This window comes from Ancylobacter sp. 3268 (assembly GCF_031456575.1).
GTDB lineage: Bacteria > Pseudomonadota > Alphaproteobacteria > Rhizobiales > Xanthobacteraceae > Ancylobacter.
Window position 1 is genome coordinate 285,931 of record NZ_JAVDUX010000002.1, and the last position, 55,528, is coordinate 341,458.

Sequence of the window (55,528 nt, forward strand, 5' to 3'; positions counted from 1 at the left end):
CGCCGCGCGGCAAGGGCGGCGGGCCCCTTCAATGTTCGATGGAATCGATCAGCGGAAAATCCGCGCCGGCGGAAAGCCCGGCATGTCGAGAGCCGGCACGAGCCCTTCATAGAGCTCGGCATAGCGCTCCACCATCTGCTCGACGCCGAACATCGCGCTGCGCGTGCGGTTGCGCGCGCCGAGCGCGGCCCGACGCTCGGTGTCGTCAAGCAACGCCACGGCCTTCGCCACCGTGTCGGCCGGATCGCGCCCGAGCGTCTCGGTGCCGTCGAGTATTTCCGACAGCGCGCCGATATCGTTACCGCACACGGCGAGCCCCATATTCATCGCGAAGGGCACGACCTGGCCGAAGCTCTCGCGCACGACCGGGGCGATGAAGGTGCCGGCGCGGCCGTAAAGCTCCGGCAGGGCCGCGAACGGCACGCTGCCGGTGAACTCGAAATTCGCCCGCACCCCGGTCTCGACGGTGCGCTGGACGAAAAGATCGAGCAGGGGCCCGTCGCCGACGACGAGAAAACGCGTCGCCGGCCGCTGCCGGGCGATCTCGATCAGCACCTCGATGGAAGCGTCATCCAGCTTGTCGCGTTCGAGGCGGTACACCATGATCACGGTATCGGCGACATCCGCATCCGGGGCACGGGGGAGCGCGCCGGACTGGAACACCGTCCGGTCGATGCCGGGATGGATCACATGCGCGAGCGCCGGGTCAAGATCGGCGGCGAAATGCGTGCGCACATAGTCCGACACGAAGACATAGGCGTTCACCGCCGGATCCCGCAGCGGCGGAACCGGGGTGTTGACGTTCTCCACCGTCGGCAGGCCCCGCCCGCTCAAGGCCGAGAATGCCTCCGCGTACCACGGCTCGTCGGACCCGCCCCAATAATGCACATGGACCAGCTCGGGCGCGAAGGCATCCAGCACATGGGCGAAGGCCGGCGCCCGGCTGCCGAGCGGCACCAGATGGGTGATCGCCCCGACCGGCGCCCCGCCGGCGGGGAGTTTCGCCGTCAGGATCTGCATCTCGTTTTCGAGGCCGAGATACTCGATCAGGTCGATCACCAGCTGGGTCGAACCGCCAATATTGAGGTTCGGAATGACGTGCAGCACCTTGCGGCGACGGCCGGCCAGCCGCCGCGAGCCGCGGTGGACGATGCGGTAATGCGGCGCCGCCTTGCCGAACAAAAGCTCCCGCAGGACGCCGGTTAGCTTGCGCAGATAGGTCGGGTAGGAGAATTCCAGCTGCCAGGGCGCCGCCGCTCCCGAGCGGTGCGTCCGCCGGCTGAGTTCGCGCGCATGCCGCTCGAGCTCGGAAAGGAAAGCCAGTGCCTCGCCCGGCGAGCGCACCAGCTCGAAGAACCGGTAGAGCAGCAGGCCCGGCCCGGAGGTCGGCGGCCGGGACCAGCCGATCAGGCGCTTGTCGCGCACCTGCTCCAGCACGCCGCCAATCACCAGCAGCTGCTCGCGAACCACCTTGATGTCTTCGAGAAGTTCGGCCTGCCGGGCTTCGAGCCGGTCGAGGCGATCATGAATATCTTCCCAGCGGCCGGAGACTTCCTTCTCTCCAGGAGGCTCGGCGCGGATCATTCGCAATTCCATACTCGGTCGCCATCAGGATATATGTGCAAGATTGCACATGGATTCCCTAAGAGGAAGTCCGGCAGTGGATGCATGGACATCGGCTGGGACCGCCCCGGTGGATGGCGGGCGGGTCGGCGGCGGAGAGCGTAGGCATGGTTGGATGGGGTTATCAGCGACCGCGGATGATCGAGCGCCGCGGCGCCGACTTCTTCGAGCCGGCCCATCCCGAGCCCCGCACCCGGCGCGCAAGCCTCGTCGACACCATCCTCGGCGCGCGCCACAGCCTGATCTCCAACTGGATGGAGAAGTCCTACGCCAGCGGCTGCGACAGCTTCCGCATCATGCGCCGGCAGATCGTGCTCGCCAATCGCCCCGACGCCATCCGCCAGGTGCTGGTGACCGACAATGCGATCTTCGAGCGCAAGGGCCCGCCGGTGCGGCGGGCGCTGGAAGGCGTCATCGGCAAGGGCCTGTTCATCAGCGACGGCCCGCTCTGGGCAGAGCGGCGGCCGCTGGTCGCCGACGCCGTCCACAAGAACCGCCTTGCCGCCTTCGCCGCCCCGATGGAAAGCGTGACCGCCGAATTCGCCGAGCGCTGGGCCGCCCTGCCCGCCGGCACCACGCGCGACGCGCAGGCCGACATGGCGGCACTCACCGCCGAGATCATCACCCGCGCCGTGTTCGGCGCCCAGCTGCGCGCAGGGGCCGCCCGGGCGGTGATCGAGGGCTTCACCCAGTTCCAGGACCGGGTCGATTCGTTCAACATCGGCTACTTCCTCGGCCTCGACGAGGGGTTGCGCGTGCGGCACGGCTGGCGCGTGCGCCGGGCGATCGCCGGCCTGCACCGGACCATCGAACAGGTGGTCGCCGATCATCTCGCCTCGGATTCCGGCGAGGATTCGCTGCTGTCCCGCCTCGTCAGCCACCGCGACGACGAACACCACCGCAAGCTCGGCGTGCAGGCGCTGCACGACGAGGCGGCGACGCTGTTCCTCGCCGGGCACGAGACCACCGCCACCACCCTCACCTGGGCGTGGTACCTGCTGGCCAATGCCCCCTGGGCGGAAGCGCGGCTGCATGAGGAGATCGATCGCGTCGCCGGCGATCGCCCGGTCGGCTTCGCCGACGTGCCGAAGCTCAGCTGGTGCCGGGCGGTGATCGACGAGACGATGCGGCTCTATCCGCCGATCCCGATCTATTCGCGCCAGGCGAGCCGGGCGGCGAAGATCGGCGACATCGAGGTCGAACCGCAGGCCATGGTGCTGGTGATCCCCTGGCTGCTGCATCGCGCCCGCGATCTTTGGGAGGAGCCGAACCTGTTCCGGCCCGAGCGCTTCCTGGCCAACCGCCCCGCGCCGTTCAGCTACATCCCGTTCTCGGTCGGGCCGCGCGTCTGCGCCGGGGCGAGCTTCGGCATGACCGAGGCCGTGCTGTGCCTCGCCATGCTGGCCCAGCGCTTCGTCGTCCGTCCCACCGGCGCGCCGGTGGTGCCGGTCTGCCGGCTGACGCTGCGCCCGGAGGGCGGGCTGCCGGTCACCCTGGAAAGGCGGCACTGACATGTCCGCGAACGACGTCATCCGCGAGGGCTTTCGCGAACGCCTGGAAGACTACTGGCATCTCGGCCTGCACCAGGTGCTGCGCCGCGCGCCGATCGACGCGGCGTCCGACCTCGGCAGCCTGCTGGTGCGGCGCAATGTCCGGCGCAACCTGCCGCACATCATCACCGGCGCCCGGCACAATCTGCGCCGGCTGAAGCCGGACTGGTCGGAGGACGAGGTGGAAGCCGGCGTCCACCGCTTCCTCGACAATGTCGGGCGGGTCTATGCCGAGTTCTCGCTGCTGCACCGCCTCATCGCCGAAGGCCGCGTCAGCTTCGATGCCGACAAGTTCCGCACCGGCTGGTCGCCGCCCCGCCCGATGGTGATGGTCATGCTGCACACCGGCAATTGGGAGGTGTTCCCGGCGGCGCTGTCGCATCTCGGCCTGCCGATCAACAGCTTCTACCTGCCGCCGGAACCGGCGGTGCACAACGCGATCGTGCAGAAGGTGCGCGCCGAACTCGGCGTCACCCTGCTGCATCCCGGGCCGCGCGGCGTGCGCGAGGCGCTGCGGCTGCTGCGAGGCGCCCGGCCGTTCGCGATCTTCGGCGACGATGCCCGCGGCGGCGAGACCATGGCCCCGCTGTTCGGCCGGCCGCCGCATGAGGGCGGCAATCTGGGGCTGGTGTCCCGCTTCGCCCGCAGTTGCGACGCCGAGCTGGTGGTCTGCCACTGCGTCCGCCGCCACAAGAGCCGCTTCGAGCTGCATGCCGGCGACATCTTCCGGCTGTCGGACACGGTGGGGGCCAACGCCACCGTCCTCGACGACATCGCCTATCTGAACACGCTGATCGAGCCGATCATCCGCGCACATGCCGACCAGTGGTATTTCCTCGACGACCGCTTCTGAGCGCTGTCGATGCTGCCGGGGCCTGCATGGACGGATTCGATCTTCTTGGATAGCTTGGGCCGCAGACCTTGCGCCATGTCCGTCGGCCTCGGTCGGTTCGAGAACGTAACGTTGTTGCTTTGAAGAGACCGATGTCGAAAACGATCACCGCCCAGTCCGCCAAGGATACCGCGTCCGAGGCGCTCTCCTATCCGCATTTCGACTTCGCCTTCGAACTCGACGAACGCCGCACCTATCAGGTGACGTCGCAACCGCTGCCCTATAGCTTCCTGTTTTCGCCGAAAGGCCGGGGACTGCCGCTGGTCGTCATCAGCCCGCACGGCGCCGATCGCGGCAAGGATGGCCAGCGCGGTTTCCTGCGCGCCGACTGGGCCGCGAAGCTGCCCTATAATGTGCTCATCTGGCAGGATCCTACCATGGCGCTCAGCGAGGCGGCGCAATCCGGGTTCGGGCTGGGCACGGCCGATCACTGGGTGCTGCCGCACATCGCGCTGGTGGTGAAGAAGCTGCGCGACCAGCTCGGCATCGCCAATGAGAACGTGGTGTTCGTCGGCTATGGCGGCGGCGGCTTCGCCTCGCTGGTGCTGGCCTCGTTCCTTCCCGGCGCGAGCTGCCTCGTCAACAATCCCAACACCAACCTGCCGAAAGAGCGGAGCAACGCCCTCGGCAAGCTTCTCGCGCCCGGCTATGCGGGCCTGTCGCAGGCCGAGGCCGCCCAGAAATTCCCCGAGCGCTTCATTGCCAGCGAAGCGCTGAAGAACATGACCGTCCCGCCGCGCATCTACTGTCTCCAGCATGCGCATCGCGACGTCCGCCACCTCAAGCATTTCCTGTCCTTCTGCCTGGGCCTCAAGGCACGCGGGGGCGAACCGGCGGGAAGGGACGAGGACGATCTGATCGTCGAATATTACGTCGATGGCCTGCCCGGCGAAAAACCGGCGAAGGTCGAAGTCTGGTCGCACCGCCTCGAATCGATGCTGCGCTGGTTCGCGACGCGCGGCATGGCCCGGCCGGCGGCCCAGATCGGTGCCCCGGCCACAGCTTCCACCGGCTCGCAGGCCGTCGCTCCGGGCGAGCGGATCGCCCCCCGCCAGGCGTGGAGCGATCTGCTCCCGACCGAAATCGCCTATTGGGACGCGGTGATCTCCGGCAAGCACCGCAAGCCGGAGACAGTGAAGGCGTTTCGCGAGCGGGCGGCGGGCAACTATCCCGTGCCCGGCCCGATCGTGAAGCTGCTGCAGCGGCTGGATATTCTGCGGGCGAAGATTCTCGATGTCGGCTCAGGCCCGCACACCACCATCGGGCCGGTGCTCTACGGCACCAAGCTCAACATCACCGCCGTCGATCCGCTGGCGGACGCCTATAACGGCCTGCTCGACCAATATGGCATCGAGCCGGCGATCCGCACCCTGGCGGGACAGGGCGAGCGGCTGGTCGAACAGTTCGGCACCGACCGCTTCGACATCGTCCACTCGCGCAATGCCCTCGACCATACCCGCGATCCCTGGATCGCCCTGCAACAGATGATCGACGTCTGCGTGCCGGGAGGCGTGGTCTATGTCGAAGGCTCGGTCAATGAGGGGCTGAAGCAGCGCTATGCCGGGCTGCACCAGTGGAACATCATGCCGGCCGATGGCGACCTGATCATCTGGAACGACGAGGGCTCCAATCTCGCTAGCCGGGTCCTCACCGGCATCGCGCAGATAAGGACGAGCGGCAAGGATTCGTGGTTCACCGCCACGCTGCTGAAGAACCTGTGAGGCACTACTCGCTGAGCTTGGTCCGGCAGACATACATCACGATGACGCCGATGGTGACGAAGCTCAGCATGAGGCCGGCGATATAGTAGCCATTATAGAAATCGCTGAGATAGTGACCGTAATAGGCGGTACGCGTCGCGTCGACGATCTGGGACATCGGCAGGAACCAGATCCAGTAGGCAATGCTTTCAGGCAGCATCGACGGAATGAAGATCGTGCCGCTGGTGACCCAGAACAGCGGCACCATCAGGCTGCCGATGATCAGAAAGATGAAGAACATGCGCGAGATGATGGCGAAGAAAATCCCCATGCAGACGCCCAGCAGATAGGCCTGGAACAACGCGTAGACGAATTTCGGGGAATCGAAGATGACGACGTCGAAGCCGATCAGCGCAAGCGCGGAGAGCGTGAAAATCGTCACGCCTGCCGAACTGAGCAGCTCGACGATCGACCGCGCGATCAGCACGTCGACCAGCGTCACGCCCGGAAAATCGGTGAGCCGCTTGTTGGTCTGCGGCGCCGTCTTGACCTGACGGAATCCATACAGCCACAGGACGAAGGGCAGCGCGCCGGTGGCGATGAACATCGTGGTGTCGGTGCCGATCGGCGCGGCACGGCCCAATATGTAGTAGATGGTCAGCAGCAGGGCGATATGGGCCAGCGGCTGGAACAGCGACAGCAGGAAGCCGAAGCGTGTTCCCGCGACGCGCGTCTGCACGTCGCGCAGATAGATCGCCCGCACCACGCGAAAATGCGCCTGCAGCCTCTGGCTGAAGCGCGGGCCGGTGGCGTCGAGTTCGGCAAGGGCGCGCCTTGTGTCGGCGGAAGCCAGCGCCGAACTGGAGGGCATCGGCAGGGATTCGCTTTTCATGACCCGGATCGCTCGCGCTTACTGCGCCGCGCGCAACGGCAGCAAACTCTGGAAATAGCCGCAGAGGAAATCGATGCCGGACCGCAGGTCCACTTCCGGCTTCCAGCCCAGCCCATCGGCGGCACGGCGGATGTCGAGCTGGGAGGCCGGCACGTCGAAGCGCCTCGCCTCGCGCATGATCACATTGGGCCGCACCCGCAAATGACGCTCCAGCTCGTCGATGATGCTGACGAGGGTGGAGCCGACCCCGGAGCCGACATTGATCGGCCCTGCCACATCCCGGCGCGCGCCGGCGGCGATGAGCGCACGAACGACGTCGTCGACCCAGACATAGTCACGCAGGATCGAGCCGTCGCCATAGATGGTGATCGGACGCCCCTCGATGGCGGCGTAGGTGAAGGCGGTCACCGCCCCCAGTCCCTTGGCGATGTTCTGGCCGGTGCCATAGGCATTGCTGATCCGGAGACTGACGCTGTTGACCTCATACTGGGCCGCGTAGAACGCCAGATAATTTTCCGCCGCCAGTTTCGACGCGCCATAGGCGCTCACCGGGCTGGTCGGGTGTTCCTCGTCGATGGGCAGATAGCGCGCCGGCCCGTAGACCGCGCCGCCGGACGAGGCGAAGACGAGGCGGATGTCCGGCCGCTTGCGCACCGCTTCCAGCAGCTTGACAAGCCCAACCACATTGTTGCGCAAATCAGAGAGGGGGTCGGCGGTGGCGGTTTGTGGTATCGACGACCAGGCAAGATGGTAAACGGTGTCGACATCCTCAAGAAGCCGGCAAAATACCTTATGGGACGTCTTGGCGAGATCGACACGATGAATCGGAAAGGGCCCGTCCGTCAGGTTGGAATGCCCACGGAAAACAGTACCCTTCAGCGGCACACCCTGCCGCACCAACTCGCGACAGAGCGCCGTCCCCAGAAATCCTCTCGCTCCGATGACCAAAGCCGTCATGTGCCGACTGAGCTTATGTTCAAGATCACAATGTGCCCCGCCCGCATTAAAATGACCTCATCGCCCATTCCGTTGCGGACCCTAAATTCGTACAGAAGAATGTGTGCAGCGCAAGATACATGCAATCCGCCGGCAAGGCGACCCGGGACTGCACAATGAAAATCGTCCTTTTCGTTCATTGCTACTTTCCGGACCATTTCTATGGTACCGAAAGCTATACAAGAGTGGTGGCCAGAAACCTCCGAGAACAGGGTCACACCGTAAAGATCGTTACCGCAACATTCGCGGGAGAAACTGCGCAAACTGCCTTCATTGAAGAATATGAGTGGGAAGGTATCGGGGTTCTCCGCTTCGACCGCAACCTCATTCCTAACCGTGTGGTTCGCGACACCTACTACATGCCGGAACTGCGCACCGTGCTGGAGCGCATCCTACGGCGTGAGAAGCCGGATGTCGTCCATATTTGTCACCTGATCAACCATACCACGGCCCTGCTCGAAGTCCTAGACAGCCTCTCGATACCGACCGTCGGCACCTTCACAGACTTCTATGGCATCTGTTTCAACAACAAGCTGCAGGCCCACGACGAATCCCTCTGCCTCGGCCCTGACAAGCACCGGACCAACTGCCTCAACTGTTTCCTCAAGGAGGTCGCCGGCCAGGCCGCTTCGGGCTTCACCAAATATGCCGGCCATCCGGCGCTGCGCCCGCTCTCCTCGCGTGTCGCGCGCTTTGCCACGCCCGCCCTCAAGGCCGCCTGGCGCGAGGACATCGAGGCGATCGTCGAGCGCCCCGGCGTGCTCGCCAATGCCTATGGCACGTTCGACGCCGCCGTCGCCCCGACCCAGTTCCTGCATGACGCCTATCGTCGCAACGGCTTTGAGGGGCGCCTCGACATCAGCCGCTTCGGCATCGACATCGACCGGGCGCCGAAGCCCGACCGGCAGGACGGCAAGCTGCATTTCGGTTTCATCGGCCAGCTGGCGCGGCACAAGGGCGTGCACCTGCTCGTCGATGCCCTCGGCGCCATCGCCCACGACAATGCCCGGCTGAGCATATGGGGCAACGAGCAGACCGACCCGGCCTATTCGCGGGAGCTGCGCCGCAGCGCCGCCTGGCTGCCGGTGCAGTTCCGCGGCACGTTCCCGGTCGAGGACATGGCCCGCCACCTCGCCGAGATCGACGTGCTGGTGATCCCCTCGCTCTGGTATGAGAACAGCCCGCTGATCCTGCTCCAGGCGCTGGCGACGCATACCCCCGTCATCATCGCCGACGTCGCCGGAATGACCGAATTCGTGCCGCCCTTCGAATTTGGCGTATATTTTGCCCGCGGAAGCGCGAAATCCCTTGCCGACGCAATGGAGCATTTTGCGAAGGACCCGGCCTTGGCACGTGTCATGAGCCAGCGGATCGGCTACGAGAGGACCACGCGTCACATGGTCGACGACCTGCTGCGCATCTATGAGGAAGTCGCATGAAGGGATTCAGCTTTCAGGGTTTGAAAGCTGCGGTTCGGGCTCAGACACTCGGCCCGCTGTCGCCAGCGGATGAGCCTCTGGCGCCGCTCGCACCCACGTCGGGGATCAACGGCGATCTGGAGCAGTGGCTGCAGACGAACCTGGCCGCCAAGACGGCGGCCAATCGCAGCCTGGTCGCGCCGTTTCCGCCCACCGAGCTGATGCACAATACCAGCGGCCTGAAGAGCAAGGACGACTTCGCCCGTCACGGCATCGACCTCATCCGGGCGCTGGCACGCGTCAGCCCGCGCCCGCCGGCCCAGTTCGGCGACGTGCTGGATTTCGGGGTCGGCGTCGGGCGTCTGGCCCGGCTGTTCCACGGCTACCGCCATCGCTATGTCGGGGTCGACATCGACGGCCGGCACATCAACTGGATCAAATCCAGTCTCGGCCATGTCGAGGCGCATCACACCCGGCCCGCCGAGCCGCTTCCGCTCGCCGATCAAAGCTTTGACACAGTCATCAGCATTTCTGTGTTCAGCCATCTCTGCGAGGCCGACCAGCTGCTCCACCTTGCCGACCTGTCGCGTCTGGTCCGGCCCGGTGGCTACCTGTTTCTGTCCGTGCATGGCCAGCGGGCGTTGTCACGGGCTTTGACGGAGGCGAAGATCGCGGAGATGCTCAGCATTCCGACGTGGGACATCGAACGTGCCCGGCGCGTGTTCGAGTTTGGCTCCGGCTACAGTTTCGTGGTTCAGGCGGGCCACTTGACGACCGACGAGCACCCGTATGGCATCACCTTCATCTCCGAGCGCTATGTCCGCAGCGTCTGGAGCCGTTGGTTCGAGGTCGTTAAAGTGGCATCGGGTGCCATTCACGATTTCCAGGACATTGTCGTGCTGAAGGCCGGCCATGACGCAAGCCGTTAAGCTGAAAAAGGGCCAGTTCGCGCCGGTTCCGGTCCCAAAGGGGCCGGATCCCGGCGCGGCGCGCGCCGCGAGCCTTCAGGCCCGATTTCTTGACTTCGTGCTGAAGAACCGGCTGCCGGCGGGGGCGATCGCCTCGGCCTTCATCGTGTCGATCTGCTACGCCATCTACATATTCGGCATCTCGTCCGACCTTTATTCCTCCGAGACGCGCTTCGCGATCCGGCAGGTGCAGAACAACATGTCGTCGGACCTGTTGACCGACGCCATCAGCAGCTCCCCCGAACGCGCCGAGATCAAGGCGACGCAGCAGGCCGCCGCCCTGGCGAAGGGCGGCGCCGGCGGCGATGCGGATTTCGAGCAGAACCCCTTCGTCATCGCCAATTTCCTGATGAGCCGCGCATTCGTTAAGGAACTCTGGCAGCAGGGCTGGCTACAGTCGCGCTTCGCGAGCCATTCCGTGGACTTCCTGTCCCGCCTGTCTCCGAACGCCACCCTGGAGGAAGCGTGGCGGTTCTGGATGCGTCACGTCATGGCGGCGGTCGACCGAAGCTCCAACACCATCGTCCTACAGGTCTGGGCGTTTACGCCCGAGGATGCCGAGGCCACGGTGGAGATGCTCACCAAGCGCGCCGAATCGATCATGAACGACATCGAGACGCGCGGGCGCCAGGACGCCCTCGACCGTGCCCGCCTCGAACTTCAGCGCGCGAGCGAGGAATACGACCGCAAGCTGAACCAGATCAGCGACATGCGCCAGCTGCTGGCCACCGTCGACCCCAAGCAGGCCGCCAAGACGGCGCAGAGCTCGTTTTTCCGCTTCGAAGCCCAGCGCATCCTGATGCAGCGTGAGCTTCAGGTGCTCCAGACCGCCGAGAACGCCAATTCGCCGTCTGCCAACACCCTGCGCCAGCGTGCGAAATCGATGATCGCCGAGGTGGACCAGCTGCATGGCCGCATCACCGGTTCCGAGGCGGATATGCGCGCCGCGGTGAACGCGCTCGCCTCCTATGAGGAGCTCGACATTAGTCGCCGCTTCGCCCTCATGCGGGTGCAGATCGCCTCGCTGGCGGTGGAAAATGCCGAGCTTCGGCTGCGTGAGCATTCCTATTTCATCTACACCTTCATCGCGCCGTCGCTGCCGACCCAGGCTCTACAGGCATGGCGGGTCCAGCAATGGCTGCTCGTCACTTTCATTGCTTTCGTCGCCGCGCTGGCGGTGATCACGTTCGGCACATTGAGCCGCGACAGTCGTTATTGAACATTTTTAAAGCTCTTACCGGGAGCGGACAGCATGCTGTTCAGCATCGATGAAGACACCGGCACACGGATCGTGGGCTGGATCATGCCGGACAACCCGTCGCATACGCCCTGCGTGTCGGTGTTCGAAGGCGGCGAGAAACTGGCCGAGGTCCAGGCGCGCATCGTCCGGCCGCTGCTGCGCGAGCAGGGGCTGCACGACACCGGCCTGTGCGGTTTCGTCGTCGACGAGGCGGCCGTCTCCGGGCTGGCGCGGCGCCACCAGCTCGACGTGTTCGACCTGCATACCCAGACGCTCGTCTATCGGCGGCGCTACGGCACGCCGACCATCCAGCGCAAGCTGTTCCGGCTGGAACCCCAGATCCTGCCGAATGTGCGGGTCAACCGCCTGTTCGATTCCCTGTTCCAGATGAGCTACCCGCGCATCGAATCCCTGCCGCCCGACACGACCCGAAGCATCATCGACATCAATTTCAGCAATTCCATCTATTTGTCCGGCCGGGTCTACCTCGCCGAATATGAAGTGTTCCTGCAAAAGAACGGCTTCGATTCCTGCACCTATGTCAGGGACCCGATGGAGGAACTGGCGGAGCAGTTGCTGACGCTGGAATGGATTTCCCGCAACAGCGACGACACGGTGAAGCAGCTCGGCAATATCGGCCTGATGAGCCTGGTGGATGCGGTGAAAGGCAAGGAGCTCAAGGACGCCGACGATTTCGGTGCCTGGCTGCTGCACCTGCCGGCGGAAGATCGCCAGCTGCTGTCCAATCCGCTGACGCGCCTGCTCACCTGCCGCAGCAACGATGAACCGCTTTCGGTCGTCGCCGTGCCGAGCGCGCTCGACGCGCTGTCCGGCATGAAGGTGGTGGAGCTCCGTTCGAACCTGGAGCATTTCCTGCAGTTGGTCGGCGCCCAGCTCGAGCACGACCTCGGCACGTGGGAAATCCCGGCGCCCTCGCCCGGCGTCACCAAGCTGGCCGATGGCCTGCGCGACAAGGAAATGGCGCGCGAACTGCTGACGGCCGACCTCGAACTGTTCCGCGAGGTCTCCATCGCCGTCGATCGCACCACCGAGGCGATGCGCGACCGCGATTCCCAGATCGAGCCCCCGCCAGCCCAGGCCGCCATCGCCCAGGGCTAGGGGCGCCGTCTAGCGGCGCCGGCTCAGCGCGGCTCCTTCGCCTCCGGGGCCGCCGCAAGGATCGATTCGCCGCCGAGCCGGCTGTCGCCGATCAGCCGGGCAATGGCGGTGATATCCTCCTGCCCGCCCAGCCGGTCGCGAGCCGCCGACCAGAAGGCGAGCAGCGCTTCAAGCGTCGGCGTCTGCGCCTCCGCGCGCCGGGCGAGATCGCCGGCGATGGAGATGTCCTTGCAGAACAGCTCCAGCGTCTGGCCGAAATCATAGGTGCCGGTCAGCACGTGGTTGGGCAGCTTCACCTCGGTGGCGTGGCTCTTGCCGGAGCCGGCGCTCCACACCTTCAGCATCACCTCCGGATCGAGGCCCAGCCGCTCGCCGACGATCAGCGCCTCGGTCGCGCTCCACAGCGTCGCCGCCGACAGATAATTGTTGAGCGCCTTGATCACATGGCCGGAGCCGACCGGCCCGACATGGATAACCTCACCGCACATCCGATCGAACAGCGGACGCACCCGGGCAAAGGCCTCGGGCGCGCCACCGACCATGGCGGTCAGCGTGCCGGCGCGGGCCCCCGCCATGCCCCCGCTCACCGGCGCATCGAGTACCATCGTCCCCCGCCCCTCGAGGTCGCTCGCCAAGGCGAGGGTGCTGGCCGGCGCCGCCGTCGACATGTCGACCACGACCTCCCGCGGCAGCCGCGTGCAGGCGCCGCCCTCGCCCAGCAGCGCGGCACGGACATGCCGATCGGTCGGCAGCATGGTGATGACGACCGCCCCCGGCAGCCCGGCCGCCTGGGCCGCGACCGGCAGGCCTCGCGCGCGGAAGGGCGCCAGAGCCTCCTCCGAGAGGTCGGCAACGGCGAGCGGCACGCCGCTATCGGCAAGGCGCGCCGCCATGAGGCCGCCCATCCGCCCGGCGCCGATGAAGAGCACACTGTCCATGGTCACGACGACCTCCCCGCTCCGGCCATGCCCGGAGCCCATTTTTGCCACCGGGCGGCACCGCCCGGCCCTTCGGAGAATTGGTGCGCCTCAATGGGCGCGCGCCGCCAGCGCGATCGCCATGGTGGCGACGGCGTTTCGCGCTTCGGTCTCATCCGAGAGGCCGGCGACGCGACGCGAGAAGCTGCGCAGCAGCGTCACCGATTCGGCATCCAGCGCCGCGATCATGCGGGCAAACTCGATGGCGCGCCGGAGCGCCGTGCCGCGCGGCACCACCTCGGTGACGATGCCGATCTCCTTCGCCTCGGCGGCGCCGAAGTGGCGGCTGGTCAGCGCCAGTTCGAACGCCTTCTTGAACGGGACGAACTTGGCGAAATAGGACAGCACGATCAGCGGCGGCAGCTTGTGCGACATTTCCGGCAGCGCGAACACGGCGTCCTCGGCGGCAATGGTGATGTCGCACTGGGTGGAGAACCCGCAGCCGAAGCCAAGCGCCTTGCCTTCCACCGCCGCCACGAACGGCACCGGCGAATGGCGCAGCCGGTCGTTCACCTCGAGGATCAGGCCGAGGTCGTCGCGCACGGCGGCGGCCGAGGTCAACCCCTTCGCCCCGACCCGGCCGGCACAGAAATGCTCGCCCTCGCCGGACAGCACCACGGCGCGAAGGCCGGGCATCGCCAGCACCTCGTCGAGCGTCGTCGCGAATTCGGCGATCTGGGCCGATGAGAGGTGGTTGCCGTCGGCGCTGCGGGTGAACGCCACCGCATAGATGCCGTCGCCATGGGTTTCGATCTTCATGTCACTCTCCTTGGAACCGCATGCCCGTCGCCCCCTTTGCCGCGCCGGGAGGAAGGGCATGTTTGACTTTTATTGTACGACAATAATACGTTATGACGCGAGGGACGCGATCGTGAGCGTGCCGGGCATGACGAAGAGGGTGCGCCATGGCGTTTATCGACCTGAACGGGGAACGTCTCGGCTATGACCGCGCGGGAACCGGCGAGAAGCTGCTGCTCATCCATAGCCTCGGCACCGCCGCCTGGCTGTGGCGCGCGCAGCTCCGCCGCTGGTCGGCGGATTTCGACGTGATCGCCGTCGATGCGCGCGGCCACGGGCGTTCCAGCCGTAACGGCGGCTTCACGGTGCGCAACGTCGCCGCGGATCTCGCCGCGCTGCTCGATGCCCTTGGCGGCGAGCCGGCCCGTGTGGTGGCGATCTCCATGGGCGGCCCGATTGCCGCACATCTGGTCGACATCGCTCCTCGGCTGGTGTCTCGCCTGGTGATAGCCGGCAGCTTCGCTACTCAGGGCGAAGCCGGCGCGACCCGCGCGGCGGCCATCGAGAAAACCATCCGCGAGGGATCGATGGAGGCCTATGCCCGCTTCTATGCCGGCGACACGCTGGTGGAGGATGGCGACCCCGCCCATGTCGACGAACTCGTCGACAGCATTGCCGGCATGTCCGCTGACGCCTATGTCGAGGCGGCGCGCTCGGTGTTCACCGCCGATGTGGTTGAGCTCTACAAGGCGGTGAAGGTGCCGACCCGCGTGGTGGTCGGCTCGCGGGACAACCGCACGCCGCCGAAGCTGTCGCAGGAAATTGCCGCGCTGGTCCCCGGCGCCGATTATGTGGAGATCGAGGGCGCCCGCCACCTCTCCAATCTCGACCGGCCGGACGGCTTTCATGCCGCCGTCGACCCGTTCCTGCTGGCCCGCTGACCAGGCCCGCCGCCAATGAGCCTCCTCCCGGCGGGCGCTGCGCTCGGCATCGGCCCGATCGGCCAGGAAAGTGCGCCGCTGCGCCGCAAGCTGGTGGCGATCCTGCGCCGGCTGATCGAGACCGGCCGGCTCCCCGCCGGCCAGCGGCTGATCGAGAAGGACCTCTGCTCCGAGCTTGCCGTCAGTCGCACCGTGCTGCGCGAGGCTCTGCGCGAACTCGAGGTCGACGGCCTGCTCGTCGCCGGCGCGCGTGGCCTGTCGGTCGCGGTGCTCGGCCGCGCCGAAGCGGAGAACATCTATGCCGTGCGCGCCGCCCTCGAAGCGCTGGTCGCCCGCCAGTTCTGCAGGCGCGCCGACAGCGCCGCCATAGCGGCTCTGGATGCGACACTCGGCGCGCTGCACCGCGCCTATGAGGCGGGCACGCTCGGCAGCATGCTGGACGCCAAGCTCGATTTCTACCGCACGCTCTGCGCCGGCGCCGGCAATCCGGTGGCGCGCGATCTCCTCGACCGGCTGAACGCCCGGATCAGCCTGCTGCGCGCCCGGTCGCTGGCCGATCCCGCCCGCAAGCACGCCTCGCTCGCCGAGATCGATGCCCTCATGGAGGCGCTGCGCCGACGTGACGAAGACCGTGCCGCCGTGCTGGCCGAACGCCATGTCGCCGAGGCGGCACGCACGGCGCTCGGCCCTCCGCCTTCCAACCCGCTCAACGATCCGGAGACCCATCAATGACCGACGACCTCTTCGAAAAGGGACTTGAGATCCGCCGCGCCGTGGTGGGCGCCGCCTATGTCGACAAGTCGCTCGCCGAGGCCGACGATTTCACCCGGCCGCTGCAAGAACTGGTGACGAAATATTGCTGGGGCGAGGTGTGGGGCCGCGAGGGTCTCGCCCGCCGGGACCGCTCGCTGCTCAATCTCGGCATGATCGCGGCGCTGAACCGTCCTCACGAACTCAAGCTCCATGTCCGCGGCGCCCTCAATAACGGGCTGACCCGCGACGAAATCCGGGAGGTGTTCCTCCAGGTGGGGATCTATTGCGGCGTGCCGGCTTCGCTCGACAGCTTCCGCGTCGCCCGCGAGGTATTCGCCGAGGAGGACGCCAAGGCAGCGGCCGCGAAGGGGTAACCGCATCGCGGCGTGGTCATGCCCCGGCCTGGCCCGGGCCTCAACGCCTTCCGCCCCGACCAGGACGCGGAGGGCCGCGACGAGCCCGGCCCCGACGCCCATCGAGCGGTCAGGCGGCCCCCTCCGCCGTTTCACGCCGCCCCCTCAGTTCTGGTCTTCCGGGATCACCTTGCCGTCGATGGTCATCGGCTCGCCGTCGAGCGACAGCGAATGACCGCGCAGCGGGATGTCCATGTGGCAGGGCGTGTCGCGGGTGCCGCCGGCCTCGGTGTTCGGGCCGCTCGACCACAGGAAGTTGCCGTAGAAGGAGCGCGCGTCCATGGAGAGCCCGGCCTCGCGGTCATAAAGGCCGAGCGTCGTCCAGTGCGCCTTCTTGTGCAGCCCCCAGCCGACATGCGCCATCGCATAGGCGTCGGGGTCGTCGAAGCTGTCCATGTAGCTGCGCAGATACTCCGCCTCGAAGCCGCCCTCGATCTTGCGGATCCAGCCGCCCTCGATGGAAATGTGGATCGGCTCGCGGGCATAGCGCTTGAACGGCAGCAGGATGTCGCCGGTGTCGATGACGATGACCCCCTCGCAGCTTCCCTCGTCCGGCCAGGTGGCGACGAAGCAGCTCGGCCAATGATCCCAGCCGCCCTTCCTGTCGACGAAGCCCTGCTGCTTCAGCACCGGATATTGCCCGATGGAGCAGCGGAAATCGGTGCCGGCCTTCGAGGTGACGGTGAGCGTCTTCGCCTTGGCCAGCCGGTTGGCGGCATTGGTCGCCCGGCGCGCATCGTCGAGCGTCGGCTTCATCCGCAGCATCACCTCCGGCGGCTCGCAGGCCAGCAGCATGCGGGCACCGGTCTTCAGGATCTCCTCCTGCTCGGGCGAGAACAGCAGCATCATGGTATCGATGACCAGGTCCGAATGCTTCATCGCCTCCAGCGCCGGGCGATTGCCCTTCAGTGCGGTGTGGCCGACATAGCCGGACTTGTCGCGCGACAGCGCCACATCGCCATTGAGCGGCGGCAGCGTGAGGATCGTCAGCACGCCGCCGAGCTGGCCGACCGCCGTACGGGCGGTGGAGACCAGCTGCGGATTGCTGTCGTCGCTGACGAGCAGCGACACCTGCTCGCCGGGCGTGAGCCTGGAAAGCGTCAGCACGTCCTTCCAGGCCTCGATAAGCGCCAGATCACTGATTGCCATGATTGCCTTCCCTTGTCGGGGATCCTGCGGAAATTCGATGTCGGTGCCGGCTCAGGCCAGCGAGCGATAGCCACGGTCGAAATGGATCAGCGGCGGCTGCGCCGGACCGAGCCGCACCGCCCGCACGGTTCCGAAGAAGACCGTGTGGGTGTAGGCATCGACGCTTTCGGCCAGCGTGCAGTCGATGCTGACCAGCGCGTCGCGCAGCGCCGGCGCCCCGGTCGACAGCGACAGCCATTCCACAGCGTCGAATTTGCCGGAACCGGCGTGGCCATGCCGGCCGGCGAAACGGTCGGCGATCGGCCGGTCGTGCTCGGCGAGAACGTTGACGCAGAAAGCGCCGGTCCGGGCGATGGCATGATGGGCCTCGCCATGACGATTGACGCAGACCAGCAGCGTCGGCGGCGCGATCGACACGCTGCATACCGCTGTCGCGGTCAATCCACGCATCTCCTCGCCGCGGCCGGCGGTGATGACCGACACCGCCCCGGCGAGACGGCCCATGGCGTGCTTGAAGGCGCCGGTCAGCTCCGCATCGGCAGGATGCGACAGGGCCGGCGCCATGGCACCCGGCCCATGGCCCTGCGCGGCATGGGCGGTCATGACCGCAGCGCCTTGAGTGCGTCCTCGATCGAGGCCGCGGCGGCGAGAGTGCGAGCGTCGTCGCCGATGCGGCCGACCACCTGCACGCCGACCGGCAGCCCGCCCGGCCCGGCACCTGCCGGTACCGACAGCGCCGGCACGTGCAGCAGCGTCCACACCTTGTTGAACACCGGGTCGCCGGTGGCCCCCAACCCGGCCGGCGCCTCGCCCGGCGCCGCCGGCGTGATCAGCACGTCGCAGCCGTCGAGCAGTTCCTCGACGATCGCATCCCGGTGCTTCAGCACGGCGAGCGCGGCGTCGTACTGGTCGCGCGTCGCCTTCGCCAGCGTCTCGAGGAAGCCGAGGGTGATCGGCGAAATGCGCGCGCCCAGCACCCGGCGCTCATAGGCGAGCGTATGCGGCGTCTCCCACCCCATCACCGCGTCGAACAGCGCATAGAGCTGTTCGAACATGTCGGGCACCGGCCGTTCGCGCACCGAGCCACCGGCCGCCTCGATCGCTGCGGCGCTGCGGTCGAGCGCGGCGCGGGTCGCCGGTTCGGCCGCGGCCCAGCGGGAGGTGCGGAACAGCCCGACCCGGAGCGGACCGTTCACCGTGCCTTCTGCCAGGGCCGGCCGCCCGGCGAGCGCGGCGGTGACGAAGGCGGCGTCGCGCACGTCGCGGGTGATGACGCCGAGATGGTCGAGGCTGTCGGAGAGCGCCTTGACGCCGGCACGGTTCAGCGTGCCGAAGCTCGGCTTGTAGCCGACGACGCCGCAATAGCTGGCCGGCCGCAGGATCGAGCCGGCGGTCTGGGTGCCGAAGGCGACCTGCACCATGCCGGCCGCCACCGCGGCGCAGGAGCCGCTGGAGGAGCCTCCCGGCGTATGGTCGGGATGGTGCGGGTTGCGGGTCTTGCCCGGGCTCGACATGGCGAACTCGGTCGAGACGGTCTTGCCGAGCACCACGCCGCCGAGCTGGCGGGTCAGCGCCACGATGGGCGCGTCCCAGGCCGGCCGGTACCCGTCATAGACCGCGGAGCCGTAGCCGGTGGGCATGTCGGCGGTATCGATCACGTCCTTGACGCCGAAGGTGACGCCGGCAAGCGGCCCCGCCGGGCTGGCGAGCGCCTCGGCCAGTGCGCGGTCGCGGTCGAAATAGGCGAAAGCCTGGACGGCCGGCTCGACGGCGGCGATGCGCTCGGCGAAGGCGGCGGCCACCGCTTCCGCCGCCAGCGCATTGCCGGTGACCCGTGCGGCCGTCTCGCGCGCCGACAATTCGGCCAGGGAAGAAGGCATCGTCTCGCTCATCATTGACCTCAGCGGCTGACCATGGACGGACGCCGGGCGAACCACGGCCGCGCCCGCTCCAGCTGACCGGCGAGCCGGAACAGCAACCCGTCCCTGCCGAACCCCGCGCCGAAATGCGCGCCGATCGGCAACCCGTCGGAGGACATGCCGAGCGGCACGCTCATGGCCGGACACCCCGAGGCGTTGAAGGCGCAGGTGAAGGGCGCATGCGTCCAGAAGGCGTCGTAGAAATCGTCGAGCCGCTTGCCGGCCCCGGCGAGCTTGCCGAGCGGGGGCGGCAACTCGGCCGCGGTCGGCGACAGCAGCACGTCGTAGTTCTGGAAGAAGCGTCCCAGCGAGCGGGCGGTCTGATGCAGCATGTTCACCGCGCTGAGATAGGCGGTTGCCGGCAGCGCCCGCGCCTCGCGCACCCATTCGGCATTGACCGGCTCGATATGGCCGAGCGGATCGGCGAGGCCGAGCGCCCGGCCGCGCATTTCCACCGCCGGCGTGATGTTGACGCCGACGATGATGCGCCAGGCAGCCTTGAGTGCATGGGCGTCGTAGCCGGCGTCGCAGATCTCGACGTGATGGCCAAGCTCCGCGCAGAGCCGCGCCGCCTCCTCGGCCACCCGCACGCATTCGGCGTCGACCGGGGTTCCGAGCGGCGAGACCGGGGTGAAGCCGATGCGCAGCGGCGGCGGATCGCGTTCGACCTGCGAGAGGTAGCTCTCGGCGCCGACCGGCGACAGATAGGGGTCGCCGATGTCCGGCCCGCCGCTGGCATCGAGCAGGGCGGCGTTGTCGCGCACCGACCAGCTCGCCGCATGCGGCGTCGACATGCCGGCGATCGCCTCCACCACCACCGGGCCGAGCGGATTGACCATCCGGCTCGGCTTGAAGCCGAACAGGCCGCAATGCGACGCCGGCAGGCGGGTGGAGCCGGCACCGTCCGAGGTGTTGGCCATCGGCACATAGCCGGCGGCGATGGCGGCGGTCGAGCCGCCCGAGGAGCCGCCGGGGCTCAGCTCAGGCTTCCACGGATTGCGCGTCGGGCCGAAGGCGTCCGGCTCGGTGGTAAAGCTGAGCGCGAATTCCGGGGTGTTGGTCTTGGCGATGATGACGAGGCCGGCCGCCTTGTAGCGCGCCACCAGCGTCGAATCGCGGCTCGACACCGCATCCCTGAACAGGTTCGAGCCGGTGGAGAGGAGAGTCCCCTCCATCTCGAAGCCGGTGTTCTTCAACAGGAACGGCACGCCGGTGAACGGCCCCTCCGGCAATCCTTCCGCGATCGCCTGCCGCCCGCGCTCCTCGAAGCGATGCACCAGCGCGTGCAGGCGCGGCTCGTGCATCGCGACGCGCGAGAGCGCGGCATTGAGCAGTTCGCCGGCCGTCACATCGCCGGTGCGCACCAGCGCCGCGAGACCGGTGGCGTCATACGCCTCATATTCGGCGAAGCCGGCATGGCGCGGCGCAGCGGGATCGGTCGTCATGCCGGCACCTTGTCGATCTGCCGCTGGAAGGCGGCCGGGTCCCAATAGTCGCGGGTGCCGAGGATCAGGCCGTCGGCGATCTCGAAGACATGAGCGCCCTTGAGCTCGATGGAAAGCCCGCGGGTCGGCCGGCCCTTGATGTCGATGCCCAGCCGGCCGGTCAGCGTGTAGAGGACGGCCGCATTCGAACCGGCGTCGATCCGTTCGCGCAACTGCCAATGCGCGTCGGTGATGAAGCCGAAGAAGCGGTCGAGTCCCTGCTTCAGCGCCTCGCGTCCCTCGCGGCGGGAGCGGTTATGCGCCTCCTCGTGCCAGCCATGCTCGGCATAGAGCGCCGCGGCGTCCGCGGCGTCATGGCGGTTATACGCGGCATAGAAGGCTTCGACCGGATCGGCCGGACGGTGAAGCGAAGGGTCGGCTGGGTGCTGGGCCATACCGGGCCTCCGGTCAATAATCACACGCGCGAGAAGATCCGGACCGCCGCCATGGGCGGTCCGGAACGCCGATCACCACGGCTCAGGGCATGCCGGCCAGCGTCTTCACCTGCTGGATGAAGGCGTCGCGCTTCACCTCGTTGTAGAGCCGCTCGCGCAGGCGCGGCGCCGGCGAGGCATTGACGTTCTCGAAAAGCGCCACCCTCCCCGCGAGGGACGACGACGTCATGTCCCAGATGAAGTTCATCAGCAGTTCCTTCACCTCGGCGCTGACGCCCTTGCCGGGCAGCAGATCGTGCAGGTGATGGCCGATCTCCGGGTTGTCGAAGGCCGCCTTGCCGAAGCGCATCACCAGCCCCTGCCCGCACAGCTCCTGCAGGATGTGGATGATGCGCGGATAATGCTCGATGGAATAGAGCCGGCCGGCGGTGAGCATGCCGACATCCGGGGCCATCACCTCGCCCTCGGTGGGCCTGGCCAGCGCCTCGGCGGCGGTGACGAAGGCGCGCAGCGTCTGGGCGTATTGGATGATCTCGCCCAGCATGCCCTGCACCGCCGGGATATGCGCGGTGCCGAGCACGTCCAGCACCAGCTGGCCGGCGCCGACGAACAGCTCCGCCTTCACGGTGAGGCGGGTCAGCACGTGCCAGTGCGCGAACACGCAGACCGGCCCGTAATAGGACATGGCGGTCGGGTCGCCGAGGTTGAAGATGCGCTCGGTTGGCACGAAGACGTTGTCGAAGATGATGAGCTGGTCGGCTTCCTCGCCGAGCCGGGCGACCGGATGGTCGAACGGGTCGGCGCCGGGATGCGAGACCATCTCGCGCGAGATCAGCTTGATGCCGTCGGCGTTGATCGGCACCGAGGCCCAGATGCAGGCTTCCGCCGGGGTCTCGCGGATACCGCCGAGATTGGTGAAGAAGATCTCGTTGGCCTGGGCCGAGATCGAGCCGACCGTCTTGGCGCCGGAGACGCGGATGCCGCCCTTTTCGACACTCTTCACCTTCAGCAGCGAGGCCTCCGCGCCCTTGGCGCTGGAGCGGTCGTTCTGCGGGCCGGTGAGGCTCTCGGAGGCGGTCAGGTTGTTGTCGCGGCCATAGGCGACATAGGCCTCGATATTCTCCGCGAAATCGGGCGAGCAGCCCTCGATCAGCGACTTCTTGGCCTTGAAGGTCGGCAGATAGGCGAGCAGCCCCACCGCGATGGCCGGGGCAAGGTCCGGCGGCCGTCCGAAGGTGCCGGCGGTCTTGAGCGAGGTGTACTCGATCATCTTGCGGCGATCGGCGAGGTCTTCCTTGGTGCGCGGCACCTGCCACGCCCGGCTCGCCACCGCGCCGGTCTCGTCGACATAGGTGGTGGCGTCGGCGAATTCCGGCTTGAACTGGTCGTCGAACATCGAGGCGATCAGGTCGACGCCGGCCGACAGCGCCGGATCGTCGAACACCCTGGCGATGCGCTTGCCGCCGACCCACAGCGCGCGGCCGTCGTCGAGCGAGGCCTTGAACTCCTCACCGGTCTTGAGCTTGTGGCCCGCCGGAAGCTCTCCCTGGAGTTCCCGCTTCGCCGTCTGCGCGTTCATCGTCCGCTCTCCTCTGAAGAACCCGCTTCCCGGACGCATGTTCGAGCATCCTGGCCGCGCCGATTGGCGAGGCGGCATGCCACGGACGGACCGCTTGCATGGCTTCACTGCCGGGCTCGGGCTGAGCCGATCCAACCATTGAATGCCGGAAATGGTCAAGCCCCTTCGACGCGGCATTTCACTGCCTAAAATTTGATCTTCTGCATGGTAAAAGAAATAATATTACCCATTCCCAAAATCAGAACGACGAAAATTATGGATTTTGCATTTGTTTCAACGCGAATGTTCTGCCTCAAGAATGATCACCATAAAATATCCCACTCATTTCAACCGATCAGAACCGACCGTATCCGATACCGATTCGCTTGACCAAAATCTTTGGTTCTGGCTTTTTGGTTGAGTTGAATGGACATTACGGCGCGGCGCGCCATCGCGGGAGAAGTCGGCATGCCGAGCCCCGGACCAGGACCACGACCCGACCGGTCAGTCGCTCCCGCGCCGGCGGCAGTCCAGCGGCTGCGCGCGCCCTGCCGACAGGCAGACGAGGTCGAGGGCCGGCTCGGCGGATCCGGCGCGGCGGACGAGGCCGATCTCGCTGCGCGTCGAGACGTCGGCCCCGGCATAACCACACCACAGGCGCTGCACCGGCATGCGGTCCTGCCTGTCGTTGAGCAAGAACACTTCGCCGGTCGCGGGCTTAGACCACAGCCCGGCCTCGAGCCGGCCGCCCGGCTCCGCCACGCCGATGTCGGCCGAATACCAATGCGCAATGGCGGCCGAGCAGGAAATGGAGCGGTCGGTACGGTTCGCGACCTGAAACGGCACCGCGGCCAGCCCCTCCACGCCCCGCTCGACGACAACCGCCTCCTCCGCGAACGCCGGCACCGCAGAGAAAGAAACCAAAAAACAATAAGAAATAAAATTCCTACTCATTTCTACAAAACCTCGACCTTCAGCTTTGTTCTGATAGTATAAATTGTCCGTTCATGGAACATAAATTTCCATACGGGCTACAAAGAGGACCTTCCATGAGAAAACATATTCTCCAGAGCATGGCACTGGCCCTGCTTCTCGGCACGGCTTCCATGGCGCAGGCGGCGGAGATCAAGTCCATCGCCATCCTGACCCCGGAACCCGGCACCGATTATGGCTGGAACCAGCAGGGCATCGACGCCGCCAAGGCGGCCGGCAAGGCGGCCGGCGTCGAGGTGCTCGTCGCCGACAATCTCGGCTATGGCGACGTGCGCCCGACGCTGCGCGAAATGGCGCAGGACGGCGCCGGCCTGATCATCGCCCATGCCAGCGGCTACAACACCGCCGCGCCCGAGATCGGCGCCGAGATGAAGGTGCCGGTCGCCATCGTCGACCTGCCGGACGCCAAGAAGGCGGGCGCGGTGGCCGACTACACCGCGAGCGGCCATGAGGGCGCCTATCTCGCCGGCCGCCTCGCCGCCAAGATGAGCAAGACCGGCACCCTCGGCATCGTGGTCTCGGGCGAGCCGCCGTCGTGGAACTCGCAATCCGCCGCCTTCGCCGAGGGCGCCAAGGCCGAGAAGCCCGGCATCAATGTCCGCTACGCGGTGATCGGCCCGGCGGCCTATTCCGACGCGGCGGGCGGCAAGCGCGTCACCGAGGCGCTGATCGCCGCCGGCGCCGACATCATCTTCGGCCAGGGCAACGGCTCCAGCTTCGGCATGCTGCAGGCGGTGGAGACCAACAAGGCCACCAATGGCGGCAAGGTCTATTTCATCGACGTGATCGGCGACAAGACCGCCATCGACAAGGGCAACCTGCTCTCCTCGGTGGTATGGAACCTGGAGCCGGTCTATGCGGCGATGATCGCCGATATCAAGGCCGACAAATATGGCAGCCGCAACTACGACATCAACCTCAAGGACGGCTCGGTGGAGCTGCTCAAGAGCAAGCATGTCCCCGACGATGTCTGGGCGCAGATTGAGGCGCTGAAGAAGGACATCATCGCCGGCAAGATCAAGGTGACGGCGAAATACGACGCCGACAGCGTGCACAAGCTGGTCACCCAGCTGCCGCAGTGACGCGGAACCGCCGCGAGAGCGCCGGCCTGATCGGGTCGGCACTCTCCGGTGGAACGTCCTCTCACCCGCCCCTCCTTCGGGAGGCGGGTGTCGATGCGGCCCCTCTCCCGCCGGCGAACCCGGCCGTCGCCGCATTCGCCCGTCGGCACGGCCGGGATCGGATGAGGCCGATTCTGGCGGGAGCGCCGGGACGAGGGGAAACCGGAACGGACCATGACCCAGATTCACACATCGCCCCCGCCGCACGCCGAGCCACGGCCGATCGTCTCGCTCGATCACGTCACCAAGCGTTTTCCCGGCGTGGTGGCAAATGAACGCGTGTCCTTCGACCTCTGGCCCGGCGAAGTCCACGTGCTGCTCGGCGAGAACGGCGCCGGCAAGTCGACGCTGGTCGGCATGCTCTCCGGCCTGCAGCTGCCCGACGAGGGGGGCGTGCTGATCGATGAGCGGGAAGTGCGCATCGCCTCGCCGGCGCGGGCGCTGGAGCTCGGCATCGGCACGGTGTTCCAGCACTCCATGCTGGTACCCTCGCTCAGCGTCGTCGACAATATGGCGCTCGGCGGCAAATGGTGGTCGCAGCCGGACCGCGACGGCGTCGCCGCCAGAATGGCGGCCGTCTGCGCCGATATCGGCGTCACCCTCGATCCGCATGCCAAGGTCGGCTCGCTCTCGCTCGGCGAGCAGCAGCAGGTGGAAATCGTGCGGGCGCTGATGCGCGGCTCGCGCGTGCTGATCCTCGACGAGGCCACCGCCATGCTGACGCCCAAGGGAGCGGAAGACCTCGGCGCGCTCATGGGCCGGCTGACAAAGCTCGGCATCGCCGTGGTGTTCATCACCCACAAGCTCAACGAGGCGCTCGCCTTCGGCCACCGCATCACCGTGCTCAGGCTCGGCCGCAAGGTCGGCGAGATCGCGCCGGAGCGGCTCGCCGCGCTCGGCCCTGCCGCCGCCACCGCCGAGATCGTGCGCCTGATGTTCGGCAGCGATACCGCCGCCCGCGCCGCCGTCGCCGAAGCCCCGCGCCGTTCCCGCCCGGCCGGTCCGCCGCTGCTGGAGATCGCCGGGCTGGCGGTGGACGATCCGGCGGTGCCGGTCGCCGGCATCGACCTTGAGGTCGCGCCGGGCGAGATCGTCGGCCTCGCCGGCATCGACGGCAACGGCCAGAAGCAGTTCGCCGAGGCACTGGCCGGCCAGCGCCGACTGGCGGCCGGCACCATCCGCCTCGGCGGCGAGGGGATCGAGCGGCTGGATGTCGGGGGGCGGCGCGCGCGCGGCCTGCGCTACGTCACCGACGACCGGCTCGGCGAGGGCACGGTCGGCGCCTTCCCCATTTCGCTGAACCTGCTGCTCAAGCAGGTGGGCGAGGCGCCGTTCTGGCGCCGGGGCATCGAGCAGCCTGACGCCATCGCCGCGCATGCAAGGCGGCTGGTCGGCGAATTCGACGTGCGCACGCCCGGCATCGAGACCGCCATCGGCAAGCTCTCCGGCGGCAACATCCAGAAGGCGCTGCTGGCGCGCGAACTCTCCGGCGCGGCGCGGGCGGTGATCTTCGCCAAGCCGACCTACGGCCTCGACGTGCAGAACATCCGCGCCACCCGCCAGCGCATCCGCGAGGCGGCCGAGCAGGGCCTGGCGGTGATCCTGATCTCCACCGACCTCGAAGAGGTGCTCGAGCTGTCCGACCGCGTCGCGGTCATGTCGCGCGGGCAGATCGTCGGCGTGGTCGACAACGATGCCGATGCCCGCAACCGGGTCGGCGAACTGATGAGCGGCGTGACGGCATGAGCGAAACCACCCAGATCGGCAGCGATGCCCTCCTCGCCCGGCGCAGCGGCGCCCGGCGCGAGCGCGTCCGCCTCATCGCCATGGCGCTCGGCCCGGTGTTCGGCGCCATCGTGCTGTCCGGCCTCGTGCTGCTGGCGCTCGGCGTCGACCCCATCGCCTATTACGGCTATGTGGTCGATCGCGGGCTGATCAATCCCTATGGCCTGCAGGCGACGCTGACCCGGATGGGGCCGCTGCTGCTGATCGCCGCCGGGCTGATCGTCGCCTTCCGGGCCGGCATCTGGAACCTCGGCGGCGACGGCCAGTTCCTGCTCTCGGCGGTGGTGGTCGCCGCGCTCGGGCCGCTGATGGTGCCGTATTTCCCGGTCTGGATGGTGCTGCTCATCGGCCTGCTGGTCGGGGCGATGGTCGGGGCGGTGTGGTCGCTGCTGCCGGCGCTACTCAAGGCCTATCAGGGCGTCAACGAGATCATCACCACGCTGATGATGACCTTTCTCGGCGTCTCCTTCGCCAATGTGCTGGTGAAGCTGTTCTTCCGCGATCCGGCGACCACCGTGCCGCAGACCCGCACCCTCGTCGTCGCCGACCGGCTGCCGCGCCTGTTCGATACCACGGTGTCGAGCGGGCTGCTCATCGGCCTCATCGCCATCGTGGCGGTGCATCTCGTCATGACCCGCACCGCCTTCGGGCTGAAGCTGCGCATCGTCGGCGCCAATCCGCGCGCGGCCATCCATGCCGGCCTCAACGTGCCGCTGCTCACCCTTGCGACCTTCGCCATCTCGGCGGCGCTGGCCGGGCTCGCGGGAGCGGTCGAGATCATGGGCGTGCAAGGCAATGTGCGCGCCGACTGGAATCCCGCCTACAGCCTCACCGTGGTGCCGCTGGTGTTCCTGGCGCGGTTCAACGGATTCGCCTCCATCGCCTTCGTGTTCCTGTTCTCGGTGCTGTCGATCGGCGGCGAGAGCGCGGCCCGGCGCACCGGCGTGCCGAATTTCTTCACGCTGGTGGTGGTGGCGATCCTGCTGATCATGCTGGGCATCACCGAATATCTCGACCAGCGCCGCCGCGCGGCCGGCAAGTAGGGAGGCCACCATGTCCGCTCTGTTCACGCAAGCCTTCCTCACCTCCCTGGTGCTCGGCGCGCTGACCGCCGGCATCCCGCTGATGCTCGCCGGGCTCGGCGAGCAGATCTCCGAGAAGGCTGGCGTACTCAATATCGGCATCGAAGGCATGATGCTGTTCGGCGCCTATCTCGGCTTCCTCGTCGCCTATTCGACCGGCTCGGTGTGGCTCGGCTTCCTCGGCGGCGGGGTGGGGGGCATGATGGTGGCGGCGCCGATGGCGCTGTTCTGCATCCGCATGGGCCTCAGCCAGATCGTCATCGGCATCGCGCTGACGCTCGGCGCCGAAGGGCTCACCGCGCTGCTGCATCATTTCCAGTTCGCCCAGAGCTATCCGCGCCTGCCGGCGGTGGAGACGCTGGCGATCCCCGGCCTGTCCTCGATCCCGGTGATCGGGCCGGCGCTGTTCGACCGTCCGCCCATCGTCTATCTCGCGGTACTGGCGGTGGCGGTGACGGCCTATGTGTTCCGCCGTACCCAGCTGGGCCTCGCCTTGCAGGCGGCCGGCGACAAGCCGGCGGCGCTCGATGCGGCCGGCGTCGACGTGGTGCGGGTGCGGACCGTGGCGGTCCTCACCACCGGCTTCCTCGCCGGGATCGGCGGTGCCTTCATGTCACAGGTCGGCGCCGGCATCTTCGTGCCGTTCATGACCAACGGCGCCGGTTTCATCGGCATCGTGCTCGCCATGCAGGCGCGCGGCCGTCCGCTCTGGGTGCTGTGCGGCGCGCTGCTGTTCGGCGCCTGCCTGTCGGCCACCACCGCCCTGCAGGTCGCCGGGGTGAGCATCCCGACCGACATCATCCAGATGCTCCCCTTCGCGGCGGTGCTCACGGTGCTGGTGCTGTTCGGCCGCCGCGCCAGCCTGCCGCCGGCGCTCGGCACCCATTATGTGCGGGGTGCGCGATGACGGCGCCCCGCCTTGCCCGCTCAGCCTGCGTCGATGACCGCCAGCGCCGCGGCGACGCCGGCGCCGACATCGACGCGATGGCCGAGGGCGGACAGTCCGCCGCCGAGAGCGGACAGCGCCACGATCGCATGGAGCGGCTGGGCGGTCGGCCCCATATGGCCGATGCGGGTGAGCTTGCCGTGCGTCTCGCCGCGACCGGAGGACAGCACCACGCCATAGCGCGCGCGAATCTCCGCCCGGAGCTGTGCCTCGTCGATGCCTTCCGGCGTGCGCACGGCCGTGCAGGTGGGCGAGGCGAATGCCTCCTCCGCCGGCCAGATGGCCAGCCCCATCGCCTTGAGCCCGGCCCGGCAGGCCGCGGCGGTGAGCGCGTGGCGCGCCCAGACCTTCGACGGCCCCTCGGCGAGATAAAGGTCGATGGCGGCCTCCAGGCCGTTGATCTCCGCAATCGAGGGCGTGAAGGGGAACGGCCGGTCGGCGCGCCAGGCGTCCTGCCAGTCGAGGATCGACAGGATCGACGCGCGGGGAGCCTGGAGGTTCGCCTTCATCTTCGCCCAGGCGCGATTCGATACACCGAGGATGGACAGGCCGGGCGGGCAGCCCAGGCATTTGTTGGGGCCGGTGACGAGCAGATCGATGGCGGCCGATTCGGCATCGACCGGCATGCCGCCGAAGGACGACACCGCATCGACCAGGAACAGCGCCCCGTGCCGCCTCACCACCGCGCCGATCTCGGCGACCGGATTGACGGTGCCGGACGGCGTGTCGTGGTGGCAGGCCGCGACGACGGTGATGTCCGGCCGCGCGGCCAGCACGCGGGCGACCTCGGCCGGATCGATCACCCGATCATACGGCACCGCCAGCTCGACGATCTCGGCTCCCGAGCGTGCCGCCCAGCCCTCGAAGCCCTTGGAATAGACGCCGGAAACCAGGTTGAGCATCACGTCTCCGGGCCCGAGCAGCGAGGCCGCGGCGGCCTCCAGACCGAGCACCGGCTCGCCATGGAGAATGACCGGCATGGTCTCGGCCTTCACCACCGTCGCGAGCTTTTGGGCAACCCGCTGATAGGTCGCCTGAAACACGGGATCGTAGTCATAGAGCACCGTGGCGGCGAGGCTGCGCAGCACGGCGGGGTAGGCGTCGACGGGACCGGTCGTCAGGGTGAAGACCGGCAGATCGGACGGGGCGTAACGCATGATTTCGCTCTGGATCGTTGGCGGAACCCTAGGCCATCCGGCCGAGCGGCGGATGCGAGACCCAACCAAAAAATCGACCGAATTTGCCTTAATGGTTCAACATTGGCACCAAGCGGCGTCCGGAGCAACCATGTTCGCAGCTGAGCGAGGGCCGCGCAGGATCGACGATTTCCTCAAGGTTTATCGGTACTCCGGAGGGTATCGAGCCGTCCTTCATGGGCGTTCTTCACGAGGGCAACGCACCGAAAGAGTCCCCTTGGGTCTCGACCAGATGGCAACCAATATTGTAACTGGGCGGCCCCAACCCTACAATTGGCGGTGGGAGCTGCCACCGCCACGCAATCAAGGGACTTCTGCGTGGCCGGCGCCCCAAACACGAGAACGGATGTAACCTCGATGGACGCGATAGCGGACAAGACCGGGCGCAAAGGGCGCAGGACATCCGAGACCGAGAACCGTGCCGATGCGGACGGGCGCGAGCCCGGCGGGATCGGCGAACTGGTGGAAGCGATCCGTGGCATCGTCGCCCGCACCGGCAGCATGCCACCGGAGCGCGCCGTCGCCGAGGAGCTGAACGTCAAGCGCCATACGCTGCGGCGGGCGCTCGGCGTGTTGCGCGCCCGCGGCGAGCTGGAGCCGGCCCGCGCCGGCCGGCGCGCCTCGACATCCTCCAGCCTCGACAGCAGCCGCAGCCTGATCAACTCCACCAATCCGCTCGAGGTGATGGAGCTGCGCCTGATGCTGGAGCCGGCGCTGGCGCGGCTCGCAGCGTTGCGGGCAAGCCCGGTCGAGATCGACCGCATCCTGCGCGCGGCGACCACCGACCCGGATGCCGATCCGATCGCCGCCGACATGGTGTTCCACAAGGCCATTGCGGCGGGGGCGCGCAACGCGCTCGCCTCCGAGCTCTATGTGCTGCTGCACCGGGTCGCCAGCGATGGGCGGCTGCGCTTCACCGACAGCGACGCCACTTTGCTGCCCGAGCGCGTGAAGCTACGCGATGCTGAGCACCGGCAGATCGCCGAAGCGATCGCCGCCCGCGATCCGGAAGCCGCCGAGCGCAACATGTGGCAGCACCTCGCCACCCTGCAGCAGAAGATCACCGGCCGGCTCGCGCCCGGCGGGCCGCCCTAGGCACCGCTTTCCGCTCCTCGCCGCTCTGGCCGATCCCATGCCGACCGACATCCGCGGGCGCCTCGCCCGCGGTGCCTCCCTTCCTTTGCCCGATGCCTCGCGGAGATGCCTGCGATGAAGTCTTTCGATGTGCTGATCATCGGCGCCGGCTCGGCCGGCTGCGTTCTGGCCGCCCGCCTTTCGGAAAATCCCGATCTCAAGGTGGGAGTGCTCGAGGCCGGCGATCACCCGCGCGATCCCGACATCGCCATTCCACAGAAATGGCCGAGCCTGCAGGATCGCGCCTATGACTGGGCCTATCGCACGGTGCCGCAGCCGGGAACGGCGGGGCGCGTGCATCCTTGGCCGCGGGGGCGAATCGTCGGCGGCTCCAGTTGCCTGCACGCCATGGCGCATGTGCGCGGCCACGCCGCCGATTTCGCGCCCTGGGCCGAGGCGACCGGCGATGCACGCTGGTCCTATGAGGGATTGCTCCCAGGCTTCCGCCGCAGCGAAAGCTATTCCAAAGGGGCCAGCCCCCTGCACGGCGCCGATGGACCGCTGACCGTCCATCTACCGGACGAAGAGCTGAGCCCGGTGGTGCGCGCCTATATGGCGGCCGGTGTCGAGCGCGGCATACCCGCCATCGGCGACCACAATTCCGGCCCGCTCAACGGCGTGGCGCCGAACGCGCTTACCATCCGCGACGGCAGACGGGTCAGCGCCGCCGACGCCTATCTGGCGCCGGCTCTCGCCCGTCCCAATCTGGAGCTGCTCACCGGGGTACGGGTGCATCGGCTGATCATCGACGGCGACCAGGTGACCGGCGTGCTGGCGGAGATCGACGGACAGCCGCAAACTCTCTCCGCCGAACGCCTCTGCCTCTGTGCCGGAGCGGTGGCCTCGCCGCTGCTGCTGATGCGCTCGGGCATCGGACCGGCGGAACAGCTCAAGGCCGCGGGCATCACCTGCCTCGCCGACCGGGCCGAGGTCGGCGGCAATCTGCACGATCACCTGCTTACCGCCGGCAATGTCTATCGCGCCCGCCGGCCGGTGCCTCCCTCCCGGCTGCAGCACTCGGAATCGCTGATGTATCTCGATGCCGAGGATCCGACGCGGCCGGACGGCCCGCCGGACGTTGTGCTCGGCTGCGTGGCGGCACCGACCGTCTCGGAGTGCTTCGCGCCGCCGCCCTATGGCTCGGCCTACACAATCCTGTCCGGCGTCACCCACCCGACCAGCCGTGGCCGCCTCACCGTGAGCGGGCCGTACCTCGATTCGCCGCCGCGCATTGATCCCGCCTATCTCTCGACCGAGCACGACCGCCGCCTCGCCCGGCGGGCGCTCGAACTCGCGCGCGAGATCGGCCACGGCGCCGCGCTCGATGAATGGCGGGCGGAAGAAATCCTGCCCGGCATCGATGTTCGCGACGACGCGGCGATCGACGCCTTTCTCGCCCGCGCGGTCATCACTCACCACCATCCTGTCGGTACCTGCCGCATGGGGGCGGATGAGGCCAGCGTGCTCGATGCCGACCTGAAGCTGCGGGGCTTCGAGGGACTGCACGTCGTCGATGCCTCGGTGATCCCCACCATCACCTCCGGCCCGGTGCATGCGGCGATCCTCGCCATCGCCGAGACCTTTGCCGCAGGCTTCGCGGAAACAAGCCGAACGGCAATATGAACACATACAATATTGACATTGTAGGCATACGTTCTTATCTGATGCTCAACGTCGGAGGGAGAGCGTCATGTCCAACGCACAGTGGCCGCCTTTGTCGCCATTCAGGACCGGGGTGCACGGGCTCTGTCCGCGTTGCGGGCAAGGCCATCTGTTCGAGGGCTTCCTGAAGCTCAAGCCGCGCTGCGAGGTCTGCGGCCTCGATTATTCCTATGCCGATCCCGCGGACGGGCCGGCCTTCTTCGTGATGATGTTCCTGTGCGTGCCGGCGGTGATCTTCGGCCTGTGGCTCGAGATCGCCTATTCGCCGGCCTGGTGGGTGCATCTCGCCACCAGCCTGCCGCTGATATTGCTCACCTGCATCCCGCCATTGCGCCCGCTCAAGGGCTGGCTGGTGGCCGCGCAGTATTTCTACAAGGCGGAAGAAGGACGCCTCGTCACATCCCCGGAAACCAAGCCGGCCGCCTGAGGCGCCACGCGCTACACCACCGCGGCATCGCTCACATGCCGGTCGGCTAGGATGTCGGCGAGCGTGCGCAGCGCAGCCAATAGCCGGGCGCGATCGGGAATGCCGCCGAGCGACACGCGCACCGCGTCCGGCGCCCTGCCCTCGATGCAAAAGGCATCCGACGGGGTGACGCCCAGTCCCTCCAGCCGCGCCGCCTCGATGAGCCGGTGGCGGTCCCAGTGGGGTGGCAGCGGCAGCCAGACATGCAATCCATGAGGATGGGCCTGCCCCGTGGCGGGCAGGATTTCCGCCGCCGCGCGCTGGCGGTCGGCCGCCTCGCGGCGGACGCCCTCGAGCAGTTCCTCCGCGACGCCGAGGCGGATCCAGTGCATGGCCAGGGCCGTCATCAGCGGCGAGGGCATCAGGATCAGCCCGCGCAACGCCGCCACCAGCGCCTCGCTTTGCCGCACGGACGGCGCGACCACGAAGGCCGTGCGCAGGCCGGGCGTCAAGGTCTTCGACAACGTCGCGATGTAGAAGCTCCGCTCCGGCGCCAGAGCGGCGACCGGCGTCGGCGCATCCCCCGCAAGGCGGGCATAGGGGTCGTCCTCGATGATCTGGATGTCCCGCTGCCGGGCGATCCGCACGATGGCCTCCCGCCGGGCGGCGGAGAGCGTAACGGCAGTCGGGTTGTGGATGGTCGGCGTGAGATAGAGCAGCCGGGCGCCGCTGGCGGCGAGCGCCGCCTCCAGCGCCTCCGGCCGCATGCCTTCCGAATCGCCCTCCACCGCTTGCAACCGCAGCCCTTGCTGGCGGGCCGCCGCGCGCAGGCCGGGATAGGTGAGCCTGTCCGCCGCCACCGCCTCGCCCGGTCGGGCGAGCAGGCCGAGCAGCGCCGCAAGCGCCGGCTGCGCCCCGGGTGTGACGATCAGGCGCTGCGGATCGACGGCACCGAGCAGCAGCTCCAGCCACAGGCCGCCAGCCGAACGGTCGGCCAGCGAGCCGGCGCCGATATGATAGCTCATCAGCAGGTCCACATCGGAACGCCGCAGCACCTCGGCGAGCCCTTCCTGAAGCTTGTCGGCAAGTCGCACGCCCTTGGGCGGGGGCGGAATGTTCATCGACAGATCGAGCAGGAAGGCCGAGGCCTCCGGCCGGGCGGCGATGAAGGAGCCACGCCCGGTCATCGCGTCGACAAGACCGCGATGACGCGCCTCGGTATAGGCGCGCGTCACCGTGGTAAGATCGACGCCGAGCCGCACGGCCAGATCGCGCTGGGGCGGCAGCCGTGCCCCAGGCCGCAGCGCGCCGGCGCGCACCGCTTCCTCGATCATCGCGACAATCTGGAGATAGCGCGGCCCGGCTCCCTCCCGGAATCCTCGCAGCCAGGGCAGGCTCGGCTGGCTCTTCGCCATGTCGCGCTCCGTAGACCCATGCATTTGTAGAAATGTCTGCGCGACATTACCGCCGAACCAGAGGCAGCGCCAGCCCGGCCCGGCCCGGCCCGGCCCGGCAGCGGCCTCGCGCCTCGGTCGCGAAGCGGCCAATGACGAAACGGAGGGAGCGGCCTTGCCCGCTACCGGTGCATCACCGTTCGCAACACCTCGAACAGCCGGTCGTCCAAGGATTGCGCGGCGTTGAATCGCATGAAGCCACGCGCCGACTGCGACAGGCTGAACACATTGCCGGGCGCGAGCACGACGTCCAGGCTCAATGCCTCCCGCGCAATCTCGGCGGCATCGAGGTCATCGGGCAGACGACACCAGAGGAACATGCCGGCCTGCGGCTCCACCCAGGGAAGGATGCCAAGCTGCTTCAGCCGCGCCCCGACCTCCGTCCTGACCCGCGCCAGCCGCTGGCGCAGGCCATCCATATGTTTTCGATAGCCGCCATCGCGCAGCACGCCGTAGACGAGTTCCGCTCCCAGCCGACCACCGCCGAAGCTGGTGGCGATCTTCAGATCGACCAGCGCGTCGATCCACTCCCTTCGCGCGGCGATGAAACCACAGCGCACCGAGGCCGACAGGGTCTTTGAGAAGCTGCCAATGTGCACGACCCGCTCCAGCCCGTCGAAAGCGGCAAGCCGGGACGCCGGCGCATGCTCGAAATCGGCAAAGATATCGTCCTCGACGATGGTAAGGGCCGCCTGGTCCGCGAGTTTGAGGATGCGGTGGGCCACGACCGGCGACAGCACCGCGCCGGTAGGGTTGTGCAGCGCGGAATTGGTGATGTAGAGGCGCGGCCGGTGCTCAGCCAGCGCGGCACCGAAGCGCTCCACATCCGGCCCGTGCGGCGTATAGGGCACTCCGACGATCCGCGCCCGATGCGCCCGCAAAAGCGCATGAAAATTGAAGTAGCAGGGGTCGTCGACCAGCACGGCATCGCCCGGCTCGATCAGCAACCGACACAGCAGATCGATCGCCTGCGTACCGGATTCGGTGAGCAATATGCGCTCCGGCGCGGCATCGATGCCGCGCTCGGCCATGCGGCGCGCGAGCAGATGGCGCAGCGGCGGCAGGCCGAGCGGCGTGCCGTAATCGGCAAGATCGGCATCATCAGCGCGCGCGAGATGCCGGAGTGCCCGGCGCAACCCCGCCTGCGGCATCCAGTCCGCCGGCAGCCAGCCGCAACCCGGCTTGAGAACCGCCCCCTCCGCCGCCAGCGACTGGCGCGAGACCCAGAACGGGTCGACGGCACGGTCGAGTTTCGGCCCGATCTCGGCCATGGACAACGGTGCCAGCGGGCCCGCGACATAAAAACCGGAACCGGGACGCGAGACGATCACGCCCTCCGCCACCAGCCGCTCATAAGCCTCCACGATGGTGGAAGCCGACAATTGCAGGCTTCCCGCCAGCGATCTGATCGAGGGCAGCCGATCGCCCGCGGTCAGGCTCCGCCCGGCGATCCGGCTGCGGATCAGTTCCATGACCGCTTCGAGACGCGTGCCCGATGGCTCCACGGCGTGTTTCACAACCCCATCCGTACGGCAATTGCATCCATAACAGTTTGAACAAACTGTATGGCACCGTGTCTGGCGATGCCAGCGGCTGCACGCCATAAGCCTCGGGATTGTCGAGGAGCGGAAGATGGGCCGGACGACGACGGGGTGGATCAACGGGCTGGTCGGCGTGCTGATCTTCAGCGGCTCGCTGCCGGCGACGCGCGTGGCGGTGGCCGATTTCGATCCGGTGTTTCTCACCGTCGCCCGCGCCGCCATTGCCGGCCTGCTCGGGCTGGCCATGCTGATCGCCTTCCGGCAGGCCCGGCCGCGACGAAGCGATCTCGTGCCGCTCGCCATCGTCTCCTTGGGCGTCGTGATCGGCTTCCCGCTGCTCACCGCGCTGGCGCTACGCTACGTCACCTCGGCGCATTCGATGGTGTTCATCGGCCTGCTGCCGATGGCGACGGCCCTGTTCGGCGTGCTCAGGGGCGGCGAACGGCCGCGGGCGGCCTTCTGGCTGTTTTCCGGGCTCGGCAGCCTACTGGTGGTTGGCTTCGCGCTCAGCCAGGGCCTTGCCGCGGCGCCGATCGGCGACGCGCTGATGCTCGCCGCCATCATCGTCTGCGGTCTCGGCTATGCGGAAGGCGCGCGGCTTTCGCGTCGCCTCGGTGGCTGGCAGGTCATCTCATGGGCGCTGGTATTGTCGCTGCCCGTGACGGCGGTTGCAGCGCTCCTGCTTATGCCAGCCTCCTTTGCCGCGGTGGAGGCCCCGGCCTGGGCCGGCCTCGCTTATGTCTCGCTGTTCAGCATGCTGATCGGCTTCGTGTTCTGGTATCGCGGGCTTGCCCAGGGTGGCATTGCCGCCGTTGGCCAATTGCAGTTGCTGCAACCGTTTTTCGGCCTCGCCCTCGCCGCCACCCTGCTGGGCGAAGCGGTGACCCCGCAAATGCTCGCCTCCACCCTCGCGGTGATCCTGTGCGTCGTCGGCGCCCGCCGATTCGCCGCGCCGCTGCCGCTCACGCGAGGAGAGAATGCACGATGAGATCCGCGACATGGGCGCGGCGCTCGTCGAGCTCGGCCTTGCTCTGCAGATTGCGGTCGAGAATCACTGACAGGGTGAACTGGTTCGAGAAGTAGAAATAGGACAGGCCGGCGATGGAAATCCATAGCTGGGCCGGATCGACGCCGGAGCGGAACACGCCGGCGGCGATGCCGCGATCGAGAATGCCCTGCAACAGGCCGATCAGCGGCGAATGCAGCCCCTTCACCCGCGCGGATTCCTTCAGGTGCCGTGCCTGGTGCAGGTTCTCGCTGTTCAGGAGATTGATGAAGGTGCGATCACCGATGAAGGAATCGAAGGTGAACGTTACCAGCGCCCGCATCGCCGCCTCCGGCGCCAATTCGTCGAGATGCAGCGCCACCTCGGACATGCGGGCGCGCTCATAGGCGGCTTCCAGCACCGCCAGCCAAAGGCCGCGCTTGGAGCCGAAATAATGATAGATCATCCGCCGATTGGCGCCGGAGCGCGAGGCGATGGCATCGATGCCGGCGCCGGCAAAGCCGCGGGCAGAGAATTCTACCGTGGCGGCGGCGAGAATGCTGGCGCGGGTACGCTCGGGATCGCGCGCGCGCACCTCGCGCGGCGGTGTTTCCACTGTCCCGTCCCCGACGGGACGAAGCTTGCTACCGGCCATTTCGCTCACGCCCTTGCCCTGCCGTTCCCACATGGCAAGGTCCCTCGGCCTTCCTATACGACGGCGCGGTGACGGGCGATACAGGTTGACAGTACCTCCTCCATCGGCAGGCTCCACCAGCGCTCGGAGAAGATCTCCACCTCGCTGAAGCCGTCATAGCCGACCGCCTCGACCTGCGCCCGGATGCCCTTCAGATCGATCACACCGTCGCCCATCATGCCGCGGTCGTTCAGCATGTCGGCCATCGGCACCAGCCAGTCGCAGACGTGGTAGGCAAGCAGCCGCTCCCTCCCGCAGCGGGCGATCTGCGCGGCAAGCTCCGGGTCCCACCAGACGTGGAACACGTCCAGCGCCACGCCGAGCGCGCCGGTGCGGGCGGGATCGAGCGTGTCGCAGATGTCGAGCGCCTGCCCGGTGGTGTTCACGCAGGCGCGGTCGGCGGCGTACATCGGGTGCAGCGGCTCGATGGCGAGCGGCATGCCGACCTTGCCCGCGTACTCCAGCAGCGCGCCGATGCCGTCCTCCACCATGGCGCGGGCGCCGGCGAGGTCCTTCGAGGGCGCCGAGCCGGGGCGGGAGAACTGCGGCAGGCCGCCCACCACCAGCACCAGGCAGGACGCGTCGAGCGCGGCAGCCTCGTCGACGGCGCGGCGATTGTCGTCGGCCACCTCGGCGAGGCGAGCGAAATCGGCGGGGAACATGCCGCCCCGGCAATAGCCGGACAACTTCAGCCCGGCCGCGCGCACCGCTTTCACCGCCCGGTCGAGCCCGACGCTCGCCACCTGGTCGCGCCAGGGCGAGATGGCGGGGATTTCGGCGCGGGCGCAGGCGTCGATGATGGCGAGGAGATCGCCCTGCCGGCGCACCGTCGCGGTGTTGATGGAGAGCTGCCGGTGATCCGCCGAGAAATCGCGCAGCAGGGGGGCGGTCGTGGCGGGAGAGGTGTGTTGACCCATGGCTGATCCCTCACCCCTCGACGCCGCGCACCGCCAGCACCGCCCGCATCCGTGCCGCAGCGAAGTCCGGATCGGCGAGCAGGCCGGCGCGGTCGGCGAGGCGGAATAGCTCGGCGAGATGCAGCGTCGAGCGGGTGCTCTCCTGCCCGCCCACCATGGTGAAATGGTCCTGATGGCCGGCGAGATAGGCCATGAACACCACGCCGGTCTTGTAGAAGCGGGTCGGCGCCCGGAAGATGTGCCGCGACAGCGGCACGGTCGGTTCCAAAATGTCGTCGAAACTCGCGCGGTCGCCGGCCGCCAGCGCCACCAGGGCCGCCGAGGCCGCCGGGGCGATGGCGTCGAAGATGCCGAGCAGCGCGTCGGAATGGCCCTGCTCGTCGCCGGCGATGAGCTCGGCATAGTTGAAGTCGTCGCCGGTATACATGCGCACGCCGGGCGCGAGACGCCGGCGCATGGCGATCTCCTTGTCCTTGTCGAGCAGCGAGATCTTCACACCGTCGACCTTCGCCGCATGGGCGTTGATGACGGCCACCGCCGTATCCATGGCGCGGTCGGGATCGGCGTGGCCCCAATAGCCCGCCAGCGCCGGGTCGAACATCTCGCCCAGCCAGTGGATGATCACCGGCTCGGCCACCTGCGACAGGATGCGGTCGTAGACGCGGATGTAGTCCTCCGGCGAGGTCGCGACCTTCGCCAGCGCCCGCGAGGCCATGAGGATGATGCGGCCGCCGACGCCCTCGACGGCGGCGACCTGCTCCTCATAGGCGCGGATCACGTCGTCGAGGCTTTTGGCGTCGGCCGGGGCGAGATGGTCGGTGCCGGCGCCCGACGAGACGAGGCCGGGCTCGGAACGCGTCTTCGAGGCCTCGACCGAGCGGCGGATCAGTTCCAGCGAGGTCGGCCAATCCAGCCCCATGCCGCGCTGGGCGGTGTCCATCGCCTCGGCGACGCCGAGGCCGAGGCCCCACAGATGCTCGCGGAAGGCGATGGTGCGGTCCCAGTCGACCGCCGCCGTCAGCCATGGGTCGACGTCGGCGAGCGGGTCGGCCACCACATGGCCGGCCGAGAAGGCGACGCGGTTCATCGGGCCGGCCGGGCGGTCCGGGAAAGCGCGCGGCGCCGAGAGGCGGAAGGTCTCCACCCCGCCGCCCGCCACGGGCAGGCGGAGCGAGAGCGCGGTGAGCGTGCGGTCGAGGGAGTTCATGTCTGGTCCCGCCTCCCGCTCACTCGGCGGCCCGGAGCACGGCGTGCTCGGATTCTTCGAGGCTCGGCACGTCGATCCAGCGGCGCTCGCGCCAGCTCTGCAGCGCGCATTCGACGAGCTGCACGCCCTTGGCGCCCTCGCGCAGCGTGTACCTGTAGGGCGCGTCCTCCACAATGTGGCGGACGAACATCTCCCACTGCACCTTGAAGCCGTTGTCGTAGACGAGGTTGTCCGGCACCTTCTGCCAGTCGGAATAGAAGTCCATGGTCTGCTTCTCGTCCGGGTTCCACACCGGGCGCGGCGTGGCGGTGCGCGGCTGCATCACGCAGTCCGACAGGCCGGCCACCGCCGAGCCATGGGTGCCGTCGACCTGGAAGGTGACGAGGTCGTCGCGATAGACACGGGTCGCCCAGGACATGTTGATATGGGCGATGGCGCCGCCCTCCAATTCGAAGGTGGCATAGGCGGCGTCGTCGGCGGTGGCCTCGTAGGCCTTGCCCGTCTCGTCGACGCGGCTCGGAATATGGGTGGTGCCGAGGCAGGACACCGACTTCACCTCGCCGAAGCAGTTGTCGAGCACGTAGCGCCAGTGGCAGACCATGTCGAGGATCATGCCGCCGCCATCCTGTTCGCGGTAGTTCCACGACGGGCGCTGCGCCGGCTGGCCCCAGTCGCCCTCGAACACCCAGTAGCCGAACTCGCCGCGCACCGAGAGGATGCGGCCGAAGAAGCCCGAATCCCGCAGCAGCCGCAGCTTTTGCAGGCCGGGCAGGAACAGCTTGTCCTGCACCGCGCCGTTCTTCACGCCGGCCTCCTCGGCGAGCTTGCAGATGCGCAGCGCCTCCGGGAGGTTGGTGGCGATCGGCTTCTCGCAATAGACGTGCTTGCCGGCGCGGATCGCCTTCTCCAGCAGCGCCGGGCGCATCTGGGTGGTGGCGGCGTCGAAGAAAATCTCGTTCTGCGGGTCGGCCAAAGCGCCGTCGAGGTCGGTGGTCCAGCCTTCGATGCCGTACTGCTTCGCGAGGCCGGCGATCTTCTCCTCGTTGCGGCCGACCAGGATCGGGTCGAGTTGCACCTTCGAGCCGTCTGCGAGGGTGACGCCGCCCTGCGCGCGGATCGCCACCACCGAGCGGATGAGGTGCTGGTTCATGCCCATGCGGCCGGTGATGCCGTTCATGACGATACCGAGGCGTTTGGCGCGCGCGCTCATGCGAAGATCTCCTGTGAGGCGAATGTCGTGGTGAGAGGCGTCAGCGCGGCCCAGTCGGGCGCGGCGCCGCCGGCGAAGCCCGGCCCGGCGACAAGCCGGGCGGCGGGCAGGGTGGCGGTGCGGGTGTCGAGCCGGACCTTGCCGGCCTCGACGCGGTAGAGTTCGGGAAAGGCGCGGGCGAAGGCCTGCGCCTCGTGCTCCGGCGCCGGACCGAAGCCGGCGACGTAGTGATGGCCGTTGCGCTCGACATGGGTCAGGCCGAGCGCGGCGACGAGCGCGGTGTCCTGCTGCACGCCGAGGCCCGGCTGGCAGGTGAGGTCCTCGCCGGTGAGGAGGTAGCCGCCGCCGTGCCGGCGGTTCAGCCGGGCGACGCGGGCGGCGTTCAGCACCGCCTTGTAGAGGCCCTTGCAGGATTTCGACGACACGCCGCGATAGCCCCGCGCCACCGCGCGGGGAAAGGCGTCGTAGCTGTCCTCCGCCTCGTCGATGATGACGGGCACGCCGATCGCCGCCGCGTCGAGCGGCATCTCGAACGTCGTGCGCCGGTCATAGGGCTGCTCGATGTGAATGAGCCGGCTAAAGAACCGCGCCAGCGCCGGATCGTCCTGCAGCGTCGCGGCCAGCAGGGCAAGGCGCGGCGGGTCATATTGCTCGTTCGCGTCGAGGCTCGCCGCATAATCCGGCACCCGTGCGTCGAGCAGCGCGGCGATGGCGCGCAGCCGCGCGAGGTCGCCGGTCACATCGCCGCCGATCTTGATCTTGAAATAGCGCAGTGGCGCCGCCGCGATCTCCTCCGCGAGGCTGCCCGGGCCTTCGATGGCGTCGGCGAGGCCGACCGTGTGGCGCAGTGCCACCTCGCCGGAGGGGGTGAGGCCGGCGAGGAAGTCCGCGATCTCTGCAGCGTCGAGGTCTGGCGTGAGACGGGCGTCGAGGCCGGGCGCGTTGGTGCGCAGACCCTCGGCGAGGCCGATGCCGAGGCTGGAGAGCAGGGCGTCGAGCACCGCCTTGTCGATGAGCGCGACGCCGAAGTTTCCCGCGAGGCGGGCGATGCCCTCCCCGTCCGCCCATTGCGTCTGGCGGGCGAGCGCGGCGGCGTGGTGGCCGAAGGCGGTGTCGGCCTCGCCCCGCCCGGTGAAATGCCCGGCGGCAGCGAGGAGGCTGGCGCGCAGATCATCGATGGTCCGGGCCGGCGACTTGGCCGGGTCCTTATCGAACCATTTCGGCATCATCATCTCGGCGGAGGCGCCCTTGACCCGGCCGACGCCCGGCAGATCGATCACCGCCCGGACGAAGGCCTGCGCCGCCGCCTCCACCGCCACTGCGCCGAAGCGGAATGGATGGGCGAAGGGCATCATGCGCTCGAAGGCATCAATGCGGGCTATGGTGAAGCGGGGCGCCATCGGTTCAGTCCAATTGACCTTGCGCGTAGAAATGGCTGCGCACCTGCCGTGCCAGCGCGGCAAAGGCGGCGTCGCCCATCATCTCCAGCCGGCGCGGACGTGGCAGGTCGACATCGTAGATCGCCGCCACCGAACCCGGCCGTTCGCTCATCACCACCACCCGGTCGGCGAGGAACACCGCCTCGGGAATGGAATGGGTGATGAGCAGGATGGTCTTGCCGGTCTCGAAATGGATGCGCTGCAATTCGAGGTTCATGCGCTCGCGCGTCATGGCGTCGAGCGCGCCGAACGGCTCGTCCATCAGTACGATCTTGGGATCGTGGACCAGCGCCCGGCAGATCGAGGCGCGCTGCTGCATGCCGCCGGAGAGCTGCCACGGGTACTTGTTTTCGAAGCCGGTGAGCCCGGCGGTGGCGATCAGCTTCTTCGCCCGTTCGAGATGGCTGGCGCGGTCAAGCCGGCGCACCTCGACGGGGAGCATGATGTTCTTCAGCACCGTCCGCCAGGCGAGCAGCACCGGGCTCTGGAACACGATACCGACATCGTCCGGCGGCTCCACCACCGTCTTGCCGTCGATGACGATCTCGCCCTGCGAGGGCGGGATGAGCCCCGCTACCAGCTTCAGCAGCGTGGACTTGCCGCAGCCGGAGGGGCCCACGACGGCGACGAACTCGCCGTCGTGGATGTCGAGATCGATCGGCCGAAGGGAGGGCACGTCGCCGTCGCGTGTCCGGTAGGTCTTGGTCAGGCCGCGGATTTCGATGAGGCGTTGGCGTGCCGCCGGAGCCTCTTCGCGGGCTTCTTCGCGGGCGACGACGCGCAGGGGCAACGACGACATGCCGTCCTCCTCAATTGCTCGGATCGGCGGGGAGATAGTCGCGGGTATAGAAGGCCTTGGGGTTGTCCTTGGCCGAAGCGGCGACGCCGCCATATTCGACCAGAAGCTCCACCGACTCCTTCATATTGGCGTCGGTGACCTGGAACGGCCGGCGAGTCTTGGTCTCGGCGGTGCGGTAGAGCGGGATGGTGCGCTGGAAGCCTTCCAGCAGCGTCGCACGCTGGCCGGCCTTCGGCAGGGCGGCGAGCACGGCGTCGGTCGCGCCTTCAGGGTTCTTCTCAGCTTCCTCGAAGCTCTTGGTCGTCGCAGCCATGAAGCGGCGCACAAGATCGGGGTTCTTCGCCAGGAAGTCTTTGTTGACGATGACACCCGACGAAATCAGGTGGATGCCGTAGTCGGCGAACATGATCGGGTGGACGTCCTTGCCGGTGGCGTCCTTGATCTTCATGGACTGGTCCATGGAGTAGCCGAGGAGCAGGTCGGCCTGGCCGTTGATCACCGCGTTCAGCTTCGTCTGCCCGTCGCCCGAAACGGTCTGGAAATCGCGCTCGGAAAGGCCGGTCTGCTTCAGGAACAACGGCCAGATCTGCGACATGGAATCGCCGGGCGTGGTGGCGACGATCTTGCCCTTGATGTCTTCCGGCTTGCGGATGTTCTTGTCGGTGAAGCCCATCACCGACATCGGGCTGGTCTGCAGCGCGACGCCGACCGTCGTCACCGGAGCCCCCTTCACGGCGGCGCGGATCATGGTCGGCACGTCGGCATAGGCGAAGTCCACCGTGCCGGCGGCCACCGCCTGGATGGTCACCGCCGAGCCGCGGCCTTCCTGGATGTCGAGATCGATGCCCTCGGCCGCGTAGAAGCCCTTCGCCTTGCCGTAAAAGAATGGGGCGTGCTCGCCATACACGTACCAGTTCAGCATCAGCGTCACCTTGTCGGCGGCGTGTGCCGGGGCCAGCGGCAGGGCCAGCGGCAGGAGAGCCGCTGCGGCCACGAGCGCGGCTTTCAGGCCCCCTCGCAGCGTGGAACGTCGGGATGTCGGGTAGCTAAACACCATGTGCACGTCCTCCCTTGGATGTGTCGTGAGACGGGGAACCCTTCTGCGAGGGCCTTGTCCCCGTAGGCTTTCAGATCGTTCGCTTCAGGACGCCGCTGTCAGGTCGTCACCAGGACCTCGTGCCGCTGGCTCGCATGCCAGGGCACCATGAAGCGCTCCAACAGATCGACGACCCAGAACAGGATGACGCCGATCAGGGCGAGAATGATGAGCGCCGCGAACATGGTCGGGAGCTCGAAATTGCCGATGGAGCGCTGCAGCACATAGCCGATGCCGGAATTGGAGCCGACGAATTCACCGACCACGGCGCCCACCACGGCAAGCGTCACCGAGACCTTGAGCCCGGCGAAGATCGCCGGCATGGCATGCGGCAGGCCTATCATGGCGAAGGTCTGCAGCCGGGTCGCCTTCATGGCGCGGGCAAGGTCGTGCATGTCGCCATCGACCGACTTGAAGCCCTGCACCCCGGCGACGATGACCGGAAACACCCCGAGCAGGAAGGCGGAGATCACCTTCGGCATCATGCCGAAGCCGAACCACACCACGAAGAGCGGCGCGATGGCGACCTTCGGGATCGATTGCGAGAACACCAGCAGCGGATAGAGATAGGATTCGACCGTCTTGGAACCGGCGATCAACATGGCGAGCGGGATGCCGATCGCCGCCGAGAGCAGGAAGCCCGCCACGGTGGCGATGGTGGTGGGCACCGCCTCCATCAGCAGCTTGTCGCCCTCGGTGCGGAAGGCCTGGATCACGTCCCACGGGGTGGGGATCAGATAGGCCGGAATCTGGAACAGCCGGACGGCGAGGTCCCAGCCGATGATGATCATCACCAGCAAAGCGAGCGGCCGGACCCAGGGAGAATTGACGAACCTGGAATTGACGAGCGCGCGCGCATAACCCTCACGTCGCGAGGACGGCATGGCGTATCTCCCTGATCGTTATCTCACGGCGCTCTGCGTCGCCTTAAGTAACCAACCGTTGAATTACATAATCGATCCGGGCGGATGTCAACCATCTTCCTGCGATGGATCCGTTCACGATCCCACGCGGGCTCCGGTCTCCGCCGCGAACGTCCACGTCATTGACGTTGCCCGACCCTGCCGGTCATATCGCCGCTCATCTTGCCGACCACAGGATCCGCGATGTTCTCGCTGCCCCGGCCCGCGCTTGCGCCGAATACCTATGCCTATGAGACGCAACCGCTGGTGAAGCCCACCGGCTTTCGCGAGTATGATGCGCGATGGCTGTTCGGCAGCGAAATCAACCTCATGGGGGTGCAGGCGCTCGGCCTCGGCCTCGGCACGCTGATCCGTGAACGCGGTGTGCAGCCGGAGATCGTCGTTGGCCATGATTTTCGCGCCTATTCCGCATCGATCAAGCACGCGCTGGCCAACGGCCTGATGGCGGCCGGCATCAGGGTGCACGACATCGGCCTCGCGCTGTCGCCCATGGCCTATTTCGCGCAATTTGCGCTCGAGGTGCCCTGCGTCGCCATGGTCACTGCCTCGCATAACGACAATGGCTGGACCGGGGTGAAGATGGGCGTGAACCGCCCGCTCACCTTCGGGCCCGGCGAGATGGCCCGGCTGAAGCAGATCGTGCTCTCCGGCGCCGGCATCGCCCGCGATGGCGGCAGCTATCGCTACGTGCCGGACTTCCCCGAGATCTACATCAGGGACCTCACCGACCGGCCCAAGCTCAAGAACCCGATCAAGGCGGTGGTGGCCTGCGGCAACGGCACCGCCGGCGCCTTCGCCCCGCGCATCCTGGAGACGCTGGGCGTCGAGGTGGTGCCGCTCGACTGCGAGCTCGACTTCACCTTCCCGAAATACAATCCGAATCCGGAAGACCTCGAAATGCTGCACGCCATGCGCGACGCGGTGCTGGCCTCCGGCGCCGATGTCGGGCTCGGCTTCGACGGCGACGGCGACCGCTGCGGCGTGGTCGACAATCATGGCGAGGAGATCTTCGCCGACAAGGTCGGGGTGATGCTGGCGCGCGATCTCTCGGCGCTGCATCCCGGTGCCACCTTCGTGGTCGACGTGAAATCGACCGGGCTGTTCATCACCGACCCGGTACTGATCGCCAACGGGGCGAAGGCGGACTACTGGAAGACCGGCCATTCCTATATGAAGCGCCGGGTGAACGAGAGCGGCGCGCTGGTCGGTTTCGAGAAGTCCGGCCACTACTTCTTCAACACGCCGATCGGGCGCGGCTATGATGACGGCCTCGTCTCCGCCATCGCCATCCTAGACATGCTCGACCGCAATCCCGGCCGCTCGCTCGCCGATCTCAAGGACGCCCTGCCGAAAACCTGGTCCTCGCCGACCATGTCGCCGCACTGCGCCGACGAGACCAAATACGGCGTGGTGAACGCGGTGGTGAAGCATTTCGAGGCGATGCAGGCGCGCGGCGACACCATTGACGGGCAGAAGATCCGCGATCTCGTCACCGTGAACGGCGTGCGCGTCACCGTGGAGGACGGCTCCTGGGGGCTGGTACGCGCCTCCTCCAACAAGCCGGAACTGGTCGTGGTGGTGGAGAGCCCGGTCTCTGAGGCGCGCATGCGCGACATGTTCGCGCTGGTGGACGGGGTGCTGCGTACCCACCCTGAAGTCGGCGCCTACAACCAATCGCTTTGATCGATGTTGCACTTAAAAAGGTTGTAAAGTCTGATAATGTTCGGCTCCCCTCATGGCTAACGAAATGCTATGAGTAGCGATTGGGGAGCTTTCTAGACGGACTAAAAAAGCATGTCAGCGGAATCGGTGGCCAGACGCCCGCCGCCACAACCTACCAATATCGTCACCTTGCTGAAGCCGCGTCGTTTCGGGGATTCGCGCGGTTGGTTCTGCGAGACCTTTTCCGAGGCCGCGGCCGCAGCAGCAGGGATCACCGCGCGTTTCGTGCAGGACAATCAGTCCTATTCGAGCCTGGCCGGGACGATACGTGGTCTTCATTTCCAGCGCCCGCCGCATGCGCAGGCGAAGCTGGTGCGCTGCCTGCGCGGCTCGGTGATGGACTACGCCGTCGACGTGCGGCGCGGTTCGCCGACCTATGGCCGGTTCATCGCCACCAAACTGACGGCCGCCGGTGGCGAGCAACTCTTCATTCCCGAGGGGTTCGCCCACGGCTTCCTCACCCTGGAGCCGGACGTCGAGGTCGCCTACAAGGTGTCGGATGTCTATGCCCCTCATTGCGATGGCGGCATCGCCTGGAACGACCCCGATATCGGCATCGACTGGCCGCTGCCGCCGGGGGCGGAAGCGATCCTTTCGGACAAGGACCGTGCCTTGCCGACGCTGCGCGGCTTCGACAGCCCCTTCGCTTATGACGGCCAGCCGCTCCAGCCGCTCTGAACCGCCATCCTGTCGCGACGGCGTGCCACGCCGTACCGTCGCGACACGGGTCTCGACAAGGCTCTCATCCTGTAGCAGGCAAGGCAGCCGAGCCGGCGAACGGATTCGCCTGCCGAGGCCGGCCGCAGGATATGCACGATGACCGACCCGATCCTTGTTGTTGGCGCCGGCGGCCAGGTGGGACGCGAAGTGCTCGCCCTGGCCGCGACGCGCGGCTTGGCAGCCCGCGGCTTCGACCGTTCCGCCGTTGATATCGCCGATGCCGTGGCGGTGCGGCACCTGCTCGCGGAAAATCCGGCGTCGCTGCTGGTCAATGCCGCCGCCTATACCAAGGTGGATAAGGCGGAATCCGAGCCAGAGGCCGCCCGGCGCGACAATGTCGAGGGTCCGGCCGTGCTTGCCGCTGCGGCGGCGCAAGCCGGCATCCCGCTTCTGCACCTCTCCACCGATTATGTGTTCGATGGCGCGAAGGCCGGTCCCTATCGCGAAAGCGACCCGGTGGCGCCGCTCGGCGTCTATGGCCGCACCAAGCTGGACGGCGAGGATGCCGTGCGCCGGGCGACGGACCGTCATATCATCCTTCGCACAGCCTGGGTGTATGGCCGCTACGGCAACAATTTCCTCAAGACCATGCTGCGGCTCGCCGCCGAACGCGACGAACTGCGCGTGGTCGCCGACCAGATCGGCAATCCCACGGCGACGCCGGACCTCGCCGAAGCCATCCTCGCCGTCGCCCTCCGGGCCGCCACCAACACCGCGCCATGGGGCACCTATCATTTCGCCGGCAGCGGCGCGACCAGCTGGCATGGCTTCGCCGACGCCATCGTGGCCGCGGCGGCACCGGTGACCGGCCGGCGGCCGCGCGTGGTGGCCATCGGCACCGCCGACTATCCGACGCCGGCGCGCCGGCCGGCCAATTCACAACTCGATTCCGGCGCTTTCGCGCACGACTTCGGCTATCACGCACAGGACTGGCAGGCACGGGTCGCAGAGATCGTGCCGGCTCTTGTCGGGGGAACGGCGACCGGCTGAACGGCGGGACGGTTTACGGGGCGGATCGCCGGCGCCGGTAGCCAAGCCGCCGCGCGGCGATGGTGCGGTAAGAAGAGGAAAGCATGAAGGGCATCATCCTGGCCGGAGGTTCCGGCACGCGGCTGCATCCGATGACGCGCGTCGTCAGCAAGCAGCTGATGCCGGTCTACGACAAGCCGATGATCTATTATCCGCTGTCGACGCTGCTGCTGGCGGGTTGTCGCGACATCCTCGTCATCTCGACCCCCTCCGACACGCCGCTGTTCCAGCGCCTGCTCGGCGACGGCTCGCAATGGGGCATCGAGATCAGCTACGCCGTGCAGCCGTCGCCGGACGGGCTGGCGCAGGCCTATGTGATCGGTGCCGACTTCGTCGATGGGCAGCCCTCATGGCTGATCCTCGGCGACAACATCTTCTACGGCCACGCCCTGCCCCGCCTGCTGACATCGGCCTCGGAGTTCACCCACGGCGCCACCGTGTTCGCCTATCACGTGGTCGATCCCGAGCGTTATGGCGTGGTGGAATTCGACAAAAGCTTCAACGCCCTCTCCATCGAGGAGAAGCCGGAGGTCCCGAAGTCGAACTGGGCGGTGACCGGACTGTATTACTACGACGCCTCGGTGGTGGAGATCGCCGCCGGCCTCAAGCCCTCGGCGCGCGGCGAGCTGGAGATCACCGATGTAAACCGCGCCTATCTCGAGCGCGGCGACCTGCGCGTCTCCAAAATGGGACGCGGCTATGCCTGGCTCGACACCGGCACGCCGGACAGCCTGCTGGAGGCCGGCGAATTCGTGCGCACGCTGGAAAAGCGGCAGGGCTTCAAAATCGCCTCGCCGGAGGAAATCGCCTTCCGCCGCGGCCTGATCGATGCGCGCCAGCTGGAAGACCTCGCGGTCAGGCTCGGCAAGAGTTCCTATGGAGGCTATCTGCGCCGGGTGCTGCAGGAGGCCGCCCGCGGCTGAGGTGCCACGGCCCTATCCGACGGGCGCTTCGGTATAGTAGGTGCGGAACCAGCTCACGAAGGCGGAAATGCCCTCGTCGAGCGGCGTCGATGGCCGATAGCCGGTGATTGCCTGCAGCAGACGATGATCGGCAAAGGTTTCGGTCACGTCGCCGGGCTGCATCGGCAGGAACAGCTTGCGGGCCGGCTTGCCGACCGCCCGCTCGATCTCCTCGACGAATTCAAGCAGTTCCACCGGCGCGCCGCCGGCAATGTTCACCACCCGCCACGGCGCCACCGTGGACAGCGTATCGATGGCATCGGGCACCTGGACCGGCTCGCCGACCACCGGCGGGCGATCCATCAGCCGCATCACCGCCTCGACCAGATCGTCGATATAGGTGAAGTCGCGGCGCATCACGCCGCGGCCGTAGATCTCGATCGGCTCGCCGCGCTCGATCGCCCGGACGAACTTGAACAGCGCCATGTCCGGGCGCCCCCATGGACCGTAGCCGGTAAAGAAGCGGAAGCAGGTGGTGGGCAGGTTCCACAGATGCGCATAGGAATGCGACATCACCTCCATGCTCTTCTTGGTGGCGGCATAGAGGCTCAGCGGCGCATCGGTGGACGCCACCTCGGGAAACGGCACGTCGAGATTGTCGCCATAGACCGAACTGGTCGAAGCGAGCAGGAAATGTACCGGCCGCGTCCGGCGGGCGATTTCCAGCACGTTGAACGAGCCGACAAGATTGGATTCGACATAGGCGCGCGGCGCCTCGAGCGAATAGCGCACGCCGGCCTGGGCGGCGAGGTGGACGATGATGTCGGGTACCGCCAGATCGGCCGCCCGCTCGAGGGCGTTCATGTCCTCGAGCCGGGCGATGATCGGCGTGAAGCGGTTCGACTTCTGCAGGATGGCATGACGGGCGTCCTTCAGACGCCTGTCATAGTAGTCGGTCATGGCATCGAAACCGATGACGGTATGACCTTCGTCGATCAGCCGCCGGGCGAGGTGGAACCCCACGAACCCGGCGGAACCCGTCATCAGTATGCGCATGTATCAGATGGCTTCCGCGCCCGGCCGGCCGATGGAGCTGTACTGGAAGCCGTGCCGGGTGATCTCTTCCGGATTGTAGATGTTGCGCAGATCCACCAGGACCGGCTCGGCGACAATACTCTTGAGGCGACCGAAATCAAGCGCGCGGAACTGGTCCCACTCGGTGACGATCACGATGCTGGCCGCACCCTCGGCCGCCTCGTAGGGATCCGCGCAATAGGTGATGCCCGACGGCATGACCAGCTTGGCCTGCTCGGTGCCCACCGGGTCGTAGGCCTTGACCACCGCGCCGGCATCGAGCAGCGCCTGCACGATGGAGATGGCGGGCGCCTCGCGCATGTCGTCGGTGTTGGGCTTGAAGGTGAGGCCGAGCACCGCCACCGTCTTTCCGCGCAGATTGCCGCCGACCGCCTTCTCGACCTTGCGGGCCATGGAACGCTTGCGCTGGTCGTTGACCGCCACCGTCGTCTCGATCAGCCGGATCGGGCTGTCATTGTCCTGGGCGATCTTGACGAGGGCGAGCGTGTCCTTCGGGAAGCAGGAGCCGCCATAGCCGGGGCCGGCATGCAGGAACTTCGAGCCGATGCGCCCGTCCATGCCGATGCCGCGCGACACCTGCTGCACGTCGGCGCCCACCTTCTCGCAGAGATCGGCGACTTCGTTGATGAAGGTGATCTTCATCGCCAGGAAGGCGTTGGCGGCGTACTTGATCAGCTCGGCGGTGCGGGTGTCGGTGAACAGCAGCGGCGAGGCGTTGAGATAGAGCGGGCGGTAGACCTCGGTCATCACCGCGCGGGCGCGCTCGTCATTGATGCCGACCACGATGCGGTCCGGCTTCTTGAAATCGGAGATCGCCGCGCCTTCGCGCAGGAATTCCGGGTTCGAGGCGACGGCGACATCGGCGTCCGGGTTGGTCTCGCGGATGATGCGCGCCACCTCGTCGGCGGTGCCCACCGGCACGGTCGACTTGTCGACCACCACCGCGAAGCCCTTCACCGCCTGGGCGATCTCGCGGGCGACGGCATAGACATATTGCAAATCGGCGTGGCCGTCGCCACGACGGGACGGCGTGCCGACCGCGATGAAGATCGCCTCGGCGCCCTCGATGCCCTCGGGCAGCGACGTGGTGAAGGAGAGGCGGTTCTGCTTCACGTTGGAGGACACGAGATCATCGAGCCCAGGCTCGTAGATCGGAATGATATTCTGCTTCAGCGCCTCGATGCGCTTGGGGTCCTTGTCGATACAAACGACCTGATGCCCGAAATCGGCGAAACACGCGCCGGAAACCAAACCAACATAACCCGATCCGACTACTGCAATCTTCATAAATCCAGTTCCTGTGGGCTGTTTATGGCAACCAAATCTCTGCAAATTCCGAACAAATGTTTCGGCCCGGAATACAATGGATCAACCACAAATTCCGCATCCGCGACATATCTGGAATACCGTAACAGTCCTACGCCCGTCAAACGCCCCGCACCGGCCTCCCCTACCGACACGCGCGGCCGGCAGAACTGCATCGGGATCGGCTATCCCATTAAGATTACGGAATAATGACCCGGCGGGCTCCCTGCGGGGGGCGCGGCTCCGCCGGAGGATAGCCGCCTCGATTCACGGGTCGCCCGGCACCTCGGCGTTCGGGGGCAAGCGACCCGAATGCCGCCTGTGGAAATTTCGTGCGTTCGGGATGGAATAGAGGCCGCCTCGGCTCCGTATATTGGACATGATGCAGAAAAGCTCGACCTTCGACGTGCTCGGCCAGCTCGCAGCGCTCCGGCGCTACGCGCGAGCGCTGACACGCGACGAGGCCGACGCCGAGGACCTCGTGCAGGACGCATTGCTGCGTGCGTATGAGAAGCGCTCCGGCTTCGACCCCGAGCGCGGGGTCCGCGGCTGGCTTTTCTCCATCCTGCACAACGTCTTCGTCGATCGCCGGCGGGCCCGCCGCGCCGAGGTCGAGCGCGAGAACCATCTCGCCGGCATCGAGCCGATGGCCGGCGAACCGGCGCAGGAGCACCATGTCCGCCTCGCACAGATCCGCGATGCCTTCATGGTGCTGCCCGAGGAACAGCGCTCGGCGCTGCATCTCGTGGCCATCGAGGGCCTTGGCTATGCGGAGGCCGCCGCGGCACTGGGTATTCCCCAGGGCACGCTGATGTCGCGCCTGTCCCGCGCCCGCGCCGCTTTGCGCGCCGTAGAGGACGGCACGGCGGCCGGCGGCCGCCCGCATTTGAAAGTTGTAGGAGGCCCGGATGAATCGTCCCGTTGACCCCGTCGCCGACGATGATCTCTCCGCCTATGTCGACGACCAGCTCGACGTTGCCCGGCGCATCGACGTCGAGGCCTATCTCAGCCAGCGGCCGGAAGCGGCCTCGCGGGTGATGGCCGATCTGCGCATTCGCGACGAACTGCGCCTCGCCCTCGCCGATGCCCCTCGCTCGGTGATGAACGCGCCGGCGCGGGTCGCCACCGTCGAGGCGGCGCGGCGGCTGGAGCGGGCGCTCGGCCGGGTGCGGGTGTGGCGGCAATTGCGTGCAGCGGCGGCGGTGGCGCTCCTGCTCGGCGCCGGCTGGTTCGCCCATGCCCAGATCGGGCCGTTCGGCGTCAGCGAGGTGGTCGCCTCCGATCTCGCCCCCGCTTATGTCGATGCCGCGGTGATGGCGCACCGCACCGTGCGTCTGCGTGCCGCCATGCCCTCGCAGGCCGGTTCCGGCGCCTATGACCCGGCCGATATCCGCGCCGCCACCGCCATCGTCATGCCGGAGCTGCCGAAAGGCTGGTCGGTGACCGACGTGCAGGTTTTCCCCTCCAGCTTCGGTCCGAGCGTTGAACTGGTGCTCGAGGCAGAGGGCCTCGGCAAGGCGTCGCTGTTCGCCGTGCGGCCGGGCAGCTTCGACGTGGTGCCGGCGACGGTGGCGATGAAGGATCCGTTCAACGCCGCCTACTGGCAGGTCGGCGAGGTCGCCTATGCGCTGGTGGCCGAGGCCGACACCGAACAGCTCGACCAGGTCGCCTCGAAGCTGGCCCGGTCGCTCTACTGAACTCCACCCCGCGTGACCGACACGCGGCAGAGACAACGCTTCTTCAAGGAGAATGCAGATGAACCCGCCGAATTCCGGCTTCCAATGGGGCGCCACCGCCCGCAGCGTCGATCAGGCCGTCTATGATGAGGGCCTGCGCCGCCACATGCTGCGCGTCTACAACTATATGGCGCTCGGCCTCGTGCTGACCGGCGCGGTCGCCTTCATCGTCGGCACCACGCCGGCGCTGTATGTGCCGATCTTCTCCACCCCGCTGAAGTGGGTGGTGATGCTGGCGCCGCTCGCCTTCGTGCTGTTCTTCTCGTTCCGCATGCAGTCGATGTCGGCCTCGGGCGCGCAGACCATGTTCTGGGCGTTCTGCGGCGTTATGGGCCTGTCCATGGCGTCGATCTTCCTGGTGTTCACCGGCACCTCGATCGCCCGCACCTTCTTCATCGCCGCCACCATGTTCGGCGCGACGAGCCTGTACGGCTACACCACCAAGCGCGACCTGTCGCAGTTCGGCTCGTTCCTGATCATGGGCCTGATCGGCGTGGTGATCGCCAGCCTGGTGAACATCTTCCTCGGCTCCACCATGCTGCAGTTCATCGTCTCGGTGGTCGGCATCCTGGTGTTCGTCGGCCTGACCGCCTGGGACACCCAGAACATCAAGGAGCAGTATGCCGACAATTTCGATGCCGAGTCGCAGCAGAAGCTGGCGGTGTTCGGCGCGTTCTCTCTCTACCTCAACTTCATCAACATCTTCCAGCTGCTGCTGAACCTCACGGGCGAGCGCGAGTGAGGATCCGGGGCCGGATCTTCCGGCCCAACACCGGATCGACACGAACGTGATCTAGCTTCGAGGAGCGGGAGCAGCGTTCCTGCGCGAAAGCCATTCGGCGCCGCCAGGCACATGCTCCTGCCGATCGGACGAGGAGAATCGAGATGAACGAGCAGGATCGCCAGACCATCCAGGGATTGTTCGCCCGCCTCGCCGAGGTGGAGCGCAACGCAACGCCGCGCGATGCCGGAGCCGAAAGCTTCATCGGGCAGGAAATCGCCCGCCAGCCCGGCGCGCCCTACTACATGGCGCAGACCATCGTCATGCAGGACTACGCGCTGCAGCAGGCGCAGGGCCGCATCGCCGAGCTCGAGCAGCAGAACGCCGAACTCGAACAGGCCCAGGCCGCGCGCCCGGCCACGGGAGGAGGCTTGTTCGGCGGGTTGTTCGGGTCGTCGCAGCCACCCGCCTCGCGCGGCGGGTCAGTGCCTTCGGTGCCGCGCAGCCCGACGAATGCACAGTCCTACGCCTCCCAGCCCTATGGAGCGCCGCAGCAGCCGGCGGCAGCGCCCGGCTCGCCCTGGGGCGGCCAGCAGCCGGGCGCGGCGCCGGGTGGCGTCGGCGCGGCGATGGGTCGCGGTGGCTTCGGCGGCGGCGGCTTCCTTGCCGGCGCGGCGCAGACCGCCATGGGCGTCGCCGGCGGCGTGCTGCTGGGCAACGCGATTGCCGGCATGTTCGGTGGCAACGAGGCGCACGCCGCCCCGGCGGCCGACACGTCGGCGAACGATACGTCGACGAGTGACACGGCGGCAGCCGACACTTCGGCCGCGGACAACGCGGCGGACGATCCGAGCCCGGCCGATGATCTCGGCGCCTCCGATAGCGGCGGCTTCTTCGACGACTTCTTCGGTGGCGGCAGCGACGAAATCTGACCGCCGTCTTCCTTTCCCCGACGTTGGTGCACACCAGGCCAACGTTCCCTC

At 67.4% G+C, this 55,528-nt stretch carries 51 protein-coding genes; 26 read left to right on the forward strand and 25 right to left on the reverse strand.

The window, feature by feature from the left end; genetic code table 11:
• Window positions 1-48: 48 nt before the first annotated feature.
• A complete protein-coding gene (locus J2X65_RS03500; RefSeq protein WP_310198055.1) occupies window positions 49-1,584 on the reverse strand; it encodes a glycosyltransferase family 4 protein in 1,536 nt (511 codons plus the stop codon).
• Window positions 1,585-1,730: 146 nt separating this feature from the next.
• On the opposite strand from J2X65_RS03500, the gene J2X65_RS03505 reads away from it, so the two are divergent.
• The 3 genes from J2X65_RS03505 (at window position 1,731) to J2X65_RS03515 (ending at window position 5,786) form a co-directional block, all read left to right on the forward strand.
• The gene (locus J2X65_RS03505) at window positions 1,731-3,134 is read left to right on the forward strand and encodes a cytochrome P450 (RefSeq protein ID WP_310198058.1); all 1,404 of its coding nucleotides are present in this window, start codon (window positions 1,731-1,733) and stop codon (window positions 3,132-3,134) included.
• Between the two features lies 1 nt (window position 3,135).
• The gene (locus tag J2X65_RS03510; protein ID WP_310198061.1) at window positions 3,136-4,026 is read left to right on the forward strand and encodes a hypothetical protein; all 891 of its coding nucleotides are present in this window, start codon (window positions 3,136-3,138) and stop codon (window positions 4,024-4,026) included.
• A 131-nt stretch (window positions 4,027-4,157) separates the two neighbouring features.
• Window positions 4,158-5,786, forward strand: a complete 1,629-nt coding sequence (locus J2X65_RS03515; RefSeq protein WP_310198064.1) for a methyltransferase domain-containing protein — start codon at window positions 4,158-4,160, stop codon at window positions 5,784-5,786.
• A 4-nt stretch (window positions 5,787-5,790) separates the two neighbouring features.
• Here the strand turns inward: J2X65_RS03515 and J2X65_RS03520 are convergent, their stop codons facing one another.
• A complete protein-coding gene (locus J2X65_RS03520; RefSeq protein ID WP_310198067.1) occupies window positions 5,791-6,657 on the reverse strand; it encodes an ABC transporter permease in 867 nt (288 codons plus the stop codon).
• An 18-nt stretch (window positions 6,658-6,675) separates the two neighbouring features.
• Window positions 6,676-7,614, reverse strand: coding sequence for an NAD-dependent epimerase/dehydratase family protein (locus tag J2X65_RS03525; protein ID WP_310198070.1), 939 nt, complete (start codon window positions 7,612-7,614; stop codon window positions 6,676-6,678).
• Between the two features lie 119 nt (window positions 7,615-7,733).
• On the opposite strand from J2X65_RS03525, the gene J2X65_RS03530 reads away from it, so the two are divergent.
• From J2X65_RS03530 to J2X65_RS03545, 4 genes are read left to right on the forward strand one after another with little or no spacing between them, the layout of a single operon-like run.
• Complete coding sequence (locus tag J2X65_RS03530) at window positions 7,734-9,092, forward strand: glycosyltransferase family 4 protein (protein ID WP_310198073.1); 1,359 nt, start codon at window positions 7,734-7,736, stop codon at window positions 9,090-9,092.
• On the forward strand, window positions 9,089-10,000 hold the full coding sequence (locus J2X65_RS03535) for a methyltransferase domain-containing protein (protein WP_310198076.1): 912 nt from the start codon (window positions 9,089-9,091) through the stop codon (window positions 9,998-10,000). The genes J2X65_RS03530 and J2X65_RS03535 overlap by 4 nt, the downstream gene beginning before the upstream one ends.
• The gene (locus J2X65_RS03540) at window positions 9,984-11,258 is read left to right on the forward strand and encodes a hypothetical protein (RefSeq protein WP_310198078.1); all 1,275 of its coding nucleotides are present in this window, start codon (window positions 9,984-9,986) and stop codon (window positions 11,256-11,258) included. Before J2X65_RS03535 ends, J2X65_RS03540 begins: the two co-directional genes overlap by 17 nt.
• Before the next feature lie 33 nt (window positions 11,259-11,291).
• Window positions 11,292-12,398 carry a hypothetical protein gene (locus J2X65_RS03545; RefSeq protein WP_310198081.1) on the forward strand — a complete coding sequence of 369 codons (1,107 nt, stop codon included), beginning with the start codon at window positions 11,292-11,294 and terminating at the stop codon, window positions 12,396-12,398.
• Between the two features lie 23 nt (window positions 12,399-12,421).
• Here the strand turns inward: J2X65_RS03545 and J2X65_RS03550 are convergent, their stop codons facing one another.
• Window positions 12,422-13,336, reverse strand: a complete 915-nt coding sequence (locus J2X65_RS03550) for an NAD(P)-dependent oxidoreductase (RefSeq protein ID WP_310198553.1) — start codon at window positions 13,334-13,336, stop codon at window positions 12,422-12,424.
• A 90-nt stretch (window positions 13,337-13,426) separates the two neighbouring features.
• Entirely contained in the window at window positions 13,427-14,134 is a 708-nt protein-coding gene (locus J2X65_RS03555; RefSeq protein WP_310198084.1) for an enoyl-CoA hydratase/isomerase family protein, read from the reverse strand.
• A gap of 146 nt (window positions 14,135-14,280) precedes the next feature.
• Here J2X65_RS03555 and J2X65_RS03560 point away from each other — a divergent pair, with 146 nt between their 5' ends.
• The 3 genes from J2X65_RS03560 to pcaC are packed head-to-tail and all read left to right on the forward strand — an operon-like array spanning window position 14,281 to window position 16,181.
• Complete coding sequence (locus tag J2X65_RS03560) at window positions 14,281-15,054, forward strand: alpha/beta fold hydrolase (RefSeq protein ID WP_310198087.1); 774 nt, start codon at window positions 14,281-14,283, stop codon at window positions 15,052-15,054.
• A 15-nt stretch (window positions 15,055-15,069) separates the two neighbouring features.
• Window positions 15,070-15,786, forward strand: coding sequence for a GntR family transcriptional regulator (locus J2X65_RS03565; RefSeq protein ID WP_310198090.1), 717 nt, complete (start codon window positions 15,070-15,072; stop codon window positions 15,784-15,786).
• A complete protein-coding gene (gene pcaC, locus J2X65_RS03570) occupies window positions 15,783-16,181 on the forward strand; it encodes a 4-carboxymuconolactone decarboxylase (RefSeq protein WP_310198092.1) in 399 nt (132 codons plus the stop codon). The genes J2X65_RS03565 and pcaC overlap by 4 nt, the downstream gene beginning before the upstream one ends.
• A gap of 144 nt (window positions 16,182-16,325) precedes the next feature.
• Here pcaC and J2X65_RS03575 read toward each other — a convergent pair whose 3' ends face one another.
• The 7 genes from J2X65_RS03575 to J2X65_RS03605 form a co-directional block, all read right to left on the reverse strand.
• Window positions 16,326-17,369, reverse strand: a complete 1,044-nt coding sequence (locus tag J2X65_RS03575; RefSeq protein WP_310198095.1) for a 2,5-dihydroxypyridine 5,6-dioxygenase — start codon at window positions 17,367-17,369, stop codon at window positions 16,326-16,328.
• 51 nt (window positions 17,370-17,420) lie between these two features.
• A complete protein-coding gene (locus J2X65_RS03580) occupies window positions 17,421-17,972 on the reverse strand; it encodes a flavin reductase family protein (RefSeq protein WP_310198098.1) in 552 nt (183 codons plus the stop codon).
• Window positions 17,969-19,249, reverse strand: coding sequence for an amidase (locus J2X65_RS03585; protein ID WP_310198101.1), 1,281 nt, complete (start codon window positions 19,247-19,249; stop codon window positions 17,969-17,971). Before J2X65_RS03585 ends, J2X65_RS03580 begins: the two co-directional genes overlap by 4 nt.
• A gap of 20 nt (window positions 19,250-19,269) precedes the next feature.
• Window positions 19,270-20,733: an amidase gene (locus J2X65_RS03590; protein ID WP_310198104.1), complete on the reverse strand. Its 1,464-nt coding sequence runs from the start codon at window positions 20,731-20,733 to the stop codon at window positions 19,270-19,272.
• On the reverse strand, window positions 20,730-21,167 hold the full coding sequence (locus J2X65_RS03595) for a nuclear transport factor 2 family protein (protein ID WP_310198107.1): 438 nt from the start codon (window positions 21,165-21,167) through the stop codon (window positions 20,730-20,732). Before J2X65_RS03595 ends, J2X65_RS03590 begins: the two co-directional genes overlap by 4 nt.
• 82 nt (window positions 21,168-21,249) lie before the next feature.
• Window positions 21,250-22,746: a 4-hydroxyphenylacetate 3-hydroxylase N-terminal domain-containing protein gene (locus tag J2X65_RS03600; protein WP_310198110.1), complete on the reverse strand. Its 1,497-nt coding sequence runs from the start codon at window positions 22,744-22,746 to the stop codon at window positions 21,250-21,252.
• A gap of 483 nt (window positions 22,747-23,229) precedes the next feature.
• The gene (locus J2X65_RS03605; RefSeq protein WP_310198112.1) at window positions 23,230-23,631 is read right to left on the reverse strand and encodes a hypothetical protein; all 402 of its coding nucleotides are present in this window, start codon (window positions 23,629-23,631) and stop codon (window positions 23,230-23,232) included.
• Window positions 23,632-23,774: 143 nt separating this feature from the next.
• On the opposite strand from J2X65_RS03605, the gene J2X65_RS03610 reads away from it, so the two are divergent.
• From J2X65_RS03610 to J2X65_RS03625, 4 genes are all read left to right on the forward strand, one after another.
• On the forward strand, window positions 23,775-24,800 hold the full coding sequence (locus J2X65_RS03610) for a BMP family protein (protein ID WP_310198116.1): 1,026 nt from the start codon (window positions 23,775-23,777) through the stop codon (window positions 24,798-24,800).
• A 213-nt stretch (window positions 24,801-25,013) separates the two neighbouring features.
• The gene (locus J2X65_RS03615; RefSeq protein WP_310198119.1) at window positions 25,014-26,585 is read left to right on the forward strand and encodes an ABC transporter ATP-binding protein; all 1,572 of its coding nucleotides are present in this window, start codon (window positions 25,014-25,016) and stop codon (window positions 26,583-26,585) included.
• Window positions 26,582-27,667, forward strand: coding sequence for an ABC transporter permease (locus J2X65_RS03620; protein ID WP_310198122.1), 1,086 nt, complete (start codon window positions 26,582-26,584; stop codon window positions 27,665-27,667). The genes J2X65_RS03615 and J2X65_RS03620 overlap by 4 nt, the downstream gene beginning before the upstream one ends.
• Window positions 27,668-27,677: 10 nt before the next feature.
• Entirely contained in the window at window positions 27,678-28,613 is a 936-nt protein-coding gene (locus tag J2X65_RS03625) for an ABC transporter permease (RefSeq protein ID WP_310198123.1), read from the forward strand.
• 20 nt (window positions 28,614-28,633) lie between these two features.
• Here J2X65_RS03625 and ppaT read toward each other — a convergent pair whose 3' ends face one another.
• Window positions 28,634-29,809: a pyridoxamine--pyruvate transaminase gene (ppaT, locus tag J2X65_RS03630; RefSeq protein ID WP_310198125.1), complete on the reverse strand. Its 1,176-nt coding sequence runs from the start codon at window positions 29,807-29,809 to the stop codon at window positions 28,634-28,636.
• A gap of 396 nt (window positions 29,810-30,205) precedes the next feature.
• Between ppaT and J2X65_RS03635 the strand changes: the two genes are divergently transcribed.
• From J2X65_RS03635 to J2X65_RS03645, 3 genes are all read left to right on the forward strand, one after another.
• Window positions 30,206-30,943, forward strand: coding sequence for an FCD domain-containing protein (locus J2X65_RS03635; protein WP_310198127.1), 738 nt, complete (start codon window positions 30,206-30,208; stop codon window positions 30,941-30,943).
• A gap of 114 nt (window positions 30,944-31,057) precedes the next feature.
• Window positions 31,058-32,605 (forward strand): GMC family oxidoreductase N-terminal domain-containing protein, encoded by a 1,548-nt coding sequence (locus J2X65_RS03640; protein ID WP_310198130.1) that lies wholly within the window; start codon window positions 31,058-31,060, stop codon window positions 32,603-32,605.
• 67 nt (window positions 32,606-32,672) lie between these two features.
• A complete protein-coding gene (locus J2X65_RS03645; RefSeq protein ID WP_310198133.1) occupies window positions 32,673-33,071 on the forward strand; it encodes a DUF983 domain-containing protein in 399 nt (132 codons plus the stop codon).
• 11 nt (window positions 33,072-33,082) lie between these two features.
• Here J2X65_RS03645 and J2X65_RS03650 read toward each other — a convergent pair whose 3' ends face one another.
• Both J2X65_RS03650 and J2X65_RS03655 read right to left on the reverse strand, forming a co-directional pair.
• Window positions 33,083-34,465, reverse strand: coding sequence for a PLP-dependent aminotransferase family protein (locus tag J2X65_RS03650; RefSeq protein ID WP_310198136.1), 1,383 nt, complete (start codon window positions 34,463-34,465; stop codon window positions 33,083-33,085).
• A 161-nt stretch (window positions 34,466-34,626) separates the two neighbouring features.
• Window positions 34,627-35,976: a PLP-dependent aminotransferase family protein gene (locus tag J2X65_RS03655; protein WP_310198139.1), complete on the reverse strand. Its 1,350-nt coding sequence runs from the start codon at window positions 35,974-35,976 to the stop codon at window positions 34,627-34,629.
• A gap of 160 nt (window positions 35,977-36,136) precedes the next feature.
• On the opposite strand from J2X65_RS03655, the gene J2X65_RS03660 reads away from it, so the two are divergent.
• Window positions 36,137-37,033, forward strand: coding sequence for a DMT family transporter (locus J2X65_RS03660; protein WP_310198141.1), 897 nt, complete (start codon window positions 36,137-36,139; stop codon window positions 37,031-37,033).
• Here the strand turns inward: J2X65_RS03660 and J2X65_RS03665 are convergent.
• The 8 genes from J2X65_RS03665 to J2X65_RS03700 form a co-directional block, all read right to left on the reverse strand.
• Window positions 37,008-37,646: a TetR/AcrR family transcriptional regulator gene (locus tag J2X65_RS03665; RefSeq protein ID WP_310198143.1), complete on the reverse strand. Its 639-nt coding sequence runs from the start codon at window positions 37,644-37,646 to the stop codon at window positions 37,008-37,010. The two genes, J2X65_RS03660 and J2X65_RS03665, sit on opposite strands and share 26 nt — an antisense overlap.
• A 92-nt stretch (window positions 37,647-37,738) precedes the next feature.
• On the reverse strand, window positions 37,739-38,602 hold the full coding sequence (locus J2X65_RS03670) for a sugar phosphate isomerase/epimerase family protein (protein ID WP_310198556.1): 864 nt from the start codon (window positions 38,600-38,602) through the stop codon (window positions 37,739-37,741).
• 49 nt (window positions 38,603-38,651) lie between these two features.
• A complete protein-coding gene (locus J2X65_RS03675) occupies window positions 38,652-39,848 on the reverse strand; it encodes a dihydrodipicolinate synthase family protein (protein WP_310198146.1) in 1,197 nt (398 codons plus the stop codon).
• A 19-nt stretch (window positions 39,849-39,867) separates the two neighbouring features.
• The gene (locus tag J2X65_RS03680; RefSeq protein ID WP_310198149.1) at window positions 39,868-41,058 is read right to left on the reverse strand and encodes a Gfo/Idh/MocA family oxidoreductase; all 1,191 of its coding nucleotides are present in this window, start codon (window positions 41,056-41,058) and stop codon (window positions 39,868-39,870) included.
• Window positions 41,055-42,458: an enolase C-terminal domain-like protein gene (locus tag J2X65_RS03685; RefSeq protein WP_310198152.1), complete on the reverse strand. Its 1,404-nt coding sequence runs from the start codon at window positions 42,456-42,458 to the stop codon at window positions 41,055-41,057. The genes J2X65_RS03680 and J2X65_RS03685 overlap by 4 nt, the downstream gene beginning before the upstream one ends.
• 4 nt (window positions 42,459-42,462) lie before the next feature.
• On the reverse strand, window positions 42,463-43,296 hold the full coding sequence (locus J2X65_RS03690; protein ID WP_310198154.1) for an ABC transporter ATP-binding protein: 834 nt from the start codon (window positions 43,294-43,296) through the stop codon (window positions 42,463-42,465).
• Window positions 43,297-43,306: 10 nt separating this feature from the next.
• Window positions 43,307-44,353, reverse strand: coding sequence for an ABC transporter substrate-binding protein (locus J2X65_RS03695; RefSeq protein WP_310198157.1), 1,047 nt, complete (start codon window positions 44,351-44,353; stop codon window positions 43,307-43,309).
• A 98-nt stretch (window positions 44,354-44,451) separates the two neighbouring features.
• Window positions 44,452-45,276 carry an ABC transporter permease gene (locus J2X65_RS03700; RefSeq protein WP_310198162.1) on the reverse strand — a complete coding sequence of 275 codons (825 nt, stop codon included), beginning with the start codon at window positions 45,274-45,276 and terminating at the stop codon, window positions 44,452-44,454.
• Window positions 45,277-45,498: 222 nt separating this feature from the next.
• On the opposite strand from J2X65_RS03700, the gene J2X65_RS03705 reads away from it, so the two are divergent.
• From J2X65_RS03705 to rfbA, 4 genes are all read left to right on the forward strand, one after another.
• Entirely contained in the window at window positions 45,499-46,998 is a 1,500-nt protein-coding gene (locus tag J2X65_RS03705; RefSeq protein ID WP_310198165.1) for a phosphomannomutase/phosphoglucomutase, read from the forward strand.
• 111 nt (window positions 46,999-47,109) lie between these two features.
• Entirely contained in the window at window positions 47,110-47,715 is a 606-nt protein-coding gene (gene rfbC, locus J2X65_RS03710; protein WP_310198168.1) for a dTDP-4-dehydrorhamnose 3,5-epimerase, read from the forward strand.
• A gap of 138 nt (window positions 47,716-47,853) precedes the next feature.
• Window positions 47,854-48,747, forward strand: a complete 894-nt coding sequence (rfbD, locus tag J2X65_RS03715) for a dTDP-4-dehydrorhamnose reductase (protein WP_310198170.1) — start codon at window positions 47,854-47,856, stop codon at window positions 48,745-48,747.
• An 83-nt stretch (window positions 48,748-48,830) separates the two neighbouring features.
• Window positions 48,831-49,709 (forward strand): glucose-1-phosphate thymidylyltransferase RfbA, encoded by an 879-nt coding sequence (gene rfbA, locus J2X65_RS03720; RefSeq protein WP_310198173.1) that lies wholly within the window; start codon window positions 48,831-48,833, stop codon window positions 49,707-49,709.
• Between the two features lie 12 nt (window positions 49,710-49,721).
• On the opposite strand, the gene J2X65_RS03725 is transcribed toward rfbA, so the two are convergent.
• Window positions 49,722-50,744 (reverse strand): NAD-dependent epimerase/dehydratase family protein, encoded by a 1,023-nt coding sequence (locus tag J2X65_RS03725; protein WP_310198176.1) that lies wholly within the window; start codon window positions 50,742-50,744, stop codon window positions 49,722-49,724.
• Window positions 50,745-50,747: 3 nt separating this feature from the next.
• Window positions 50,748-52,070: a UDP-glucose/GDP-mannose dehydrogenase family protein gene (locus tag J2X65_RS03730; protein ID WP_310198179.1), complete on the reverse strand. Its 1,323-nt coding sequence runs from the start codon at window positions 52,068-52,070 to the stop codon at window positions 50,748-50,750.
• Window positions 52,071-52,467: 397 nt separating this feature from the next.
• Here J2X65_RS03730 and J2X65_RS03735 point away from each other — a divergent pair, with 397 nt between their 5' ends.
• The 4 genes from J2X65_RS03735 (at window position 52,468) to J2X65_RS03750 (ending at window position 55,477) form a co-directional block, all read left to right on the forward strand.
• On the forward strand, window positions 52,468-53,013 hold the full coding sequence (locus J2X65_RS03735) for a sigma-70 family RNA polymerase sigma factor (RefSeq protein ID WP_310198182.1): 546 nt from the start codon (window positions 52,468-52,470) through the stop codon (window positions 53,011-53,013).
• Window positions 52,997-53,785, forward strand: coding sequence for an anti-sigma factor (locus tag J2X65_RS03740; protein WP_310198185.1), 789 nt, complete (start codon window positions 52,997-52,999; stop codon window positions 53,783-53,785). The genes J2X65_RS03735 and J2X65_RS03740 overlap by 17 nt, the downstream gene beginning before the upstream one ends.
• A 58-nt stretch (window positions 53,786-53,843) precedes the next feature.
• Window positions 53,844-54,566 (forward strand): Bax inhibitor-1/YccA family protein, encoded by a 723-nt coding sequence (locus tag J2X65_RS03745; RefSeq protein WP_310198188.1) that lies wholly within the window; start codon window positions 53,844-53,846, stop codon window positions 54,564-54,566.
• Between the two features lie 143 nt (window positions 54,567-54,709).
• Window positions 54,710-55,477 (forward strand): DUF2076 domain-containing protein, encoded by a 768-nt coding sequence (locus tag J2X65_RS03750; RefSeq protein WP_310198191.1) that lies wholly within the window; start codon window positions 54,710-54,712, stop codon window positions 55,475-55,477.
• Window positions 55,478-55,528: the final 51 nt, after the last annotated feature.

What these genes read in the sequence shown, in the direction of transcription:
- J2X65_RS03500 (WP_310198055.1), bottom strand. Translation starts at nt 1,584, where the DNA reads ATGATCCGCGCCGAGCCTCCTGGAGAGAAGGAAGTCTCCGGCCGCTGG.
- J2X65_RS03505 (WP_310198058.1), top strand. Translation starts at nt 1,731, where the DNA reads ATGGTTGGATGGGGTTATCAGCGACCGCGGATGATCGAGCGCCGCGGC.
- J2X65_RS03510 (WP_310198061.1), top strand. Translation starts at nt 3,136, where the DNA reads ATGTCCGCGAACGACGTCATCCGCGAGGGCTTTCGCGAACGCCTGGAA.
- J2X65_RS03515 (WP_310198064.1), top strand. Translation starts at nt 4,158, where the DNA reads ATGTCGAAAACGATCACCGCCCAGTCCGCCAAGGATACCGCGTCCGAG.
- J2X65_RS03520 (WP_310198067.1), bottom strand. Translation starts at nt 6,657, where the DNA reads ATGAAAAGCGAATCCCTGCCGATGCCCTCCAGTTCGGCGCTGGCTTCC.
- J2X65_RS03525 (WP_310198070.1), bottom strand. Translation starts at nt 7,614, where the DNA reads ATGACGGCTTTGGTCATCGGAGCGAGAGGATTTCTGGGGACGGCGCTC.
- J2X65_RS03530 (WP_310198073.1), top strand. Translation starts at nt 7,734, where the DNA reads ATGCAATCCGCCGGCAAGGCGACCCGGGACTGCACAATGAAAATCGTC.
- J2X65_RS03535 (WP_310198076.1), top strand. Translation starts at nt 9,089, where the DNA reads ATGAAGGGATTCAGCTTTCAGGGTTTGAAAGCTGCGGTTCGGGCTCAG.
- J2X65_RS03540 (WP_310198078.1), top strand. Translation starts at nt 9,984, where the DNA reads ATGACGCAAGCCGTTAAGCTGAAAAAGGGCCAGTTCGCGCCGGTTCCG.
- J2X65_RS03545 (WP_310198081.1), top strand. Translation starts at nt 11,292, where the DNA reads ATGCTGTTCAGCATCGATGAAGACACCGGCACACGGATCGTGGGCTGG.
- J2X65_RS03550 (WP_310198553.1), bottom strand. Translation starts at nt 13,336, where the DNA reads ATGGACAGTGTGCTCTTCATCGGCGCCGGGCGGATGGGCGGCCTCATG.
- J2X65_RS03555 (WP_310198084.1), bottom strand. Translation starts at nt 14,134, where the DNA reads ATGAAGATCGAAACCCATGGCGACGGCATCTATGCGGTGGCGTTCACC.
- J2X65_RS03560 (WP_310198087.1), top strand. Translation starts at nt 14,281, where the DNA reads ATGGCGTTTATCGACCTGAACGGGGAACGTCTCGGCTATGACCGCGCG.
- J2X65_RS03565 (WP_310198090.1), top strand. Translation starts at nt 15,070, where the DNA reads ATGAGCCTCCTCCCGGCGGGCGCTGCGCTCGGCATCGGCCCGATCGGC.
- pcaC (WP_310198092.1), top strand. Translation starts at nt 15,783, where the DNA reads ATGACCGACGACCTCTTCGAAAAGGGACTTGAGATCCGCCGCGCCGTG.
- J2X65_RS03575 (WP_310198095.1), bottom strand. Translation starts at nt 17,369, where the DNA reads ATGGCAATCAGTGATCTGGCGCTTATCGAGGCCTGGAAGGACGTGCTG.
- J2X65_RS03580 (WP_310198098.1), bottom strand. Translation starts at nt 17,972, where the DNA reads ATGACCGCCCATGCCGCGCAGGGCCATGGGCCGGGTGCCATGGCGCCG.
- J2X65_RS03585 (WP_310198101.1), bottom strand. Translation starts at nt 19,249, where the DNA reads ATGCCTTCTTCCCTGGCCGAATTGTCGGCGCGCGAGACGGCCGCACGG.
- J2X65_RS03590 (WP_310198104.1), bottom strand. Translation starts at nt 20,733, where the DNA reads ATGACGACCGATCCCGCTGCGCCGCGCCATGCCGGCTTCGCCGAATAT.
- J2X65_RS03595 (WP_310198107.1), bottom strand. Translation starts at nt 21,167, where the DNA reads ATGGCCCAGCACCCAGCCGACCCTTCGCTTCACCGTCCGGCCGATCCG.
- J2X65_RS03600 (WP_310198110.1), bottom strand. Translation starts at nt 22,746, where the DNA reads ATGAACGCGCAGACGGCGAAGCGGGAACTCCAGGGAGAGCTTCCGGCG.
- J2X65_RS03610 (WP_310198116.1), top strand. Translation starts at nt 23,775, where the DNA reads ATGAGAAAACATATTCTCCAGAGCATGGCACTGGCCCTGCTTCTCGGC.
- J2X65_RS03615 (WP_310198119.1), top strand. Translation starts at nt 25,014, where the DNA reads ATGACCCAGATTCACACATCGCCCCCGCCGCACGCCGAGCCACGGCCG.
- J2X65_RS03620 (WP_310198122.1), top strand. Translation starts at nt 26,582, where the DNA reads ATGAGCGAAACCACCCAGATCGGCAGCGATGCCCTCCTCGCCCGGCGC.
- J2X65_RS03625 (WP_310198123.1), top strand. Translation starts at nt 27,678, where the DNA reads ATGTCCGCTCTGTTCACGCAAGCCTTCCTCACCTCCCTGGTGCTCGGC.
- ppaT (WP_310198125.1), bottom strand. Translation starts at nt 29,809, where the DNA reads ATGCGTTACGCCCCGTCCGATCTGCCGGTCTTCACCCTGACGACCGGT.
- J2X65_RS03635 (WP_310198127.1), top strand. Translation starts at nt 30,206, where the DNA reads ATGGACGCGATAGCGGACAAGACCGGGCGCAAAGGGCGCAGGACATCC.
- J2X65_RS03640 (WP_310198130.1), top strand. Translation starts at nt 31,058, where the DNA reads ATGAAGTCTTTCGATGTGCTGATCATCGGCGCCGGCTCGGCCGGCTGC.
- J2X65_RS03645 (WP_310198133.1), top strand. Translation starts at nt 32,673, where the DNA reads ATGTCCAACGCACAGTGGCCGCCTTTGTCGCCATTCAGGACCGGGGTG.
- J2X65_RS03650 (WP_310198136.1), bottom strand. Translation starts at nt 34,465, where the DNA reads ATGGCGAAGAGCCAGCCGAGCCTGCCCTGGCTGCGAGGATTCCGGGAG.
- J2X65_RS03655 (WP_310198139.1), bottom strand. Translation starts at nt 35,976, where the DNA reads ATGGAACTGATCCGCAGCCGGATCGCCGGGCGGAGCCTGACCGCGGGC.
- J2X65_RS03660 (WP_310198141.1), top strand. Translation starts at nt 36,137, where the DNA reads ATGGGCCGGACGACGACGGGGTGGATCAACGGGCTGGTCGGCGTGCTG.
- J2X65_RS03675 (WP_310198146.1), bottom strand. Translation starts at nt 39,848, where the DNA reads ATGAACTCCCTCGACCGCACGCTCACCGCGCTCTCGCTCCGCCTGCCC.
- J2X65_RS03680 (WP_310198149.1), bottom strand. Translation starts at nt 41,058, where the DNA reads ATGAGCGCGCGCGCCAAACGCCTCGGTATCGTCATGAACGGCATCACC.
- J2X65_RS03685 (WP_310198152.1), bottom strand. Translation starts at nt 42,458, where the DNA reads ATGGCGCCCCGCTTCACCATAGCCCGCATTGATGCCTTCGAGCGCATG.
- J2X65_RS03690 (WP_310198154.1), bottom strand. Translation starts at nt 43,296, where the DNA reads ATGTCGTCGTTGCCCCTGCGCGTCGTCGCCCGCGAAGAAGCCCGCGAA.
- J2X65_RS03695 (WP_310198157.1), bottom strand. Translation starts at nt 44,353, where the DNA reads ATGGTGTTTAGCTACCCGACATCCCGACGTTCCACGCTGCGAGGGGGC.
- J2X65_RS03700 (WP_310198162.1), bottom strand. Translation starts at nt 45,276, where the DNA reads ATGCCGTCCTCGCGACGTGAGGGTTATGCGCGCGCGCTCGTCAATTCC.
- J2X65_RS03705 (WP_310198165.1), top strand. Translation starts at nt 45,499, where the DNA reads ATGTTCTCGCTGCCCCGGCCCGCGCTTGCGCCGAATACCTATGCCTAT.
- rfbC (WP_310198168.1), top strand. Translation starts at nt 47,110, where the DNA reads ATGTCAGCGGAATCGGTGGCCAGACGCCCGCCGCCACAACCTACCAAT.
- rfbD (WP_310198170.1), top strand. Translation starts at nt 47,854, where the DNA reads ATGACCGACCCGATCCTTGTTGTTGGCGCCGGCGGCCAGGTGGGACGC.
- rfbA (WP_310198173.1), top strand. Translation starts at nt 48,831, where the DNA reads ATGAAGGGCATCATCCTGGCCGGAGGTTCCGGCACGCGGCTGCATCCG.
- J2X65_RS03725 (WP_310198176.1), bottom strand. Translation starts at nt 50,744, where the DNA reads ATGCGCATACTGATGACGGGTTCCGCCGGGTTCGTGGGGTTCCACCTC.
- J2X65_RS03730 (WP_310198179.1), bottom strand. Translation starts at nt 52,070, where the DNA reads ATGAAGATTGCAGTAGTCGGATCGGGTTATGTTGGTTTGGTTTCCGGC.
- J2X65_RS03735 (WP_310198182.1), top strand. Translation starts at nt 52,468, where the DNA reads ATGATGCAGAAAAGCTCGACCTTCGACGTGCTCGGCCAGCTCGCAGCG.
- J2X65_RS03740 (WP_310198185.1), top strand. Translation starts at nt 52,997, where the DNA reads ATGAATCGTCCCGTTGACCCCGTCGCCGACGATGATCTCTCCGCCTAT.
- J2X65_RS03745 (WP_310198188.1), top strand. Translation starts at nt 53,844, where the DNA reads ATGAACCCGCCGAATTCCGGCTTCCAATGGGGCGCCACCGCCCGCAGC.
- J2X65_RS03750 (WP_310198191.1), top strand. Translation starts at nt 54,710, where the DNA reads ATGAACGAGCAGGATCGCCAGACCATCCAGGGATTGTTCGCCCGCCTC.